51 protein-coding genes and 3 pseudogenes (2 of these 54 running past the window's edge) are annotated in these 57,045 nt (G+C 60.4%); 33 read left to right on the forward strand and 21 right to left on the reverse strand.

All coding sequences use genetic code 11. The features are described 5' to 3' along the window. The 3 genes from dxs to R1T44_RS01795 form a co-directional block, all read left to right on the forward strand. Window positions 1–916 carry the final stretch of a 1-deoxy-D-xylulose-5-phosphate synthase gene (gene dxs / locus R1T44_RS01785; protein WP_192839048.1) on the forward strand. Its footprint begins 1,007 nt before the window's first position, so 916 of the gene's 1,923 nt are visible here — the last part of the coding sequence; its start codon lies beyond the left edge, outside the window; the stop codon is at window positions 914–916. Window positions 917–1,155: 239 nt separating this feature from the next. Next, window positions 1,156–1,785, forward strand: coding sequence for a glutathione S-transferase family protein (locus tag R1T44_RS01790; protein WP_317292466.1), 630 nt, complete (start codon window positions 1,156–1,158; stop codon window positions 1,783–1,785). 705 nt (window positions 1,786–2,490) lie between these two features. Next, on the forward strand, window positions 2,491–3,792 hold the full coding sequence (locus R1T44_RS01795) for a DUF4172 domain-containing protein (RefSeq protein WP_317292467.1): 1,302 nt from the start codon (window positions 2,491–2,493) through the stop codon (window positions 3,790–3,792). A gap of 158 nt (window positions 3,793–3,950) precedes the next feature. Here R1T44_RS01795 and trhA read toward each other — a convergent pair whose 3' ends face one another. Both trhA and ribA read right to left on the reverse strand, forming a co-directional pair. Further along, complete coding sequence (gene trhA, locus R1T44_RS01800) at window positions 3,951–4,580, reverse strand: PAQR family membrane homeostasis protein TrhA (protein WP_052384316.1); 630 nt, start codon at window positions 4,578–4,580, stop codon at window positions 3,951–3,953. Window positions 4,581–4,894: 314 nt separating this feature from the next. Beyond that, window positions 4,895–5,530, reverse strand: a complete 636-nt coding sequence (ribA, locus tag R1T44_RS01805) for a GTP cyclohydrolase II (protein ID WP_043331593.1) — start codon at window positions 5,528–5,530, stop codon at window positions 4,895–4,897. A gap of 324 nt (window positions 5,531–5,854) precedes the next feature. Here ribA and hemE point away from each other — a divergent pair, with 324 nt between their 5' ends. From hemE to R1T44_RS01840, 7 genes are all read left to right on the forward strand, one after another. Beyond that, complete coding sequence (gene hemE / locus R1T44_RS01810; protein WP_043331592.1) at window positions 5,855–6,952, forward strand: uroporphyrinogen decarboxylase; 1,098 nt, start codon at window positions 5,855–5,857, stop codon at window positions 6,950–6,952. A gap of 91 nt (window positions 6,953–7,043) precedes the next feature. Beyond that, window positions 7,044–7,430, forward strand: coding sequence for a VanZ family protein (locus R1T44_RS01815; protein ID WP_215823670.1), 387 nt, complete (start codon window positions 7,044–7,046; stop codon window positions 7,428–7,430). Between the two features lie 287 nt (window positions 7,431–7,717). Next, window positions 7,718–8,581: a polyamine aminopropyltransferase gene (gene speE / locus R1T44_RS01820; RefSeq protein ID WP_317292468.1), complete on the forward strand. Its 864-nt coding sequence runs from the start codon at window positions 7,718–7,720 to the stop codon at window positions 8,579–8,581. A 430-nt stretch (window positions 8,582–9,011) separates the two neighbouring features. Next, window positions 9,012–10,037, forward strand: a complete 1,026-nt coding sequence (locus R1T44_RS01825) for an amino acid ABC transporter substrate-binding protein (protein WP_153635024.1) — start codon at window positions 9,012–9,014, stop codon at window positions 10,035–10,037. A 241-nt stretch (window positions 10,038–10,278) separates the two neighbouring features. Then, window positions 10,279–11,469: an amino acid ABC transporter permease gene (locus R1T44_RS01830; RefSeq protein ID WP_043331589.1), complete on the forward strand. Its 1,191-nt coding sequence runs from the start codon at window positions 10,279–10,281 to the stop codon at window positions 11,467–11,469. 10 nt (window positions 11,470–11,479) lie between these two features. After that, window positions 11,480–12,604: an amino acid ABC transporter permease gene (locus tag R1T44_RS01835; RefSeq protein WP_043331588.1), complete on the forward strand. Its 1,125-nt coding sequence runs from the start codon at window positions 11,480–11,482 to the stop codon at window positions 12,602–12,604. Window positions 12,605–12,682: 78 nt separating this feature from the next. Next, the gene (locus tag R1T44_RS01840; protein ID WP_043331784.1) at window positions 12,683–13,411 is read left to right on the forward strand and encodes an amino acid ABC transporter ATP-binding protein; all 729 of its coding nucleotides are present in this window, start codon (window positions 12,683–12,685) and stop codon (window positions 13,409–13,411) included. A gap of 144 nt (window positions 13,412–13,555) precedes the next feature. On the opposite strand, the gene R1T44_RS01845 is transcribed toward R1T44_RS01840, so the two are convergent. Continuing rightward, on the reverse strand, window positions 13,556–14,104 hold the full coding sequence (locus R1T44_RS01845; RefSeq protein ID WP_317292469.1) for a hypothetical protein: 549 nt from the start codon (window positions 14,102–14,104) through the stop codon (window positions 13,556–13,558). Window positions 14,105–14,439: 335 nt separating this feature from the next. Between R1T44_RS01845 and R1T44_RS01850 the strand changes: the two genes are divergently transcribed. Together R1T44_RS01850 and R1T44_RS01855 are read left to right on the forward strand one after the other, a co-directional pair. Further along, window positions 14,440–16,383 carry a methyl-accepting chemotaxis protein gene (locus R1T44_RS01850; protein WP_317292470.1) on the forward strand — a complete coding sequence of 648 codons (1,944 nt, stop codon included), beginning with the start codon at window positions 14,440–14,442 and terminating at the stop codon, window positions 16,381–16,383. A gap of 255 nt (window positions 16,384–16,638) precedes the next feature. Then, on the forward strand, window positions 16,639–17,067 hold the full coding sequence (locus R1T44_RS01855; RefSeq protein ID WP_043331587.1) for a host attachment protein: 429 nt from the start codon (window positions 16,639–16,641) through the stop codon (window positions 17,065–17,067). A gap of 146 nt (window positions 17,068–17,213) precedes the next feature. Here the strand turns inward: R1T44_RS01855 and R1T44_RS01860 are convergent, their stop codons facing one another. After that, window positions 17,214–18,161 (reverse strand): LysR family transcriptional regulator, encoded by a 948-nt coding sequence (locus tag R1T44_RS01860; protein WP_107335730.1) that lies wholly within the window; start codon window positions 18,159–18,161, stop codon window positions 17,214–17,216. A gap of 289 nt (window positions 18,162–18,450) precedes the next feature. On the opposite strand from R1T44_RS01860, the gene R1T44_RS01865 reads away from it, so the two are divergent. Then, complete coding sequence (locus tag R1T44_RS01865) at window positions 18,451–19,227, forward strand: ferredoxin--NADP reductase (RefSeq protein WP_043331585.1); 777 nt, start codon at window positions 18,451–18,453, stop codon at window positions 19,225–19,227. Between the two features lie 130 nt (window positions 19,228–19,357). On the opposite strand, the gene glnK is transcribed toward R1T44_RS01865, so the two are convergent. The 3 genes from glnK to R1T44_RS01880 form a co-directional block, all read right to left on the reverse strand. Beyond that, on the reverse strand, window positions 19,358–19,696 hold the full coding sequence (glnK, locus tag R1T44_RS01870; protein WP_024951507.1) for a P-II family nitrogen regulator: 339 nt from the start codon (window positions 19,694–19,696) through the stop codon (window positions 19,358–19,360). Window positions 19,697–19,845: 149 nt separating this feature from the next. Then, window positions 19,846–21,093, reverse strand: a complete 1,248-nt coding sequence (locus R1T44_RS01875) for an ammonium transporter (RefSeq protein WP_317292471.1) — start codon at window positions 21,091–21,093, stop codon at window positions 19,846–19,848. 31 nt (window positions 21,094–21,124) lie between these two features. Beyond that, entirely contained in the window at window positions 21,125–21,463 is a 339-nt protein-coding gene (locus R1T44_RS01880; RefSeq protein WP_043331582.1) for a P-II family nitrogen regulator, read from the reverse strand. A 437-nt stretch (window positions 21,464–21,900) separates the two neighbouring features. Between R1T44_RS01880 and R1T44_RS01885 the strand changes: the two genes are divergently transcribed. Then, entirely contained in the window at window positions 21,901–22,275 is a 375-nt protein-coding gene (locus R1T44_RS01885) for an accessory factor UbiK family protein (RefSeq protein WP_192839057.1), read from the forward strand. Between the two features lie 94 nt (window positions 22,276–22,369). On the opposite strand, the gene R1T44_RS01890 is transcribed toward R1T44_RS01885, so the two are convergent. Next, complete coding sequence (locus tag R1T44_RS01890; RefSeq protein ID WP_043331581.1) at window positions 22,370–22,648, reverse strand: CBU_0592 family membrane protein; 279 nt, start codon at window positions 22,646–22,648, stop codon at window positions 22,370–22,372. Between the two features lie 1,140 nt (window positions 22,649–23,788). Between R1T44_RS01890 and R1T44_RS01895 the strand changes: the two are divergent. Next, window positions 23,789–24,634 (forward strand): annotated as a pseudogene (locus tag R1T44_RS01895) (YifB family Mg chelatase-like AAA ATPase); the annotation flags it as partial. An 80-nt stretch (window positions 24,635–24,714) separates the two neighbouring features. Continuing rightward, window positions 24,715–26,484, forward strand: a complete 1,770-nt coding sequence (locus tag R1T44_RS01900; RefSeq protein WP_225347467.1) for a hypothetical protein — start codon at window positions 24,715–24,717, stop codon at window positions 26,482–26,484. 110 nt (window positions 26,485–26,594) lie between these two features. Here the strand turns inward: R1T44_RS01900 and R1T44_RS01905 are convergent, their stop codons facing one another. Next, a complete protein-coding gene (locus tag R1T44_RS01905) occupies window positions 26,595–27,515 on the reverse strand; it encodes a bile acid:sodium symporter family protein (RefSeq protein WP_175088977.1) in 921 nt (306 codons plus the stop codon). A gap of 204 nt (window positions 27,516–27,719) precedes the next feature. Between R1T44_RS01905 and R1T44_RS01910 the strand changes: the two genes are divergently transcribed. The 5 genes and pseudogenes from R1T44_RS01910 to R1T44_RS17525 all read left to right on the forward strand — a co-directional run. After that, a complete protein-coding gene (locus R1T44_RS01910) occupies window positions 27,720–28,634 on the forward strand; it encodes a cation diffusion facilitator family transporter (protein WP_225347468.1) in 915 nt (304 codons plus the stop codon). Window positions 28,635–28,747: 113 nt separating this feature from the next. Then, window positions 28,748–29,425, forward strand: a complete 678-nt coding sequence (locus tag R1T44_RS01915; protein ID WP_175088979.1) for a DsbA family protein — start codon at window positions 28,748–28,750, stop codon at window positions 29,423–29,425. Continuing rightward, on the forward strand, window positions 29,425–30,414 hold the full coding sequence (locus R1T44_RS01920) for a M23 family metallopeptidase (RefSeq protein ID WP_175088980.1): 990 nt from the start codon (window positions 29,425–29,427) through the stop codon (window positions 30,412–30,414). The genes R1T44_RS01915 and R1T44_RS01920 overlap by 1 nt, the downstream gene beginning before the upstream one ends. A gap of 111 nt (window positions 30,415–30,525) precedes the next feature. After that, a complete protein-coding gene (locus R1T44_RS17520) occupies window positions 30,526–30,840 on the forward strand; it encodes a ZIP family metal transporter (protein ID WP_254627027.1) in 315 nt (104 codons plus the stop codon). Between the two features lie 33 nt (window positions 30,841–30,873). After that, window positions 30,874–31,308 (forward strand): annotated as a pseudogene (locus R1T44_RS17525) (ZIP family metal transporter); the annotation flags it as partial. Window positions 31,309–31,336: 28 nt separating this feature from the next. On the opposite strand, the gene R1T44_RS01930 reads toward R1T44_RS17525, so the two are convergent. Continuing rightward, window positions 31,337–31,795, reverse strand: a complete 459-nt coding sequence (locus tag R1T44_RS01930; protein ID WP_175088981.1) for a MerR family transcriptional regulator — start codon at window positions 31,793–31,795, stop codon at window positions 31,337–31,339. Window positions 31,796–31,881: 86 nt separating this feature from the next. Between R1T44_RS01930 and R1T44_RS01935 the strand changes: the two genes are divergently transcribed. The 4 genes from R1T44_RS01935 to R1T44_RS01950 all read left to right on the forward strand — a co-directional run bounded on the left by R1T44_RS01935 (window position 31,882) and on the right by R1T44_RS01950 (window position 37,203). After that, window positions 31,882–34,068 carry a heavy metal translocating P-type ATPase gene (locus tag R1T44_RS01935; RefSeq protein ID WP_225347469.1) on the forward strand — a complete coding sequence of 729 codons (2,187 nt, stop codon included), beginning with the start codon at window positions 31,882–31,884 and terminating at the stop codon, window positions 34,066–34,068. After that, complete coding sequence (lspA, locus tag R1T44_RS01940) at window positions 34,065–34,568, forward strand: signal peptidase II (RefSeq protein WP_175088983.1); 504 nt, start codon at window positions 34,065–34,067, stop codon at window positions 34,566–34,568. Before R1T44_RS01935 ends, lspA begins: the two co-directional genes overlap by 4 nt. A 4-nt stretch (window positions 34,569–34,572) precedes the next feature. Then, window positions 34,573–36,099: an apolipoprotein N-acyltransferase gene (gene lnt / locus R1T44_RS01945; protein ID WP_175088984.1), complete on the forward strand. Its 1,527-nt coding sequence runs from the start codon at window positions 34,573–34,575 to the stop codon at window positions 36,097–36,099. Window positions 36,100–36,351: 252 nt separating this feature from the next. Beyond that, window positions 36,352–37,203 (forward strand): L,D-transpeptidase family protein, encoded by an 852-nt coding sequence (locus R1T44_RS01950; RefSeq protein WP_317292472.1) that lies wholly within the window; start codon window positions 36,352–36,354, stop codon window positions 37,201–37,203. Between the two features lie 136 nt (window positions 37,204–37,339). On the opposite strand, the gene R1T44_RS01955 is transcribed toward R1T44_RS01950, so the two are convergent. The 5 genes from R1T44_RS01955 to R1T44_RS01970 form a co-directional block, all read right to left on the reverse strand. Beyond that, complete coding sequence (locus R1T44_RS01955; RefSeq protein ID WP_175089071.1) at window positions 37,340–38,245, reverse strand: hypothetical protein; 906 nt, start codon at window positions 38,243–38,245, stop codon at window positions 37,340–37,342. 518 nt (window positions 38,246–38,763) lie between these two features. Next, window positions 38,764–39,852 carry a TniQ family protein gene (locus R1T44_RS17480; protein WP_175088986.1) on the reverse strand — a complete coding sequence of 363 codons (1,089 nt, stop codon included), beginning with the start codon at window positions 39,850–39,852 and terminating at the stop codon, window positions 38,764–38,766. After that, window positions 39,852–40,736 carry a TniB family NTP-binding protein gene (locus R1T44_RS01960; RefSeq protein ID WP_175088987.1) on the reverse strand — a complete coding sequence of 295 codons (885 nt, stop codon included), beginning with the start codon at window positions 40,734–40,736 and terminating at the stop codon, window positions 39,852–39,854. The genes R1T44_RS17480 and R1T44_RS01960 overlap by 1 nt, the downstream gene beginning before the upstream one ends. Next, window positions 40,733–42,661: a Mu transposase C-terminal domain-containing protein gene (locus R1T44_RS01965; protein WP_175088988.1), complete on the reverse strand. Its 1,929-nt coding sequence runs from the start codon at window positions 42,659–42,661 to the stop codon at window positions 40,733–40,735. The genes R1T44_RS01960 and R1T44_RS01965 overlap by 4 nt, the downstream gene beginning before the upstream one ends. Beyond that, window positions 42,654–43,286, reverse strand: coding sequence for a TnsA endonuclease N-terminal domain-containing protein (locus tag R1T44_RS01970; protein WP_225347472.1), 633 nt, complete (start codon window positions 43,284–43,286; stop codon window positions 42,654–42,656). The genes R1T44_RS01965 and R1T44_RS01970 overlap by 8 nt, the downstream gene beginning before the upstream one ends. 189 nt (window positions 43,287–43,475) lie before the next feature. Here R1T44_RS01970 and R1T44_RS01975 point away from each other — a divergent pair. Then, a pseudogene (locus R1T44_RS01975) lies at window positions 43,476–44,177 on the forward strand (ATP-binding protein); the annotation flags it as partial. 34 nt (window positions 44,178–44,211) lie between these two features. Here R1T44_RS01975 and R1T44_RS01980 read toward each other — a convergent pair. From R1T44_RS01980 to R1T44_RS01995, 4 genes are all read right to left on the reverse strand, one after another. Beyond that, window positions 44,212–45,297, reverse strand: coding sequence for an Lnb N-terminal periplasmic domain-containing protein (locus R1T44_RS01980; RefSeq protein ID WP_317292473.1), 1,086 nt, complete (start codon window positions 45,295–45,297; stop codon window positions 44,212–44,214). Between the two features lie 24 nt (window positions 45,298–45,321). After that, window positions 45,322–46,473: a pyridoxal phosphate-dependent aminotransferase gene (locus R1T44_RS01985; RefSeq protein WP_317292474.1), complete on the reverse strand. Its 1,152-nt coding sequence runs from the start codon at window positions 46,471–46,473 to the stop codon at window positions 45,322–45,324. Between the two features lie 98 nt (window positions 46,474–46,571). After that, window positions 46,572–47,099 (reverse strand): hypothetical protein, encoded by a 528-nt coding sequence (locus tag R1T44_RS01990; protein ID WP_052384899.1) that lies wholly within the window; start codon window positions 47,097–47,099, stop codon window positions 46,572–46,574. Further along, the gene (locus R1T44_RS01995) at window positions 47,096–48,088 is read right to left on the reverse strand and encodes an alpha/beta hydrolase (protein ID WP_043336976.1); all 993 of its coding nucleotides are present in this window, start codon (window positions 48,086–48,088) and stop codon (window positions 47,096–47,098) included. The genes R1T44_RS01990 and R1T44_RS01995 overlap by 4 nt, the downstream gene beginning before the upstream one ends. Before the next feature lie 408 nt (window positions 48,089–48,496). Between R1T44_RS01995 and R1T44_RS02000 the strand changes: the two genes are divergently transcribed. Beyond that, the gene (locus R1T44_RS02000; RefSeq protein WP_279836991.1) at window positions 48,497–50,677 is read left to right on the forward strand and encodes a malate synthase G; all 2,181 of its coding nucleotides are present in this window, start codon (window positions 48,497–48,499) and stop codon (window positions 50,675–50,677) included. Window positions 50,678–50,874: 197 nt separating this feature from the next. Then, window positions 50,875–51,291, forward strand: a complete 417-nt coding sequence (locus R1T44_RS02005) for a PaaI family thioesterase (RefSeq protein WP_043336979.1) — start codon at window positions 50,875–50,877, stop codon at window positions 51,289–51,291. Between the two features lie 38 nt (window positions 51,292–51,329). On the opposite strand, the gene R1T44_RS02010 is transcribed toward R1T44_RS02005, so the two are convergent. Then, a complete protein-coding gene (locus R1T44_RS02010; RefSeq protein WP_043336980.1) occupies window positions 51,330–51,749 on the reverse strand; it encodes a DUF423 domain-containing protein in 420 nt (139 codons plus the stop codon). 99 nt (window positions 51,750–51,848) lie between these two features. Between R1T44_RS02010 and thiS the strand changes: the two genes are divergently transcribed. From thiS to R1T44_RS02030, 4 genes are all read left to right on the forward strand, one after another. After that, the gene (gene thiS / locus R1T44_RS02015; RefSeq protein ID WP_043336981.1) at window positions 51,849–52,049 is read left to right on the forward strand and encodes a sulfur carrier protein ThiS; all 201 of its coding nucleotides are present in this window, start codon (window positions 51,849–51,851) and stop codon (window positions 52,047–52,049) included. Between the two features lie 79 nt (window positions 52,050–52,128). Further along, window positions 52,129–52,962 carry a thiazole synthase gene (locus R1T44_RS02020; RefSeq protein ID WP_052384900.1) on the forward strand — a complete coding sequence of 278 codons (834 nt, stop codon included), beginning with the start codon at window positions 52,129–52,131 and terminating at the stop codon, window positions 52,960–52,962. Window positions 52,963–53,022: 60 nt separating this feature from the next. Next, the gene (trmB, locus tag R1T44_RS02025) at window positions 53,023–53,862 is read left to right on the forward strand and encodes a tRNA (guanosine(46)-N7)-methyltransferase TrmB (protein WP_317292475.1); all 840 of its coding nucleotides are present in this window, start codon (window positions 53,023–53,025) and stop codon (window positions 53,860–53,862) included. Window positions 53,863–54,051: 189 nt separating this feature from the next. Beyond that, a complete protein-coding gene (locus tag R1T44_RS02030; RefSeq protein ID WP_317292476.1) occupies window positions 54,052–54,969 on the forward strand; it encodes a putative RNA methyltransferase in 918 nt (305 codons plus the stop codon). A 294-nt stretch (window positions 54,970–55,263) separates the two neighbouring features. Here the strand turns inward: R1T44_RS02030 and R1T44_RS02035 are convergent, their stop codons facing one another. Beyond that, entirely contained in the window at window positions 55,264–56,193 is a 930-nt protein-coding gene (locus R1T44_RS02035) for an AEC family transporter (RefSeq protein WP_131431117.1), read from the reverse strand. A 267-nt stretch (window positions 56,194–56,460) separates the two neighbouring features. Here R1T44_RS02035 and R1T44_RS02040 point away from each other — a divergent pair, with 267 nt between their 5' ends. Further along, on the forward strand, window positions 56,461–57,045 hold the 5' portion of the coding sequence (locus R1T44_RS02040; RefSeq protein WP_317292477.1) for a hypothetical protein. It continues 9 nt past the right edge of the window; the window shows 585 of its 594 coding nt (coding positions 1–585); its start codon is at window positions 56,461–56,463; its stop codon lies beyond the right edge, outside the window.

The raw sequence follows: 57,045 nt of genomic DNA on the forward strand, positions 1-57,045 counted from the left end.
CAGCGTCTTCGGCAACTGGCTGTGTGACGCCGCCGCCGCGGATGCGCGCGTCATCGGCATCACGCCGGCCATGCGGGAAGGCTCGGATCTGGTGCGCTTCTCGAAGGAATATCCTGATCGCTACTACGATGTCGCCATCGCGGAGCAGCACGCGGTGACAGTGGCAGCGGGCATGGCCTGTGAAGGCATGAAGCCGGTGGTGGCGATCTATTCCACCTTCCTGCAGCGTGGCTATGATCAGCTGATCCACGATGTCGCGGTGCAGAAACTGGACGTGACCTTTGCCATCGATCGTGCCGGTCTGGTCGGTGAAGACGGCCCGACGCATCACGGCAGCCTGGACATGTCATTCCTGCGCTGCGTGCCGGAGCTGGTGTTGATGGCGCCGGCCGATGAAGCCGAGTGCCGTGGCATGCTGAGCGCGGCACTGGCCCACCCCGGGCCGGCTGCGGTGCGCTATCCGCGCGGTACCGGGCCGGGGGTGGCCACCGATGCCGACCTGACGCCAATGGCCATCGGTCAGGGGGAATATCGTCGTCGTATCAGCGGCAGCCCCGAGGTGCGTGTCGCCATCGTCGCCGTGGGCAGCATGAACACGCCGGTGGCCGAGGTCGCCGAGGCGCTGGACGCGACCCACTTCAATCTGCGCTCCATCAAGCCGCTGGACCGCGAGGCATTGCTCGAGATCGCCGCGGAGCACGACCTGGTCGTGACCGTCGAAGAGAATGCCATCGCGGGTGGCGCGGGCGCCGGCGTGGCCGAGCTCTACCTGAACGCGGGACTGGCTCAGCCCATGTTGCTGCTGGGGCTGCCGGATGGCTTCGTCGAGCATGGCAAGCCGGTCGAGCTGCTGCGTGATTGCGGTCTGGATGCCGCCGGCATCCGCGCCAGTATCGAGGCTCGCCTCGGCGGCTGATCCTGGTGGCATGCAATACCGAAGCGCCTGTGGATGACTCGAGAGTTCGAGTTGCCCACAGGCGTTTTTCGTTGCGTGACTGCCTGCGCCGAGACGGCGAAGGATGCATGGAAACTCCGCGACTTCCCGCCCATGCTGGATGACCATCAAGCCCTCTGCTCAAGCAGCCAGGGCCTGGCTGGTGCGAAAGCCGTCACCTGCGCCAGTCACCACCGCAACGCCACGGAGTGCGCCCGACCATGTTGACTCTCTACAGCTATCCGAATTCCCGCTCGCTGCGGGTCGCCTGGACGCTCGAGGAACTGGGGCTCGATTACCGGATTCATAGTCTGGACCTGAAGGCCGGTGAGGGGCACAGCCCTGAATATCTGGTCATCCATCCCGACGGCAAGGCGCCAGCCCTGGTGGATGGTGAGCTGGCCCTGTTCGAGTCCAGTGCCATCAGTCGCTACCTGGCGGCGCGTGAAGGGCGCCTGCTGCCACAATCTCTGGCCGGGCAGGCACAGATGGATCAATGGCTCAGTTTCCTGACCACCGAGCTTGAGCAGCCGCTGTGGACATTGGCCAAGCACACCTTCGCGCTGCCGGAGGACCAGCGCTGTGATGCCATCAAGCAGACAGCCCAATGGGAATTCCAGCGTGCTCTCAAGGCACTTCAGCGCCGCTTCGGTGGCCAGGGCTGGCTGGTGGCCGATGAATTCAGTGTCGCCGATATCTTCCTCGCCCAGACCCTCAGCTGGGCGCAGATGGCCGGGCAACCTCTGCCGGCCGTGCTTGAGCACTGGGGCGAAGAGGTGCGGGCGCGTCCTGCCTGCGAGCGGGCCCGCCAGCGCGAGCAACAGGCCGCCGAGGAGCGTCAGCAACACTGAGCCCTGTTGCCGGGAACGTCATCGAACGCCGCCACAGGCCAAGCTGACGGGCTGACCTGTCCTGCATATCCTGTAGTGAAGCCATGAAAGCGCTCTGAGAGCGCGCACACGCCACGAGGCGCCATCCTGATATCAGGGTGGCGCCTTTTTCGTTTCTGGGTCTCAGAGGCGCTTGCAGGGCGCCTGACGAGGTTGAGAGGTCGTCTTTCTCGTTCAGCGGTGTCAACTGTCTGGGGCGCGCCCCAGGCTGTCTGGTGGCGGGCTGACCCAGGTCGGTTCGAGACAGGTCGGTTCGAGGCAGGGCGGTTCGAGGCAGGGCGGTTCGAGGCAGGGCGGTTCGAGGCAGGGCGGCGCGAGGCAGGCCCTCGATCGAGGGCGGGTTTCAGGCATCCGGTGGTGAATGATGCGCTGTTGAATATTTTGAGTATCTATTAATGATCCGGTAATTGGTTGTTTTCGTCATGGTGGTCAAGTGTTGATCGTGATGAGGGCGAGGGTAGTACTCATGCGTTGTGAGTGGCGACATATCCGATGAAAATCATGGGGTTGAGAGGTTTATTAGATTTTCATGACATGATATTGATCAAATCAAGAGCGGTGAGCGCATCTTGCCTGTTTTGCGCATCATCAAATGATTCGATATGTGGTTTATTGCGGATCTTTTTGATAAGATGTTGGTGAAAACCTCAATGGGAATAACAACTTATGTGGATCTGGCAGCAGCCTGACTGGCCACGGGGGCGGTTGGAGGTCATGCCCTTGATGGGGCAGTTGGCGGCGACCCAGGCGGTGATGTCGCCGCTGGTCGCTCAGGGACAGAATCTCTATCCCCGACAACGCCTGCGTCTCGAGGCGACGCTCCTCAGCGAAGAGATGGAAGCCAGTGCCCAGCTGTCCGGCGTGGTGCTCGGGCGGGCGGCGTTGCGTGATGCGCTTTATCAGGCGCTGGGGCTGGAGTCCGGCCATCAGGAGTCACCGCGCGGGCCGGCACCTGGCGTCGACGTCTTCGTGGATGTGACGCTGGAAGTCGTGCGCACGGCATTCCAGCCTCTGACCCGCCAACAGGTGCTCGAGTGGCATCGGCGTCTGGGGCCTTTCCTGCCGCGCAGCAGTGGTCAGCCACTCGGTGCATGGCGCGAGGCGCGCTACGAAGCGGTCAGCGGTCGTTACGGTCTCAAGCGCTTGCGCTATCGCGCCCCGGCGGAGAACCCCGATGCGCTGGACCGGGAGCTGGATGTCTTCTGGCAGCGTCTGGCGACGGAAGAACCGGATGTGGATAACTCAGGGGTGTTGAATGCCCTGCAGCTGCATGCGCACTGGCAGGCGCTCGCACCGCTGGCCTTGGGCAACGGCTTGATCGGGCGCTTGCTGCTGATGCGCTGGCTGACACGAATCGATGCCCTGGCCGCGTTGCAGCAGCAGGGCGAGTTTGTCGGCAAGGTCGCCGAGCGCTGGGAGCCGGAAGCGCTGGAGCAACTCTGCTGGCGCCGCCAGGCGCTGTTCTCGGTGGTGCTCGAGCATCAGGATGAATTGCGCGAGCTGGAGCAGCGTTATCTCGGCAAGCCCCAGACCTCGGCCAGCGGCCATCAGCTGCCGCCGCAGCTGGACCGCGCGCTCAATGGTGAGGTGGAGGATGCAGCGCCCGGTGACATGAATGTCTGGGCCGAGTGGTGGCTTTTGCGACTGCGCGACGCCGGCCGTCGGACGGCCTTCCATTACCAGCGCGTCCAGCGCGCCGAGCGACTGTGGCTGGAGCACGCGCGTACGCCGCTGAATGCCCGCCAGCGCGAGCTGGTACTGACATTGTTGGAGCGAGATGACGAAGAGGGCGTGGGGCGCGCCGAATACCGTGCCCTGGTCGATACCTCCGACCCTACCGCTGCCCGCGATCTCGCCGACCTGACCGCCAAGCAGGTACTGGAAAGTTACGGTGTCGGGCGCGGTACCCGGTATCGCTTGCCGGTCTTCGCCCCTCAGGGAGATAGCCCTGTGAGAGACGAGCCCTGAAGCGTCAAAAAAATCGCGAAAAAAAGCGGGAAGGGTCATGACGACCCTTCCCGCTTTTTTGAGGTGGCTTGCCGGTGTTCTCAGTTCCTTGTTCTCAGTGCCGTGTTCTCAAGCCAGTGTGCTCGAGAGCGCCGGCCAACGTGGCGGCCCCGATCACGTCATACGGAATACGGCAGCACTGCGGTATAGATGGCGAAGAAGTGGCAGGTACTGCCGCCAAGCACGAACAGGTGCCAGATGGCGTGGTGATAGCGCAGGCGCGTCATCAGAAAGAAGATCACGCCCAGGGTATAGGTGATGCCGCCGGCGACCAGCAGGATGAGCCCCGTCTCGGAGAGCTTCTCGACCAGCATCGGCGAGGCGAACACGATCAACCAGCCCATCAGCAGATAGACGCTCACGCGCAGGGCGCTGAAGCGTTCAGGCCAGCGCAGCTTGAGGAAGATGCCGCCCAGCGCGAGCGACCAGATGATGGCGAACAGCGTCCAGCCGGTCGGGCCGCGAAGATTGACCAGCAGGAAGGGCGTATAGGTGCCGGCGATCAGTAGATAGATGGCGCAGTGATCCAGCAGCTGGAAGGCATATTTCAGGCGTGGATGACGAATACCGTGATAGAGCGTCGAGGCCGCATACAGCACCACCAGAGTCAGGCCGTAGAGGCTGACGCTGACGATCTTCCAGGGGTCGACTTCGGCGGCGAGGCTGGCCATCACGATCAGCACGATCATGCCGACGAGGCCCATGACGGCGCCGATGCCGTGGCTGGCGCTGTGCAACCATTCTTCCAGCCGGGTATAGAGAGCAGGCGTCGCGGAGGTATCGCGTGAATTCGCGTCATCGGCAGGCGATGCGCTGGAAGAGGGCGATGCCTGAGGAGGTGTCGAGGCGGGCCGTGTTGACGAAGGCTGTGATGACTGAGGTTGCGATGAAGAAGGCTGTGATGATGCAGCCGTTGAGTCTTTGCGCATGGCGATGTCTCCGGCGCGGGTTCGACTCCAGCCTACTCTCTGGCGGGTGACGTCGTCATGTCACGCTCGCTGTGCCAGCCAGTCAATTTGCCTATAAAGGAAGGGGGAGCCCATCAGGCTCCCCCTGCGCGCGGCTACTCGCTGCGCTCGATATCCACGTCGCTTGCCTGGGTGAAATCATCCAGTGCCATCATGTGGCCCAGCTTGCCCGCCTTGGTCGAGAGATAGTGCTCGTTGTGCGGGTTCAGGCCGGTGGTGATCGGCTGGCGCTCACTGATGGTGACACCATCACGGGTCAGGGCATCGACCTTGCGCGGGTTGTTGGTCATCAGCTTGAGAGTGCTGACGCCGAGATGCTCCAGCATCGGCACACAGATATCGTAGCGGCGCATGTCAGCCCCGAAGCCGAGGCGCTCATTGGCTTCGACGGTATCGGCGCCGCCATCCTGCAGCTCATAGGCGCGAATCTTGTTGAGCAGACCGATGCCGCGGCCTTCCTGACGCAGATAGAGCAGCACGCCGCGGCCTTCGGCGGCAATGCGCTTGAGCGCTTCCTGCAGCTGATAGCCGCAGTCACAGCGCATCGAGAAGAGGGCGTCGCCGGTCAGGCACTCGGAATGCACGCGGCCCAGCACCGGTGCGCCGTCATCGATGTCGCCCAGAGTCAGGGCGATGTGGTCCTTGCCGGTGGTCTCATCCTCGAAACCGTGCATTGTGAAGGTCGCCCAGGGCGTTGGCAGCCGCGAGGCGGCGATGAATCGAATGGTCACTGTTCACCTCGAACGCCCGGACAATCGCCGGGCTGAAAAAGCGCGGGCATGCGGTGGTCCGGCAATGTCTCGATGAGTCGCTCGAGATACCGGCGGCCAGCATGCAGTCATGTGGCGAGTTTACCAGTCTGTGGCCGATGACTCATCGCTCTGTATGGAAAAGCGTTGTTGCCGCCACCACCACAATGGCCGGATGACGCCAGCAAAGGGACTACAAAGGCGGGGCGATTTGCCAATGCATTTGTTGCATCACCACGATGGGCGGGATTTTTCTCAGGCTCTGATAGAATGCCGAGACATTCCCCGAGCTGATGTGTGATTCCGATGACCTTGAAGAATGATCGCTTCCTGCGCGCGCTGGCCCGTCAGCCGGTCGACCGTACTCCCGTCTGGATGATGCGCCAGGCTGGCCGCTATCTGCCGGAATATCGCGAAGTCCGCGGTCAGGCCGGTGGCTTCATGGACCTGTGCATGGACACCGCGCGTGCCTGCGAGGTGACGCTGCAGCCGCTGGAACGCTTCCCGCTGGATGCCGCCATCCTGTTCTCCGACATCCTGACCATCCCGGATGCCATGGGGCTGGGCCTTTACTTCGAGACTGGCGAAGGCCCGAAATTCCGCAAGACAGTGCGGACTGCCGAGGAAATCGCGGCGCTGAGCGTGCCGAATGTCGAGCGTGATCTCGATTACGTCATGCGTGCCGTGTCCACCATCCGCCGTGAGCTGAACGGCCGCGTGCCGCTGATCGGTTTCTCCGGTAGCCCGTGGACACTGGCCACCTATATGGTCGAGGGCGGTTCCAGCAAGGACTTCCGTCATGTGAAGGGCCTGATGTATTCCAATCCGGAAGCCATGCATCAGTTGCTCGACACCCTGGCGCAGGCCGTCACCGACTACCTGAACGCCCAGATTGCCGCGGGTGCTCAGGCGGTGCAGATCTTCGATACCTGGGGCGGCACCCTGTCCACGCCGGCCTACCTCGAGTTCTCGCTGCGCTACATGGAGCAGATCGTCGCTGGCCTCAAGCCGGACAGCGAAGGCAACCGTGTACCGGTGATCCTGTTCACCAAGAATGGTGGCCAGTGGCTCGAACACATCGCCGCCACCGGCTGTGATGCCGTCGGCCTCGACTGGACCACCGAGATGTCCAATGCGCGTGAGCGTGTCGGCCATCGTGTGGCCCTGCAGGGTAACCTGGACCCGAATGCGCTGTTCGGTACGCCGGCCGCCATTCGTGCCGAAGTCGGGCGCATTCTCGACAGCTACGGCCAGGGCCCGGGCCACATCTTCAACCTGGGGCACGGCATCAGCCAGTTCACCGACCCGGGTAACGTCAATGCCCTGATGGACGCGCTGCACGAGCTGAGCCCGGCCTACCATCAGGATGACGCCGCCAATGCGACACCGGTCGCCCGCGGCTGATGGGAGAGCCCTTCATGGTCTTCTCTGCTGCCACCCCTGTTGCTGCCTATAGAAGGTGGCAAGCAGCAGGGCGGCCAGCGGGGGTGTCAGCATGACGCCGGTCGAGCAGCGTCTCATCCCGCGCCGCGGTTGGGCCTTCGTGGCTCTGCTGTGCCTGTTGCTGATCCTGTTCGGCACGCTCTCCCCGGGCGTGCCGCACCCGGAGCAGACCTTCCCCTGGGACAAGCTGCAGCATTTCTCCGCCTTCGCGTTGCTGGCGCTGACGACACGGCTGGCGGGCTTGACCAGCTTGATCATCCTGCCGCTCCTGCTGCTGCTGGGCGTCGCCATCGAATGTCTGCAGCTGGCGATTCCCTATCGCGGCGCTGAGGTGCTGGATGCGCTGGCGGACCTCGCCGGCATCCTCATCGGGCTGGGGGTGTTCCAGTGTGTCAGGCTGATTCTCCATCTGGTCCGCCTCGGGCCGGCCTCTCGCTGAGCCTCTCCCCCGGGCCGCGTGTCATCGATATGCGGCCTGTCTGAAATTGTCATGCATCAACACTTTCCACTCTGGCCGTCTTTGGCTATGGTGCAGCGCCTGCGCCATGTTGGCGCTTGCCCGGCATGTCGCGTATCACGACATCACGCCGCGTGGTCGTCATGCGGGCCGTGAACTGCCGGCCTGACGCTGGCGCTGTGCTGATTGGCGCAATTTCCGATGGCCATCGTGCCGTCTCTATCCATACCTTGATATCCCGTCTGTGATATCCAATGCGAGGGTCCCCCATGACCGAACGTCTCGATGGCTCCTGGTTTACCGAAATCTTCGATCGCCACGGCAGCGCCTTCTCGCTCAATGTCAGCCACAAGCTGCATGACGAGCAGACCCCTTATCAGCACCTCGAAGTCTATGCCACCGAGACCTACGGCAACCTGATGGTGCTGGACGGCTGCGTGATGCTGACTGACCGTGACAACTTCCTCTATCACGAGATGATGTCGCATCCGGCGCTGTTCGCTCATGCAGACCCCAAGCGTGTCGTCATCATCGGCGGTGGCGATTGCGGCACCCTGCGTGAGGTGCTCAAGCACCCGGGCGTGGAGAAGGTCACCCAGATCGATATCGATCCGGCGGTCACGCGTGCCTCCGAGCAATTCTTCCCGGCGCTGGTCGAGTCCAATGACGACCCGCGCGCCGAGCTGCTGTTCGAGGATGGCGTCAAGTGGGTCGACAACTGCCCGGACGAGAGCATCGACGTATTGATCGTCGATTCCACCGACCCGGTCGGCCCGGCGGAAGGTCTGTTCAAGACCGACTTCCTCAAGCGCTGCCATCGTATCCTCAAGCAGGGCGGCCTGATGGTGCAGCAGAGCGAGTCCCCGCTCTATCACACCGATTCCATCATCAAGGACCTGCGCAACGACATGGGCGAAGCGGGCTTTGATAGCGTCGCGACCCTGCCGTTCCCGCAGCCGGTGTATCCGTCCGGCTGGTGGAGCTGCACCCTGGCGGGCAAGGGCTGTGACGTGAAGTCCTTCCGCGAGGAAGATGCCGCTGCCGCCACCTTCGCGCGTGACTTCTATACCGTCGAAGGCCATCGCGCCGCCCTGGTGCTGCCGCCCTTCATGCAGCGCCTGCTGGAGAAGTGATCTGCATGCACCTTGCGGTGGCAAGGGAGTCCCATCAGGCACGAAAACGTGCCTGATGGGATGAACAAGCGTTGAGTCAGGCAGACCGAGACATTGGTCGCAATCTGCCACTCGCGCCACATCGCTGCACCGCCAACGGCCGTTTCGCAATGAAACGGCCGTTTTTATTTTGCACCGATATGAGGCGAACTGGTCTCGCCATGAGCCTAACTGCGCGGCAATCGCGCGGAATGATCCGCCGCCCCACCCCGAGGCTTTGGCCTATAACACTGGGTTTTAGCGCTTTTTTCAGCGTTGAACGCAGCGGATCACGCGATAGGCGGAAATTGGAACGCGGCTTGCTATTGTCGGTAGGTGCCATGCAATGCATTGCACCACTTCTGACTCGAGGCTGATCGAGCGGACTCCAGACTTTCGCGAGGGAATCACGATGCATAACAACAAGAAGCCACTGCTGATCGCTAGCGCCGCTGTCCTGGCCGCCTCCATGGCGACAGGCGCCAGTGCCGCGACCCTGGATAGCGTCAAGGAAAAGGGCTTTGTCCAGTGTGGCGTCAGCACCGGCTTGCCGGGCTTCTCGGCACCGGATGACGCCGGTAACTGGCAGGGCCTCGATGTCGATGTCTGCCGCGGCGTCGCGGCAGCCGTGCTGGGCGATGCCAGCAAGGTGCGCTATGTGCCGCTGACGGCCAAGGAGCGTTTCACCGCGCTGCAGTCCGGCGAGATTGATGTCCTGTCCCGCAACACCACCTGGACGGCGACCCGTGACACCTCACTGGGCCTCAACTTCGCTGGCGTGAACTATTACGACGGCCAGGGCTTCATGGTCAGCAAGGACCTGGGCGTCTCCAGTGCCAAGGAGCTGGACGGGGCAGCCGTCTGCATCCAGTCCGGCACCACCACCGAGCTCAACCTGGCGGACTACTTCCGCCTGAACGACATGTCCTTCGAGCCGGTCGTCTTCGATACCTCCGACCAGACCGTCAAGGGTTTCGAAGCCGGTCGTTGTGACGTCCTGACCTCCGACCAATCCCAGCTCTACGCGCTGCGTATCAAGCTCTCCGATCCGGCATCCGCGATGGTGCTGCCGGAAGTCATCTCCAAGGAACCGCTGGGCCCCGTCGTCCGTCAGGGCGATGACCAGTGGTTCAACATCGTCAAATGGACCCTGTTCGCGCAGATCAACGCCGAAGAGATGGGTCTGAGCTCCGACAACATCGAAGAGAAGAAGTCGGACACCAACCCGAACGTCGCGCGCCTGGTTGGTGCCGATGGCAACTACGGGGAAGCCATGGGGCTGCCGGCTGACTGGGCCTACCAGGTCATCAAGCAGGTCGGTAACTACGGCCAGATGTTCGAGCGCAACGTCGGTACCGGCTCCGCACTGGGTATCGAGCGCGGCTTGAACGCACTGTGGACCGATGGCGGCGTCCAGTACGCCCCGCCGGTTCGCTGATGCGCGGGCTCGCCCTGTACTGCGGGTGGGCCTTGCCCCTCATGACAGGCTGAGCAAGGACGCTGGCCAGGGGAAGTGAGCGTCTTGCTCCACTTCCTCTGGCCAGCGTCATGTGGGCCCCGGTTAATGAGCCCCAGCCTGTACCTCGTGACCCATTCATCGAGTGCCGAGAGATAACTGATCTGCCGTTCGATAGGACGGCAGGCGGAAGTCGCATAGCTTTCCGGCGGAGATTGCCTGTATGACACAACCTGCTTCTCGCCCGCCGGCCACGGTCAAGCCGCCATTCTGGCGTGACCCGGCCAAGCGGGCACTGATCTTCCAGCTATTGATGCTGGCAGGCGTGTTCGGTGTGTTGGCGATCATCGTCAGCAATACCCTGACCAACCTCGAAAGCCGTGGCATCACCACCGGCTTTGCCTTTCTGGACAACACCGCAGGCTTTGGCATCCTGCAGAGCCTGATCGACTATTCCGAGCAATCCACCTATGGCGATACCTTCATCGTCGGCCTGCTCAATACCTTGTTGATATCCGCGCTGGGTGTCATCGCCGCGACCGTGATCGGCTTCGTCATGGGGGTCGCGCGTCTGTCCCCCAACTGGCTGATCTCACGGCTGGCGGCGGTCTATATCGAAGTCTTCCGCAACATCCCGCTGCTGCTGCAGATCTTCTTCTGGTATTTCGCCGTCCTGAGAACCCTGCCGAGTCCGCGTGGCTCGCTGTCGCTGGGCGAGGCGTTCTTCCTCAACGTGCGCGGTCTGTTCGTGCCGGCCCCCATCACCTCCAGCGGTTTCTCGGTGGTGATTGCGGTGTTCGTGCTGGCCGTCGTCGCCAGCGGCATCTTCAGCTACTGGAACCGTCAGCGTCAGGCACGTACCGGTCAGCGCCTGCCGGCAGGCTGGATCTCGCTCGGCCTGATCATCGTGGCGCCGCTGCTGGCCTACTTCGCGATGGGCATGCCGCTGAGCTGGGAGCTGCCGGAACTCAAGGGCTTCAACTTCCGTGGCGGTATCACGGTCGTCCCCGAGTTCCTCGCCCTGTGGGTCGCGCTGTCGGTCTATACCGCTGCCTTCATTGCCGAGATCGTGCGTTCCGGCATCGAAGCGGTACCGCACGGCCAGACCGAAGCGTCACGGGCGCTGTCGCTGTCCGGTGGCATGACACTGCGTCTGGTGGTGGTGCCGCAGGCGCTGCGCGTCATCATCCCGCCGCTGACCAGCCAGTACCTGAACCTGATCAAGAACTCGTCGCTGGCCACGGCCATCGGCTATCCCGATCTGGTCTCGGTCTTCGCGGGTACCACGCTCAACCAGACCGGTCAGGCCATCGAAGTGATCGCCATGACGATGCTGGTCTATCTGACCATCAGTCTGCTGGTCTCCATGTTCATGAACTGGTTCAACGCCCGCATGGCGTTGGTCGAGCGCTGAGGGTCTGCCCATGTCGATTGAAAAGACCCTGTCACGGGTCACCGAGAAGATGATCGATTCCCGTCCGGCGCCGAGCGACAGCATCGGCGCGGTGGCCTGGTTGCGCAGCAATCTGTTCGCCGGACCGATCAATACGTTGTTCACGCTGTTCGCGCTGTATCTGGTCTACCTGCTGGTGGTGCCCAGCCTGCAGTGGGCGCTGATCGATGCCAGCTGGAGCGGCACCTCACGAGAGGACTGCACGGGGGAGGGCGCCTGCTGGGTGTTCATCAGTGCGCGTCTCGATCAGTTCATCTACGGCTTCTACCCGAGTGAGGAAACCTGGCGGGTCGATATCGTCTTCGCCGTCTTTGCGGCTCTGATCGCCTGGCTGGCGATTCCGAAGCTGCCGGCCAAGGGCTGGGTCGCCATCGTCAGCCTGGCGGTGTTCCCCTTCATCGCCTACTTCCTGCTGCATGGCGGCAGCTTCGGCCTCGAGATCGTCGGCACCCACGAGTGGGGCGGCCTGATGCTGACACTGGTGCTGGCGGTGGTGGGTATCGTGGCGGCACTGCCGCTGGGGATCCTGCTGGCGCTGGGGCGTCGCTCCGAGATGCCGATCGTGAAGAGCATCTGTGTGGTGTTCATCGAGTTCTGGCGCGGCGTGCCGCTCATCACGGTGCTGTTCATGGCCTCGGTGATGCTGCCGCTGTTCGTGCCCGGCGAGGTCAATCTCGACAAGCTGGTGCGCGCGCTGATCGGCATCACCCTGTTCCAGAGTGCCTACATGGCGGAAGTGGTGCGTGGTGGCCTGCAGGCGATCCCCAAGGGGCAGACCGAGGCCGGCATGGCGCTGGGGCTGGGCTACTGGCGCAACATGGGGCTGATCGTGCTGCCCCAGGCGCTCAAGCTGATGATTCCCGGCATCGTGAATACCTTCATCGCCCTGTTCAAGGACACCTCGCTGGTACTGATCATCGGGCTCTTCGATCTGCTCGCCATCGTGCAGGCCGGTCTCGCCGACCCCAAATGGCTGGGCTACTCCATCGAGGGCTATGCCTTCGTGGCGCTGGTCTTCTGGGTCTTCTGCTTCAGCATGTCGCGCTACAGCCAGTATCTCGAGCGCCTGCTGCATACCGGTCACAAGAAGCGCTGATCACGGCGCCAAGGAATCTTCATCATGACAACGACAACATCCGCCTCGCAGGGCAACACCGGCGCCGATGAGCGCCCGATGATCGAGCTCAAGGGTCTCAACAAGTGGTACGGCGACTTCCACGTGCTGCGCGACATCAACCTGAGCGTGCGCAAGGGCGAACGTATCGTCATCTGTGGCCCCTCGGGGTCCGGCAAGTCGACGATGATCCGCTGCATCAATCATCTCGAGGAGCATCAGGAAGGCGATATCGTGGTCAACGGCATGCCGCTGACCCAGGACATCAAGCAGATCGAGGCGATCCGTCGCAACGTCGGCATGGTGTTCCAGCACTTCAACCTGTTCCCGCATCTGACGGTGCTCGAGAACTGCTGTCTGGCGCCGATCTGGGTGCAGAAGCGACCGCGCCGCGAGGCGGAAGCCGAAGCCATGAAGTACCTGGAGCGCGTGCGCATCGCCGATCAGGCCCACAAGTTCCCCGGTCAGCTGTCCGGCGGCCAGCAGCAGCGTGTCGCGATCGCGCGCTCGCTGTGTCTGAGCCCGGAAGTGATGCTGTTCGATGAGCCGACCTCGGCGCTGGACCCGGAGATGATCAAGGAAGTGCTGGATGTCATGGTCGAACTGGCCAATGAAGGCATGACCATGCTGTGCGTGACCCACGAGATGGGCTTCGCCAAGACCGTCGCCGACCGCGTCATCTTCATGGATCAGGGCCAGATCATCGAAGAGAACGCGCCGGAGCCGTTCTTCAACAACCCGCAGTCCGAGCGGACCCAGTTGTTCCTCAGCCAGATTCTGGGGCATTGAGGCCACGGACTGATCGGATGCTGTAAGCCGTAAACAGAAAACGCCCCGCGTGATTTCCATCACGCGTGGCGTTTTCGTGTGTGAGTCGCAAGGCAGTCAGTGGGTGCTCACTATCAACTCATTGCTCTGGATAAAGAGGCTCGTTTAGAGGCTGGGCTCGGTGCGGCGTACTTCGCTGCTGTTGGTGTCTGGCAGTTCTTCATCGCTGCCCAGGCTTGGCTCCTGCGGCTTGGCTGCGGCCTTGGGCGATGCAGCGGCAGGCGCATCGGCAGTTGTCGCTGCCGCCGCTGTGGCAGCGGGCGTTTCTTCGCCTTCGCGCGGCCAGGTGACGCTGCGTGGCTTGCCGACCCAGCTGTCGTCATTGTCGTGCACCGCCGGACGGCGCGAGATGGAGCGCGTCACCAGCGCCGCGGCATCCAGGGTGTGGTTGCCCCCGCGAATGCTCAGCAGGTGATGCGGCGCCATCAGCAACTCGAACAGCAGGCGCGTCATCACGAAGGCCAGCAGGAAGCCGCCGACACCCTGCGCCAGTACCGGCCACTGCGCGACCAGCGAGTTGTCAGGCCCGATGGGCGTCAAGTGCTGCAGCGTCCAGCCGCAGGCAGCCGCCAGCAATCCCAGCTGCAGCATCAGGTGAGCGGTGACCAGCACGCGCCGGGGCAGCGGGCGGCGCATCAGGAGCAGATTGCGCATCGAAACTTCTCCGAGAAAAGACCACAGGATGAGGGGAGCGGTGGCAGACGGGCAGGCGGCACCCCGCGTTGGGTGGATGTTAGCACGCACTTCGCCATCGACGTCATGTCCGGGAGTCGCGACGCCAGTGTCGGTTCCGGCAACGATGGAGGAGCGTTGCATGTGGCTGGCGGGGTAAAGGAAAGGCCGGGCATGCCGATACAGAGAGCGGCACGTACCGATGATCACGCCGGTACACCGCATGCCTGCATGCCTTGCCACCGAGGGGCAGACCGACGCGCTCTGCGCTGGCGCCCCCGGCCCCCTTCCCGATGGATTTGAACCAAGGAGTGGCGATGTTTGCCTCGTTACGTGCGCGCATCACGTTAGCCTGTGTGGCGATAGTGCTGGTGGCGCTGGTGGTCGTCAGCAGCCTGAATGCCTGGACCACGTTCCGCAATACGCATGCCGATGAGAGCGACTACCAGCAACAGTTACTGAGATCGAACGCCGCCCAGCTGAGCCAGTGGTTCAGCGTGCATATCAATGCGGTGGACGGCATCGCGGCCAGTAGCCTCGAGAACTTCCCCGATGCCGCCTTGACCCAGGCGATGAAGCAGGGCGACTTCAGCAAGACCTATGTCGGCTTCCCGGATGGTCGCTTCCGTTACTTCGATGGGCGCCCGGGGCGGGCAGGATATGACCCGCGCCAACGTGGCTGGTATCAGGCGGCGGTGGCGACCGGCAAGCCCGTCATCACGGCGCCCTATGTCGGTGCCACCAGTGGCGAACTGGAAATCAGCGTGGCGGCGCCGGTCTATCGCGGCTCCCGGCTGGTCGCCGTGGTCAGTGGTGATCTGCCGCTGGCGTTCATCACCCGCACGGTCGCCGAACTCTCGCCGACGCCCAACAGCTTCGCCTTCCTGATCGACGATACCGGCACGCTGATCGCCCACCCGGATGATGCCCTGGTGCTCAAGCCGATGAGTTCACTCGCACCGGCGCTGACGCCCGAGACCCTGGCCAGCAGCAATCGCCTGGTGGCCGCTGGCCAGTCGGCACTGGTGGTCGATATCCAGCAGCGTGACTACCGCATGTTCAGTGCCGAGCTGGATTCGGCAGGGCTGGGAGACACCGGCTGGCGTCTGGCGCTGGCCCTGGATGTGGCCGACTCGGATGCACCGCTTTATGCCCAGCTGTGGACCACGCTGGCCATGACGCTGCTGGTGTTGCTGGGGGCGGCCGCCGTGATGTCGTGGATCGCCAGCCGCAGTCTGCGCGGCCTGGCGCTGGTGCGTGATGCACTGGTGGATATCGCTGCAGGCGAGGGCGATCTCACGCGGCGCATTCAGGTCAGCGGGCGTGATGAAGTCGCCGAGATCGGCAATGCCTTCAATCGCTTCGTCTCGACTCTCAATGGCGTGCTCAGCGAGATTCGCCTTGCCAGCGGCGCGGTGCAGACCGCCGCCGCCGAGATCAGCCAGGGCAGCCAGGATCTGTCGTCACGTACCGAGCAGGCGGCGGCCAATCTGCAGGAAACCTCGGCCTCGATGGAGCAGATTTCTGGCACCGTCGCCCAGTCCGCGGACTCCGCACATGAAGCTGACGGGCTGGCCAAGTCGGCCAGTGAGGTCGCGCGTCGCGGCGGCGAGGTGATCGGAGAGGTCGTCACCACCATGCAGGGCATCGATGACGACTCGCGCAAGATCACCGAGATCGTCAGTGTCATGGACTCCATCGCCTTCCAGACCAACCTGCTGGCATTGAATGCCTCCGTCGAGGCGGCCCGCGCCGGCGAGCAGGGGCGTGGCTTCGCGGTGGTGGCCGGTGAGGTACGTACCCTCGCCCAGCGCTCTTCCGAGGCCTCGCGGGAAATCGCCACGCTGATCAGCTCCGCCAACGAGCGCACGCGCAATGGTGCCGAACAGGTCAGGGTGGCCGGCAGCACCATGAACGAGATCGTCGCCAGCGTCATGCGTGTCAGTGAGGTGATCGGCGAGATCAGCCATGCCACCCAGGAGCAGAATCACGGTGTCGGACAGGTCTCCAGCGCCGTGGCCGAGCTGGACCAGGTGACACAGCAGAATGCGGCGCTGGTGGAGGAATCCGCCGCGGCAGCGGATGCGCTCTCCGAGCAGTCGGCGCGTCTGGCCGAGATGGTGGGCCGCTTCCGTCTGGATGGCCCTGCGCAGCCGCCCGCAATGGCGCCGCGCAGCGCAGGCACCCTGGCCGCTCAGGGCTCGCGTCCCCGCGCTGCCAGCTCCGTCGCATCGGAGGAGCTGGATTGGCAAGCCTGGTAAGGCCGTCAACATGCGAGCCTGTCAGTCGCGAGTGACAGGCATCAGACGCCAGGGCCGCCCTTCGGGGCGGCCCTGGCGTTTTTGGTTATCTGCTTGCCTGTCGACCTTCAGGCGTCGGGCTGGCGGGGCAGTGTGTGGGAAATGAGCGGCAAGGGTTGAATGTGCGCAAGGGTGCCAGCATGTAGTCAATTGAAAGCGAAGCGATGATCGTCATTCTTCATCAACGACGCCTCACGAGAGACAGGGAGTGTGTAAATGGTTACTTACATCGTTGCTGCCGACGCCGCACGTGCACGTATCTTTGCCCGTGCCGCTGGCAAGGTCACCGAAGTGGAAAGCCTCGTACATCCTGAAAGCCGCCAGCATACCGGTGACCTGAGAACCGGTGGCAAGGGTGAATCCAGCGGCGGGCACGGCAGCCTGCATCAGACTGGCGATGATGGCGCGACCTCTGACAAGCATCAGGACTTCTTCGCCAAGGAAGTCGCGCAATATCTCAAGCAGACGGCCAATGACGGCAAGTTCGATCAGCTGATCATCGCCGCTGCTCCCAAGTTCCTGGGGGCGCTGCGCGACAAGCTCGACAAGCCGGTCGCCAAGCTGGTGACGGAAACCGTCGACAAGGACCTCTCCCACGAGAGCGCTGATGAGATCAAGGCACGTTTCACCGGCCTGACTCACTGATCACACCCCCGTCATCCAGAGACCAGGACGCCGCCAGCGGGAACGCTGGCGGCGTCTGTGTGTGAGTGCTCGCTATTCTTGTGGGCCCCATGGCGTGAGGAAGTAGTGTCAGCAGGCTCGGTTGCTGAAGGCCGTGCATGTGCGAATCACGGCACCTGCGGCAGGATGATCTCGTCACTGCGTGAGGCGCTGCCGCTCAGGTTGCGGCAACCGGCGACGAATTCTCGCATCGCCTGGGTGATGAAGCGGTCACGATGGTGGACGAAGCGATAGGCGCGCGTCAGCTCCAGCCATGGAGTGGGCAGCTCGACGAGGCTGCCGCGCCGAAAGGCATCTCTCAGCGCGAGGCGCGAGATGCAGCCGATGCCGAGCCCCGCTTCCACGGCGCGCTTGATGGCTTCGGTATGTTCCAGCTCCAGCATGATGTCGAGGCGCTGGGAGACGCTGGTCGAAGGCCCGTCCAGATGTGGGCGCAATGCCTGCTCGAAGGTGCCGCGTGTGCCGGAGCCACGCTCGCGCATGATCCAGCGAGCCGCCAGCAGGCGCTCAAGCGTGACCTCGCCCTGTGCCAGCGGGTGTGACGGCGCACAGAAGATGCTCAGCCGATCACTGACCCAGTGGGTCGCCTCCAGCAGCGGGTGCTCCACCTCGCCCTCCACCAGCCCGATGTCCAGTTCGAAGTGCACCAGCTTGTCGATCAGCTGATGGGTGTTGTGCACGTGCAGCTCGACGCGGCTGGCGGGGTGATGATGCAGAAAGTCACCGATGATCTGAGGCGCCAGATAGTTGCCGATGGTCAGCGTCGCGCCGATCTCCAGCGAGCCGGTGGCGTCCTGCTGACCGAGCAGCTGCTCCAGTTCCTCGGCCTGGTCCAGCAGCGCGATTGCCTTGGGCAGCAGCTCACGCCCCAGGCCATTGAGCCGCAGGCGCTTGCCATGGCGATCGAACAGCCGGCAATCGAACTGACGCTCCAGCTCGGCCAGTGCCGTGCTGGCCGCTGATTGCGACATGGCCAGACTGTCGGCGGCCAGCGAGACATTGTCATGCCGCGCGACCGCCACGAAGACGGCCAGCTGGCGAAGGCTGTAGCGCATTCGACCTCCTGGGGCATGCTGCAGTGAAGGGGCAGAGATGAGGAGGCGAAAGTGAACGCAACGCAGGATTCGCCGTCAGAGCGGGCGGACCCTGCACGATCAAGGTTGAAATGCGATTCATTCGCAACCAATATTGGTAAACTAGATAACCTATATCCAGATAAACCATTTAACGCATAACCCTGCAGTGACTACAATCGCTGCATAGTTCATTGGGTCATAAGCTGTTATTTGTTTATGCCAATAGAGAATATCGAATTCGAGGGGCCACGCCCCGGGAGGCCATCAGGTGAGCAGTCTGACCACAACCGAAGTCATCGACGTCCATCACTGGAACGATTCGCTGTTCAGCTTCCGCACTCAGCGTGAAGACAGCCTGCGCTTCAAGAACGGCCAGTTCGTGATGATCGGCCTGGAAGTCGAAGGCAAGCCGCTGATGCGCGCCTACTCGATCGCCAGCCCGAACTACGAGGAGCACCTCGAGTTCTTCTCCATCAAGGTGCAGGACGGCCCGCTGACCTCACGCCTGCAGCACCTGCAGCCGGGCGATCAGATCATGGTCTCTCGCAAGCCGACAGGCACGCTGGTACTGGACGACCTGCTGCCGGGCGAGAACCTTTACCTGTTCTCCACAGGCACCGGTCTGGCGCCGTTCCTGAGCGTCATCCAGGATCCGGAAACCTATGAGCGCTATGACAAGATCATCCTGATGCACGGCGTGCGCCATGTCTCCGAGCTGGCCTATGCCGACATGATCGCGGAAGAGCTGCCCAAGCACGAGTATCTGGGCGAAGAGATCGCCGAGAAGCTGATCTACTACCCGACCGTGACGCGCGAGGAGTTCCGCAACCAGGGCCGCATCACGGATCTGGTCGAGAACGGCAAGCTGTTCGAGGATATCGGCCTGCCGCCGCTGGACCCGAAGCGCGACCGCGCCATGATCTGTGGCAGCCCGGCGATGCTCGACGACATCAGTGCCATGCTGGATGCGCGCGGCTTCGCCATCTCGCCGAAGATGGGCGTGCCGGGTGACTACGTGATCGAGCGTGCCTTCGTCGAGAAGTGATCCGCGCGCATCACGCATGAACGGCAAGTGCTGAAACGAAAAAACCGCAGGCCGATGGCCTGCGGTTTTTTCGTGTGCTCATGTCACCCGTCGGGGCAGCACGTCAGTGCCAGGGGCTTGCGCCAGAGGCTCAGACGGCGTCCTTGCCGGTCTCGCCGGTACGGATGCGAATGACCTGCTCCAGCGGCGAGACGAAGATCTTGCCGTCGCCGATCTTGCCGGTGTTGGCGACATTGGTGATCGCCTCGATCACGGAATCGATCATGGCGTCATCCACCGCGACTTCCAGCTTCACCTTGGGAAGGAAGTCGACCACGTACTCGGCACCCCGATACAGCTCGGTGTGGCCCTTCTGGCGGCCGAATCCCTTGACCTCGGTCACGGTGATACCCTGCACGCCAATCTCCGACAGGGATTCGCGCACGTCGTCGAGCTTGAATGGCTTGATGATGGCAGTGACCAGTTTCATCGTGTCTCTCCTTGGGTGATGGTGCGGGTAACGAGGCCTGCTCGTCACGCCGGTCTCTGACTCAAGCATACACCGCTTATCCAGTCAGGAAAAAAGACTCCCGCCAGGTGGCGGGAGTCTTGATGCTGCAGGTGCTGTCGCGTCCAGGCTTACTTGCGGCTGGAGGTGAATTCCGGATAGGCCTCCATACCACATTCGGCCAGATCCACACCTTCGTACTCTTCTTCCTCGCTGACGCGAATCCCAATGATGGCCTTGATGATCAGCCACACCACGAAGCTTGCGATGAACACCCAGGCGAAGATGGAGGCGGCGCCCAGCAGCTGTGCGGAGAAGGTGGCATCGTCATTGGTCAGCGGCACGGCCAGCAGACCCCAGAGACCGACCACACCGTGCACGGAGATGGCGCCGACCGGATCATCGATCTTCAGCTTGTCGAGACCGACGATGGAGAACACGACCAGCAGACCGCCGACGGCACCGATCAGGGTGGCAGCACCGACGCTCGGTGCCAGCGGACCCGCAGTGATGGCGACCAGGCCAGCCAGTGCGCCGTTGAGGGCCATGGTCAGGTCAGCCTTGCGGAACCACAGACGTGCGAGGATCAGCGCGGCGATGACACCACCACAGGCAGCGGCATTGGTGTTGACGAAGACCTGAGCGACCGCGTTGGCCTCATCGATGTTGGACAGCACCAGCTCGGAGCCGCCGTTGAAGCCCAACCATCCCAGCCACAGGATGAAGGTACCCAGCGTGGCCAGCGGCAGGTTGGCGCCCGGGATGGCATTGATCTCGCCATTCTTGCCGTACTTGCCCTTGCGAGCGCCCAGCAGCAGCACGCCTGCCAGTGCGGCGGAAGCGCCGGACATGTGCACGATGCCGGAGCCGGCGAAGTCGCTGAAGCCCGCTGCGCTCAGGAAGCCGCCACCCCAGGTCCAGTAACCCTGCACCGGATAGATGACGCCGGTCATGACCACGGCGAAGGCCAGGAAGGCCCACAGCTTCATGCGCTCGGCGACCGCACCGGAGACGATGGACATGGCGGTAGCCACGAACACCACCTGGAAGAAGAAGTCGGAACGTGCGCTGTAGTAGATGTCGCCACCGGAAGCGAGCGCTTCCTCAGCGGTATTCTCGGCACCGATCAGGAAGCCCAGGCTCGGCAGGAAGCCGCCTTCGGCGCTCGAGTACATGATGTGGTAACCGACGACCATGTACATGGTGCAGGCGATGGCGAACAGCGCCACGTTCTTGGTCAGGATCTCGGTGGTGTTCTTGGCGCGGACCAGACCGGCCTCGAGCATGGCAAAGCCGGCTGCCATCCATAGCACCAGGGCGCCACAGACCAGGAAGTAGAAGGTATCAAGTGCGTACTTGACCTCGATGATCTCGTTCATGCGGGGTTCTCCTTGTTATTGTGCGCGGGGCTCAGACAGCGTCGGCGCCGCGTTCACCGGTGCGGATACGGATGACATCATCCAGCGGAGTGACGAACAGCTTGCCGTCGCCGATCTTGCCGCTGTTGGCCGCCTGGGTGATGGCGTCCAGTACCGATTCCACACTGCTGTCATCGACAGCCACTTCAATCTTGACCTTGGGAAGGAAGTCGACGACGTACTCGGCACCGCGATACAGCTCGGTGTGCCCCTTCTGACGTCCGAAGCCCTTCACTTCGGTGACGGTAATCCCCTGCACGCCGTTGTCGGCCAGTGCTTCTCGCACGTCGTCCAACTTGAAGGGTTTGATGATGGCGGTGATCAGTTTCATGTGCTGCCCCCGTTCGCTACCGGAATGATCATTCTTGTTAAGCATGGCCAGTCAGATGAGCTGGCGGCCTGTTCCTGACAAGTGCATCGCACGAGATGTGCCATGCGGCTGAAAATCCTTGTAACTCATCTGGTTATCGAAGGATGGCTGACAGTCTTTCGGCCCGCGCAAAGATGGCTGAATCCGAAGGTCACCTGGCGTGCACCGTAATGGTGCTGTTTCTGCGCCTTTGGGTGTGGGGGCAAGTGCTAATGTGGTGCAGGTGTGTGCCTGCCGATGAGGATTGTCTGGTGCAGGACGATGCGGGGCATGCACCCGACTCCAGGGTTGCGTATCCTTGCAGCAGGACACGACGGCCCCATGTACAGGGGTGTCATCATTTTCTGACCGGCAGTCCGCACGACGCGGCCGCCGGCCCGCAACGGCTGAGGTGCAGCATGTTCAAGAATGACGTCATCGGGCGTATGGCCCAGCAGATCGGTGAGCGCCTGCAAGATGCCTCGCATGGCCCGGAAGAGCTGCAGAAGTCCGTGCAAGGCGTGATGCGCGGTGCATTCGACCGCATGGAACTGGTCTCGCGTGAAGACTTCGACATCATGATGGATGTGCTGACGCGTACGCGCAGCCGCGTCGAGTCGCTGGAAAAGCAGGTCATCGCCCTCGAGGCACTGCTGGAGAAGCAGGGGCTGGTGGCGGGCAATGCACCGGCTGCCGAGCCCGCCACGCCAGTGGATGACGAGGGGGAAGCCGCGGTAGCGAAGCGTGAAGCCGCCAGTCACGCCGCGGAGATCGAGCGCCAGCGCGACGCCTGATCCCGTCAGGTGACGGCTGAACCAAAACCGCCACGCCCTTTCGGGGCGTGGCGGTTTTTTGCGTCATGGGCGCCGCTGATTCTGAGGGGAGGCCTCAGGCAGTCTGGGGACGAGTGCCCAGCATCCAGCGCACCAGACCTACCACTGAGGCGATGATCCAGAAGATCTCGATCACGAAGCTGGCGAGGTTGAAATTGATGCACAGGCTGATCAACAGCAGGATCGCCCCGCTCAGATTCATCAGGTTGTAGGTCAGGCTGCGGGCATCGAGTCTGCCTATCTGCAGCAGGAAGAAGGCGCCGACGACCAGAGTGGTGCCTAGCATGCCGATCACATCCGCCAGGGATGCCAGCGGGGCAAGCATGTCTTGCATGGGTAGTGCTCCTGAAACAAGCCGAAGTCGTCCTGAATGGCTGGCCCTTTCCGTGGGTTGGACGATTCTCTGCCGCGCAGCGGCGGCGTTCCGTGAGACAGCTTGGCGGTCATCCCGGCAAGGCCGGGACAACCGATCAAATATACAGCAGTCCCCGTCCGGCGGCACTCTTGTTGCTCTCTCGAGGACGCTATCGCCCCTGTATGAGCACTTTCTTGGTGCAGGCAGGTATCGAGCCGGCCTCACACCATGTCCATGTGACGAATGGTGGCGCTGAAATGCGCCAAAACAGGCGCTTATGCGTGGAAAATGCTGCCAAAACCGCTACTTTTAACTCGCCGCGTGCGTTTGTCGGCAATGCCGGCAGCGTAAGCATCATGCCGGTGAGCGATCCGCAGCCGCAGATGCAGATGCAGATGCAGATGCAGGGCACCAGACGCTCTCAATCACCAAGCAGCCGTAAGCCGTCACCCAGCGCCAGGTCCTCAGGCACCAACCCCCGGCATCAACGACCCGATGCTCGTGCAAAGTCCTCGAACGCAGCGCATGCACCTTCTCTGACTCCTCTCCGCCAGGCGCCTCATGAGCTCCTCTGGCTCACTCTGATCTCTGACATGGCTTTCATCACTCGGCTGAGTCGATCGTTCAAGCACCCTGCCTGCAGTTATTGAGTTTAATTTCTGTTGGTTGGTGCTTGTGAGTTGAGGTCGGGCTGTGGGTGTCCTGGTCCGACGTTGGCTCGCTTGATCATCGATGGCATCAGTACCTTGAATGATGAAGTTTTGAGCGCTCAAAAAATGTCCACAAGCGATGATTATGTAATGTTATCCACAGCCTGTCTTTTTGTTACGTATTCAGTAATTGCATGAGTCTGGGGCGTAAAGAAATTTACGTTATAGGCGCGAGAATCGTCACCTGAACACGCATTTTCAGGTGACTGCATGGCAGTGTCGTAGTGGTGTGCGAAGCCTTGCGGCAATTGTCGAGCGCCCGAGCGTTGAGGCGCTCGCCTTCTGGGGAGTATGAGGTTTGCCATGCTGGGAGGGTTGGCAGCGGTGTGTGCCTTCGCGCTCATGGCAGGCCAGTGCCTGCTCCGATTGCGCCGTGCAACTGAGAGGCGGCATCACGCAGGGAAGGCTCATGTCATTGGCAATGTTGCGCACGCGCGCGTCACTTGGTCTCGAGGCACCGGAAGTTCAGGTGGAGGTACACCTTTCCAACGGCTTGCCGGGGCTGTCCATCGTCGGCTTGCCGGAAGCGGCGGTGAAGGAGAGTCGCGAGCGGGTGCGCAGTGCGCTGCTCAATGCCGGCTTCGAGTTTCCGGCGCGCCGTATCACCCTCAATCTGGCGCCAGCGGACCTCCCCAAGGAAGGCGGACGCTTCGATCTGCCCATCGCGCTGGGGATTCTGGTTGCCTCCGGGCAGATACCGGAAGAGGCCGTGGCAGCGATGGAGTGCCTTGGCGAGCTGGCGCTGGATGGCAGCATCCGTGCCGTGACCGGCGTGCTGCCAGCCGCACTCTGCTGTCGCAAGGCGGGGCGGACGCTGGTGGTGCCGCGCGGCAATGCCGACGAGGCGGCACTCGCCGAGGAGTTGGAAGTATTGGCGGTGGGCCATCTGCTGGAGCTGGTGGCTCACCTGCTGGGGCGCGAGCGCCTCACGCCGCATGTGTGTTCGATCATTCCCCAGGCGCGCCTGCCGGAGCCCGACCTGAGCGAGGTGCGTGGCCAGCATCAGGCACGCAGGGCATTGGAGATCGCCGCGGCCGGCGGCCACAACCTGTTGTTCGCTGGTCCGCCGGGCACCGGCAAGACGATGCTGGCCAGTCGCCTGTCCGGCATCTTGCCGCCACTGGGCGAAGGAGAAGCACTGGAAGTCGCGGCGGTGCGCTCGGTATGTGGTCTGCCGATCATGGAGCGCTGGGGGCAGCGGCCATTCCGCGCCCCGCACCACACGGCCAGTGGGGTCGCGCTGGTGGGCGGTGGCTGTCATTTCCAACAATTGTTGCGACTAAACAATAATTACTGCGACAATCTCTATGTTGAGTTTACATAGAGCACGCCCTTGTGACCGTTTCTCTCAAACAATGCAGAACCTTTAGCTTTCAAGATGGCACCCTTAAAGACGAAACTGAGCGCTTGGTCGTTTGGTGGTACGGGCCTATCTTCAAAAATATCCGCTCACAAAGCGTCCCTAAAATTTATGTATTTTTAAGACCTATTGATCAGGAGAACAAATTAGGAGATGTGATTAAGCGAACGACGGTCTTAACGCATGTCGGGCTATTGAGAATCGGCTCCGTCTGGGAAAAGGGCGTGAGCAACTCCCGCATCGCATTTGAGGAGAAAACATTCCCTGTTTCGTTCTCTCCGGGCGGCTGGCGGATTGTCTCCTTAGACGACTTACACAAAGCAGGGCGCAGCCTCTATACCTCCTTTCATGAGGCAAGCTATTTACCGCTGGACAGAAAACACAAATCGTACCTGATTGAATTTTACCTCCCAGGTGGCAAACATCTGCTCATCCCTTGCACCGAATTTTTTGCACGCGTTTACGGTCGATCATCTGAAATCAAGCGGGTGCTCGCCACTTACCCTTGGGAAGAAGTAAAAGAGCGTCTTTATCGACCGCTTAACGCGCCTGCATCCCCAGGTACGTGGCCTGTCAAATTTACGTATCGTGTTCATAAACACGATGCTATTTTGCTCGCGCATATGCTGTACGATCCCTATGCTGAACAGGCTGCCAGAAGCATTTACTCACAGATTGAAGCCCGCTTCCCCGCAGATAGGATACTTTTTGAGGTCACGCCTTGGTTCCAGGGCAGCGGGGAAATCTCTGTTTCTGGCGTTCCGATTGATGGTGGCAACACATTTCTAGGATTGCAGATATTAGGCTGTACGCAGCCCGACGGTGCCACGATCCACCGCGAAAGAGAGAAGTCAACGACAGTACCAGCCACCGATGGCGATGATGCTCCCACTCAATTTCCCTATCATCAGCTTCAAGACATCCCCGATGTCATTGACCTGACGGATGATGAAGAGCCCGACCATGGCTCTTCTTGGCTAGACCTTCCTGAGGACGAATTCGTTATTTTAGGTAAGCCTCGCGCTGTCTTGGATAAACGATATACTCGAAAAAATGTGCCCGATACACGAGGCGTCCCCGTTCCGGGTGACGAAACCATTTTCTCCACTGGGGAGCCACATGGATCAGGAAAAGGGGTCGGACAGGCCTCTATTCATGCTCCTATTACACTGGAATCACAGGGCTTTCTACGTGATATGTGGAATGCGCTTCTCTATTTACAATCGGCCTATCCCGCAACGATTCGTGGCGTTAGCTGGTTTACCTTTGAAGACGGCTTTAGCACTTCCCCCGACCCTCGGTTGATCAGCCTCGAACCTTTCGAAATAGACGAGGAGGTGAAAACGACAGTCGCTAATTGGGTTTACATTGATACTCAGACCAAGCTACCTCGCGGGGTGCTCGTCATTAGGGTGCATGTGTTAGATCAAACACTCTATCTCATGGAGATTCAACGACGCCCTCCAAAACCCAGAGCTGGCGGTAGCGAGGAGGCATCCAAGCCTCCTTCCTATAAAGGTTTGGTCTTCACGCTGAGCCACCAAGGCAGCTTCGAGCAGTGGTTACGCCAAGTGCTGTCTAACGTGCGGCACGTAGAAGGTGTTGTCCAAAAACTAGTTCGTCACTGCCCAGGATTCGCCGATACGTTTAAGCACCCTAAATCCAAAAAGGAACAGATACCCTGCGAAGCCTCTGTGTTAAATGCTTTTAGCAAGGTCAGTATTGGTCGCAGTGACTTAGCGTAGGTACTATTTGTAACCTTATAAGTAGGCGGTATCTGTTTTGTCGGTAAGAGCAACCAGTACACACCGTGTGCAGGTTGCTCTTCTGACGGAGAACCGATACGGCCATCCCTTCAGTGACGGGCGAGAATCTTCGCTGCGATGGGCGAAGTGATCATTTGAATCACGGCAAAAAAAGCGGCTGGAATCGCGATTTCTGATGGCAAACCGGAAGCAGCGACAAACGCTGCGGCAATGCTGAATTCCTTTTTACTGACCGTGAAAAGATAGGTAATCACCTCTTTGCGATCAGAGGTGAGTAACCGTGAGGACATACCTACCAGGTAGCCAATCAAATTGAGGCACAGGGCCGCGCCCGCAATCACAAACGCATACCAGCCATAGCCAATGATCGTGGTGGCATTCGGCCCGACCACGGCGAGTAGGATCAGCAGATACAGAATTGACCCTATCCCTGCATACGCTGAATCATGCCGTGCAAAGAAAGCCGAAAACTTTGTCCGCAAGCTGACCCCAATCACGGTAGGAACAAGCACGATTAGTGTTAATTCAAGAATAATTGAACCAAGCGGCACGTCCAACTGGAGGCCGGTGAGCCATAAAAACAGGAAGGGGACAATGAACGGACATAACGCGGTGTTGACTGCGTTGAAAACAGCGGCAAGCGCCACATTGCCTTTCGCCATCAGTACCAAAAGAGGAGAGGACACATCCGTCGGCAGAGTGCCGAGCAAGATTTGGCCAGCAGCCAGTGGGCCGCTTCCAAAAAATAGACGGCCCGTTAGCCACCCGGCAATCGACATCGGCCCATAGACCAGCCCCAATGCCAACAACTGCCGTGACGGCTTACGGAACACGATGCGCACTGCATGCGCATCGAATGTGAGGCTGATGATCAACATCAGTAATGCCAGTAATGGCCCAATCGCGAACTCAAGCATTATTCCGGTGGCCGGAAAGAGTAAGCCTACCCCCGCGACGACGATTACAAACCAGACAAGGTGCGCCTCGACAAAATAAATGAATCTACTCATGGTGGATTGGACGTTACCGGTTGAAGTGGATTGAGCCCCGCACCTAAAACATGATCACTTCGGCCCAGCACGCCATGACTTGCTTGGGAGCAAGGGACGCTCTTCCCAATCCAGCGATGCAAATAGACAATGCTCAAGGGTTGAAGCTTTAGTTGCTAGAGGTTTTATAGTACCAAGAACAGATAATTCGAGAGAAGGTAACAGATGGGACATCATCATGATCATCCTCACATTGATCCTGCCTCTGGCGACCGGCGCGTCAGCATCTCCATATGGGCCAATGGGCTCTTAACCATCGCTCAAATCGTCGGTGGCATTATGGCGGGAAGCTTATCGCTGATCGCTGATGCGTTACATAACTTTTCAGACATGGCAGCGTTAGTCATTGCTTTTTCCGCTCGTAAAATCGCCAGACGGCCCGCCGATGCGCATATGACCTTTGGCTATGGCCGCATCGAGATAGTGGCAGCACTCATCAATTACACCACCCTCATTATTGTCGGCGTCTACCTGATTTACGAAGGCGCTATGCGGATGATCGATCCCCCTGAGATAGAGGGATGGACGATCGTGATTATTGGTGGCGTCGCGCTCGTCGTCGATGCCCTTACCGCCATGCTCACGTGGTCAATGCAAAAAGAGAGTGTCAATATCCGCGCCCTTTTTCTGCATAACTTATCGGATGCGTTTGCCTCCATCGCTGTGATTATCGGTGGTTCGCTTATTTTACTGTACGACATGCGCTGGGTAGACCCCGCCATCACGATAGGGATTGCGCTATATATTCTTTACCTTGCCTTCTCTGAAATTGGTGGCCCTATCCGTACGCTAATGCTGGGGTCTCCCCCGGAAATTGACGGGCAGGCAGTCGTTGATACCGTCCGAAATATCGAGGGAGTCCAGGATATTCACCATGTGCATCTATGGCAGATGCAGGAAAACATGGCAGCCCTTGACTGCCACGTGGTTCTGACAGAAACCGGCTGGCAGCAGCTTGAATCCGTCAAAGCAGAGATCAAGGAGCAGCTTAAAATGCGCTTCAGTATTGCTCATTCTAGCCTAGAGTTTGAGCATAGTGATCACGCGCATCAAAATGCCAATCTATATGGGCACGAGTGACAGACCGAGGCCGACTCCCGGCTCAGGTAGGTAGCGATCGACTTACTCCCATAGCGATTGGCTTATTTTTCAACCCTACTTTTCCACCCCATCGTTGAGACAGAGAGAGAAACATGTTCAAAAAAGCGTCTTTTATATTAGCTGGTACGTTAATGCTGACCGCTGCAATCGTCGCCGTATCGAAGCCTGCCCTCTTAGACATGCAAGCTCAGGCAGCAAAAGAGAGCGGTGTCCAGGCCGAGGACTCCTTGGTGCGTCCACACTCCCCCATCTTGGGACGAGAAGACGCGCCGGTGACGATTGTGGAATTCTTCGATCCGGCTTGCGAAGCCTGCCGTGCCTTCTACCCACTGACAAAAAGTATTCTGGAAACCTACCCAGAAAAAGTGCGGCTCATCGTGCGCTACACTCCTTTCCACGGCGACGTATCGGACAAGGCCATTCGGGTATTAGAAGTTGCTCGTCGTCAGGGCGTCTTTGAACCGGTACTGGAGAGGCTGCTGGCTCGCCAGGATCAATGGGCTTCACATGGCAGTTTTGATGAATCCGCCATCCTCGATATCGCGAGCCAAGGAGGCCTTGATTTAGCGGCTGCCGAAGAGCAACTGACTTCTGCTGAGGTGCAGGCGGTGATTGACCAAGACATGGCGGATGTCAGAGCCAATCAGATTCGCCAAACACCCACCTTTTTTGTCAATGGCGAGCCTTTAGACCCCTTTGGTATGCAAGAGCTGATTGATGCCGTCGAGAGTGAAGTAGCGGAGATCTCTGGGGAAGGGGATGGCCAGTGATGCAGCGCTGGTGGTTATTAGGCTTGGTGGGCTTTTACCCCTTGCTAGCCGAAGCCAATTGGCAAACGCATCTGCCATTGCCGCCGTCTGAACTTAGCCCTGTCAAGTTACAGGCGGCTAGCGAGCAAGAAGGCACATTACCGCTCGATAGCGTTGATACCCTAACCTTTGGGCGTGATGTCGTCATTGATACCACCCTCTACGAGGCCTTGGCTGCAGAAGGTGTCCCAACGCGTTTCGCCACTAAACTGGAAACACTGCTCAGCGAGTTTATCGAAGCGCCGTTGGAGTTTTCTGGCAGTGAACGTATTCAATTAGTGTGGGAGGAAGATCGACGCCAGGACGGCACCCGTGTTGGGCCACCACGCCTCAGTTATGCCGCTCTGCCTGATCAGGCAGAGCCCTTGGAGGTCATTTGGCCGGTCACCCAAAAGGGGGACGTAGCTCTTTTCAAAAGCGACACCCTGCTAGGCACGTTGCGGTTGCCCGTGCTTAGTGCCCGCTTAACGTCTCGCTTTGGGAATCGGCGACATCCTGTGTATGGAGGGATGCGTCCTCATAATGGAATTGACTTGGCTGCGCCGACAGGAACGCCGGTCATTGCCACCGCACCTGGGCGCGTATCCTTTATGGGTCGCCAAGGGGGATATGGGCAGGTGATCGAGGTGGAGCACGACACAGGGGCAATCAGTCGCTACACACACCTTAGCCGATTTTCCCCACAGTTAGTGGTTGGGAATTTAGTCAATGCGGGAGAGTCGCTCGGAGAGGTAGGTGCCTCTGGGGTCGCCACGGGGCCCAACCTGCATTACGAAGTGAGAGTCAATAACCAGCCTGTTGACCCCCTTGGTCAAGGTCAACGCATCATGCTAGGCGAACAGCCGACTCAAAGTGAATATCAAGCGTCACTTTACGAGGCAAGAGATCGCTTAGAACAAGCTATCGGTACGGCGTCACTTTATGACTTGATCTCGTTTAACGAGCCGTAACCACTCGTGCTTAACAACGTTGCATGGGGGTTAGTAACGTGAAAGTGCGCTTGTCTCGTTATGGAACCCAAGCCGTGTAATCACTCATCTATCACAACACAGGTAATCGGTATGGAAGAGGTTTCTCCCGTCACCATGGGGGTATTGGCAAGCCTTGCGGCGGGCTTGATGACGGCTGTAGGGGCGCTTCCTGTCTTGTTTACCAAAACACCGAATCGTGGTGTTCGCGATTTAGCGTTGGGGTTCGCCGCTGGTGTCATGCTAGCGGCCTCTTTCTTCTCACTGATCATACCCTCCTTAGAAGCCTCGGAGCTGCGTTATGGCGGTAGCGTTGTGCCGGCTGCCATTGCTTGTGCGGCCATTTTGCTAGGGATTGGAATGGTCGCACTACTGAACGAGCTCTTACCTCATGAGCACTTCGAATAGGGGCGAGAAGGGCCAGAGGCTGCCTCACTACGCCGTATCTGGTTGTTTATTATTGCCATTACGATACACAACCTGCCAGAAGGGCTGGCCGTTGGCGTGGCCTTTGGCGCAGGGGGAAGCGAAGGAGGCATGCCGCTAGCGATTGGCATTGGACTTCAGAATGCCCCAGAAGGACTGGCCGTAGCAGTATCACTGCTAAGCGTGGGCTATTCACGTTGGCGGTCATGGACGATTGCCGCCCTTACGGGGCTTGTTGAGCCGTTGGGTGGCTTATTAGGCGCTGGAGTCATCAGCATGTCACAAGCGCTACTGCCCTGGGGGTTGGCCTTTGCAGTGGGGGCGATGTTGTATGTGATCAGTCATGAGATTATTCCCGAAACTCATCGTAGCGGGCACCAAAAAAAGGCCACGCTGGGCCTCTCCATCGGATTGGTGCTCATGCTGTTTTTGGATGTCTCGCTGGGCTAACCATGGGGCGTGGGGCGTAGCGTTAGTGCTAACCCAAGTCGTGAGCCCCTCCATGCGAGTTTTCAGTGATACAGAGCTGATGATCACTAATGACCTCAATGATTCGACAGCTTTCCACTTTGCCACCGGCACACTGCGTGACCATCCGTTGAAGCTCCTCACGCAGTGCGGAGAGTCGTTGAAGGCGAGACTCCACTTGCTTTAGGTGATGCGTGGCGATGGCATCGACTTCTTGGCAAGGCATATCAGGTTGATCTGACATGGCCAAAAGCTCTCGCACTGACTCCACCGAAAAGCCAAAGTCTCGGGCATGACGAATAAAGGTCAAACGCCGCACAGCGTCGTCTCCATAGCGGCGCTGTCCTCCGCCGGTTCGGGTCGCATCGCGCAGCAACCCAATACGCTCGTAATAACGAACTGTTTCAGGTTTGCAATCAGCTCGTCGTGCTAACTCACCAATGCTGATACTTTGGCCGATCATCGACATGGTAAAACTCCTTAGGCAGGGCTTGAAGCTGTAGTTGCTACAAGGTTTACACTTCAAAACCATAGCCCATTGGCAGGAGAGGCACCATGAAAACATCGACGCCGACAACAGCGCCTACCGTCTTGACGCTGCGTGTTGAAGGCATGGACTGCGGCGGTTGTGAGCGCAAGGTTGTGTCGGCGCTAGAGCGGCTGGACGGCATTGAGGAAGTCACAGCAAGCTCGGTCACGGGATCGGTGAAGATTCACCACCGCGATCAGGGTGGCCCCTCTCAACAGACCATTGAGGGCATCCTGAACGAACTAGGCTATCAAGTGACTTCCCCTGCAGGCCAAACACGCGCATCTGATGCTTCATCCCCTTGGTGGCAAACCGCTAAAGGGCGCTTGGTCATTATCACAGGCAATCTGCTGATCGTAGCCTTCGCGCTTCGTTTAGCATGGCCTGCGCTGGGTAATGTGCCGTTCATTCTGGCCACGCTGGTCGGCTTAATGCCCATTGCGCAGAGTGCCTGGGGCGCCCTCAAAATGCGCAACCCCTTTACTATCGAAATGCTGATGTGCATCGCTGCGCTTGGTGCATTGGCTATCGATGCTGCTGCTGAAGCCGCGATGGTCGTATTCTTGTTCGCCGTAGGTGAGCTACTCGAAGGGGTAGCTGCGTCACGGGCGCGCCGCAGTATCTCAGCCTTGGCAAATTTAACACCCTCAACGGCAAGGCTGATGGACAATGGCCATCTGCGTGACGTCTCGGCGGAGTCACTTAAACTCGGTCAGCGTGTGCTGGTGCGGCCCGGTGATCGCGTTCCTTGCGATGGACGTATCCTGGTGGGCACGTCCGACCTTGATGAGTCGCCGGTAAACGGCGAGTCCATCCCCCGTTCGCGCTCGCCTGGTGATGACATTTTTGCTGGCACAGTGAATCTTGATGCCGCCCTGGAGGTGGAGGTAACACGAGGCGCTGATGACAATACAATCGCACGCGTTATTCGCCTGGTTGAAGAAGCACAAGCCGCCAAGGCACCCATAGCACGCTTTATTGATCGTTTTGCGTATTACTATATGCCCGCCGTCGTCTTACTCGCCCTACTGATGGCGATAGTGCCACCGCTGGTATCGACCATGGCATGGTCGGAGTCGATTTACCGTGCGTTAGCATTGCTGTTAATCGCATGCCCCTGCGCGTTGGTCATTTCCACCCCAGCCGCCATCGCCGCCGGTCTCTCGGCGGGCGCTCGGCGCGGCCTACTGATCAAAGGGGGAGCCGTTCTTGAACAGTTAGGTAAGCTTCGCTTGGTGGCATTAGACAAAACGGGCACCCTCACTGCGGGTACCCCAAGAGTCACAGATGTGGAGTCTTGGATTGCTGAGGAAGACGATAACAGCGTATTGCGGCTCGCCGCCGCAATAGAGCGGGATTCCAGTCACCCTATCGCCACGGCTATCGTTGAGCATGCTCGACAGTCGGGCATCAACCTCCCCACCGTCACCGGCAGCCGCGCTCTGGCGGGGCGCGGTGTTTCCGGCCAGGTGGAGGGTCGCGAGCTGAGCTTAATGACGCCTCGCCACCTTCACGAGCAGGTCATCCTTGAGGAAAGTCTCAGTGCTCGGATTGTCGCGTTAGAAGAAGCCGGTAAGAGCCTCGCTCTCCTCGTCGAAGGCGAGCATTTGTTGGGCTTGATCGCGGTTCGCGATGAGCCACGCGAAGATGCCATTGAAGGCCTAGCGGCGCTATCCCGTTTAGGCGTACAGGCGGTCATGCTCAGCGGTGATAATGCCCGCACCGTCGCTGCCACGGGGGGGCGCTTAGGCATTGAAGCGTACGGCGAACTAATGCCTGAAGACAAGGCAGCGTATGTTCGAGACTGGCAAGCGGCAGGCCGTGGCCCCGTCGGTAAAGTAGGCGATGGCATCAACGATGCACCGGCACTCGCGGCAGCCGATGTCGGTATCGCGATGGGAGGCGGCACGGATGTGGCGTTGGAAACCGCCGATGCAGCCTTGCTCAAGAACCGCGTTACCGGCATCGCTGAGCTGATAGACCTCTCTCGTGCCACGCTGCGCAATGTGAAAACCAACGTTGTTCTCGCGCTCGGCTTAAAAGCCATTTTCCTGGTCACCACAGCTCTGGGTATTACCGGCATGTGGATTGCGGTGATGGCCGATACCGGTGCTACCGTCCTGGTGACGTTGAACGCCATGCGACTGCTGGGTTACCGCTTTTCGCCCAGTACCGCAATGACAGGCCTGTCACAAGGAAAAGTAACCTCATGAGAACAGTGCAACACGATAGCCCTTCACGTCGCTGGCCATGGTTCATATTAGCTTGCGTGATGGCTCTAGCCGATCAACTGGTCAAGGAAATTGTGCATGCCCAGATGTCGTTTGGCCAAGTCATTCCGCTAACGCCGTTTTTTAACTGGGTTTATACCGGGAATACAGGAGCCGCTTTCAGCTTTCTCGCAGAAGCAGGGGGGTGGCAGCGCTACCTCTTTCTAGGTTTAGCGTTGGTGGTCGCCATTGTATTGATGGTGCAGCTATGCAAACCCCTGCCGCGTTTGGAAGCCTGTGCGTACAGTCTGATTCTTGGCGGCGCGCTCGGTAATACCGTTGATCGCTTAGCGCGAGGGTACGTCGTCGACTATCTGGACATTTACTGGGGCGAATGGCATTGGCCCGCCTTTAACATGGCCGATATCGCGCTATTTGCCGGTGTATTGATGTTCGCGGTGGCGTTATGGCGTGAAAGTCCTGTTTTTAAGCGCTCTGAGTAACGCTATGGATGTGGTCGATCAAGATAAAGAATATACGCTTTTTGCTGGGCGACTCTCACCAATAATCGATTGCGTTGTAGCGCTCGCCGCTGGGGTACTGACCACCTTGAGTGCCGCCCCCTTTTCCCTATGGTGGCTTGGCCCAGTGGCCGTGGCACTGGTCTATTGGAAGATACAGTCGCTAACGCCCGTCATGGCCACCCTGCGTGGGTGGTGCTATGGGGTAGGCCTGTTCGGTTCAGGCACGTCGTGGGTCTTCGTTGCTATTCACGATTTCAGTGGCACCGGGGCCTTGGTGGCGATGTTCCTCACCACTCTTTTTGTCAGCGTCCTGGCGCTCTTCTTTGCAGTCCCCTTTGGGCTCTATCGACGCATCACGGGGCCACGGTTCGCCTTTCTTAGCTTTGCCGGTATGTGGGTGGTGAGCGAATGGCTACGCACCTGGTTGCTCACCGGCTTCCCCTGGTTATTGTTAGGCACCTCTCAGATAGATTCTCCACTAGCCCCATGGGCACCCGTTGGTGGTGTGTACTTGCTGTCACTTATGACCGCGCTGACAGGTACGTTAGGGGTAGAGGTACTGCGTCGCCGCTGGAGTTGCCTTGTCCCAATGGCCGCCTTGTGGGTCGTTCCATTCTTATTGCCCGCCCAATGGACAACCCCGGCTGGCAAGCCCATCCGGGTGGCATTGCTGCAAGGGAATCTTGACCAACGCATTAAGTGGACTGCCCAAGGGCAGCGCGAGGCGGTCAATATCTACACAACAATGACACAAGAGCAAGCAAGGGACATCGATCTCATCGTTTGGCCCGAGGCAGCCCTTCCCATGCTTGAGCAGGAAGCACAGCGAATACTGGAGCAAGTAGCGTCCGACCTGGGGCCTAACACCGCCTTGTTGACCGGCATTTTGCAACGCGACAGTGAAGGGCGCTCTTATAACAGCGTCATAGGGCTAAATGATGTGCAAGGCGAATACCAAAAAGCGCATTTAGTACCCTTTGGCGAGTATTTGCCATTCCAAAGCCTCCTCGCTGACACCCTTGCTTTTTTCGACTTGCCAACACCCCGGCTGACCCCTGGTTCAGACGTACAGGCTCCGTTACACGTGGCTGGCACTACCATTGGCACTGCCATCTGTTACGAGATCATTTTCGCCGATCATGTCGCCCAACAGGCGCGTAATGCCGAGCTGCTATTAACGGTTTCCAACGATACGTGGTTTGGGCGTTCCATTGGCCCACACCAACATCTTCAAATGGCGCGTTTACGTGCCTTAGAAAATGGTCGTCACCTACTTCGAGCTACCAGTAATGGCGTGACGGCCATCATCGATTCACAAGGTCACGTCACAGCCCGTGCCCCACAGTTTGAACAGGCCAGTTTAACTGGCGAGGTGACCCCGATGCAGGGCCTAACTCCTTTCACACGCACCGGTAGTGGCCCCGCTTGGATACTCGCTGCCTTGCTGACACTGCTCGGGTTACAACTGAACTTATCTCGATCAAAAAACGACGCATTAGATGAAAAATGAACCTAGCGATACTCCTGGCAAAGAACGCAGTAATACTTAAGAGATTCCTCCCATGGCCAATGCAGATCGGCTTCATCGTGAGTGTGGTGGTTTCGTTTCTGGCATGGCCCACTGTCGCCATGGAGACACAACCCGACACAACCCGACACGACCCAGGAGACGGAATGGCCCAAAGGGCATTACCCGCTACCAGAGGAAGGTAATATTATCGGAGAGGCTGACACCTTTATCGTAAAGGATTACGACGATACCTTGATAGATATTGCCAGGCGTCACAACCTTGGCTATTTGGAGATGATCCGTGCAAACCCAGAGGTTAGCATCTGGGTTCCAGGGGTGGGCACGGAAGTGACTATTCCGGGACGTTTTATTCTGCCGAATGTGGAGCGTACTGGGATCGTTATCAATATCGCCGAGCTGCGGCTTTACTACTACCCAGATGTCAAAAACGGTGAGACACCGCGTGTTGAGACCTATCCTATTGGCATTGGTCGCGAAGGGTTTGATACTCCTCTAGGCGTGACCGAGACCACCATGAACATTAAAAACCCCGCGTGGTACCCGCCTGAGTCGGTAAAACGCGAAGCGGAAGCACGCGGTGAAACCGCGCCCAGCGTTGTGCCACCCGGCCCCGATAACCCGCTAGGAGACCATGCCATCATCCTAGGCTTCGATGGCTATTTGATTCACGGCACCAACCAGCCCGATGGCATTGGCATGCGCGCAAGCCGAGGCTGTATCCGCATGTTACCCAAAGACATCGAATCTATATTTGACCGCATTCCACCCGGCACCCAAGTCAACATCATCAATCAGTCGATCAAGATAGGTTGGGAAGGCGGTCAGCCGCTGATTCAAGCCTTTCCGCCGCTTGGAGAAGAAGAGCACAGTATGACCGCACTCACAGAGACCATGACACGCCTAAACCAATACAATGTCGATAACGTAAACCTCGATTACGAGCAGCTCAGCGATGTCCTGTCACTCTCTAACGGGCTTATAACCCCCCTACATCCAAATCAGGAACAGGAACAGGAACAGGAACCACAGCGCCACAGCCCAGAAGAGAAGTCTATCAAGGCATTTATGAAGACCTGGATCTGATGTCATCTCAACGGTCATGACACGCCTTCTGGCACACCGTTGAGCCCTGGCATATAGGTAGAGAGCCATAGCCCCGTCCAAACGGCGGGGCGACATTCGCGCGGAGCCCTCCAAGTGACTGCGCGCTATCAGTGTCTTAGCACTCAATATCCAGAGGCAGCCAGTAGGTAACGTCACTCATTACCACCTGTATCCCGTCTGTCGTCCGCTCTACGGTCTGTTGTCGAAGCATTTTCTGCGTTACTTTTGTGTCATGGAAATACTCCATGGCAGCAACGATCCATGCCTCCCTCCAGGCCTCTCCTTGATCAGCACACCGGGCCATCGTCATCAGGGTGCGGGCTAGTGTTTCTTTTCGCCGCTTTCTTGCCCGTTTTACATCCACCCGAGGAGCCAACGTGGTGGCATGTTGGCGATTCAAGAAATTAGTAAACCCCGTCACCGAGGCTGCTTGTCCAGGCACCGCCTGCAAATAGTTGTCCACATCGCCCTGTTGAGGCAGTCGCTGCCCCTCCCGGTCAGTAGCGAGTAGCAATGCGGCTGCCGCTCTTAGTGCAAGTCGTGCGGAGGTGTGGGACGTTTTGCCCGCCTCTATACGGGTTTCTAATTGCTGCCAATAAGCATGCAGCGCTTTTTCTGATAAAGAAGCGGACGGCATAGACCTGAGACACGCTTTGATACGTCGTTTCTCTGAGTCGATCTTCTTTGCTTGGTGATCCGGCTCTACCCCTTGCTCTTCATGCAGCCATCGCATAAGAAGTCTTACACGCCGCAACCCCTCCGCCCCGAAGTGATGAAGCAGCTCCGAATAGCTCGGTATCCGTGACCATGCCTGGTCGATCTCAAGGAAGAACGAGAAGAAATGATTGATCTTGAGGGCAGCCTTATGCGGCCCTGTGGTACGAATCAGCCATTCACCAAATTCCCCAAAGGCCTCACTTAACGCTTGGGTAGTGATACCGGCTTGGCCAATGGTGATGCGTTTACGGCATGTTCGCGTCCAATAGCAGGGCTCACAGGCATCGCCTCGACCCGCTGGCATGGGATTGCCACACAATGGACAGGCAATTTTCCCTTGCTCATAACAGACGTTGCACAATGCGTCACCGCTGGATGTCATGACCAATAAGCGATGTCGACGACACGCGGAACAGGTACCGTGATCTGCCGTCGCACAGCGTGGACATAAGCGATGATCATGCCCCATACGCGTCACTCGGGTAAGACGTTGAGAGGGTTCCCCACACTCCTCGCAGGCCTCTGACTCTCTGAAATAGGGAGCGCAGGCGATACAGACAGGGCCGTAGGGAGTGACCTTGCCGATGTTGTAGTCTGAACTGGCTTTTCCACATCGTGCACACGGTTTGTCGACTTCGCACTGACGACAGACGGCGTCTGGGTCATTCTTAGGCAAACGAGCTAACTCACCACATCGTGGGCACATCCGCTGCTTAAACTCACGAGCATAGCAAGTTGAGCAGTAACCATGCCCCTTATGGCGTCGCCACAATTTGGAGACTTCTCGACCACACTCATCGCAGTCTACCGTTTTGTGTTGCTTCAAGAGGTTGGCTCCGCTTTCATTCTCCGTTTTAAACGCGCCCATGAGGCTCTCACTGCGCGTTCCGACATGGGGCGATGAGCCGGTAGAGCACGGCGGCGATGCGGCCCATGAGGGTGATGAGATAACCGTGATAACAACGGCAACAATATAACAGGGGGTGACTTTCGGGAATCATGAAGCGCACTCGTTTTGACATTACAAGCGACCAGAGCGCTAAACGTTTCTTCAAGGCCTATACTTAGCAAACGCTCCACCGCCGCTAATAAAGCACAACGCTCGTTGACAGGCAGAAGCTCAAACGCCAACCCAGACACAGGCATTCGGCTATCCGTAATCGAAATGCCCAATGTTAGAAGCGCATCTGCGAGGGGTGACGCAGGCCGCCGACTTGCACGCCGAACAACGCCAACAAAGAAAGTCACCATAGAAAACCAATCGGCGGGTGCGATAGGGGCCTCCCTAAACGTCACGTTGCTTCTTGTTAAAGCACGATCAGCCATCACTTGGAAACTGAACGCTTCTGGTAAAGGCGACGTGCATACCGCCTTTCTAAAATCGTTATAACACCGGCTGCACTGAGCTAAATGTTGATCTTCTGCTGACAGGCGATGAGGCTCTATAGGGGCCTTGCATACCGGGCACTCATCTATCAGTTGCACCCCATGAAAGCGGCACCCAGTGTGCCAAGCGAATCGCCAGTGTCGGCGCAAGTAGGGGGCTGAGTCCTCTGCCAAACACAATGCACAAATCTGTTGTCCTCCATGGCGAGTTCGATTTCGGCTACCAAGGGCTAACAACCAGGGCCAAGTCCGCGTTTCCGGTAATGAGTAACCGGCCACTTTCTCACAATCGTCCCGCATCCCAGCTTTCTGAAACTCAGCGGACGATATCCCCGATGCATTGACTAATGGGCGCATTCTTACGAGGGGAATTTCCCTATCAATATCCCTTGTCCATATACGCCATGTTGGCCAGATAGCCCCGGTGAGCGACAAAGGATCACACCCCTGTCTCAACGCCGCCCGTACCAGCCATGAAGAAAGCGACTCTTCAGGCAACAGAGGCACACTCAGCGCCCAAGGCATTACAGCATCACCTCCCTAATGCCACGGGTAGGTCGCACCCATGATTTACTCTGAATAATTTTCTCATCGATACGTTCAGCCCCGGACAAAATAGCGGCATTGGCACACTCAATCAGCAGCCGGTGCAGGTCGCCAAAATTGCCGCCAGAGATCGCGTGAAGCTGGGTCGCCAATTGTGGCTCATGCAGTTGGGAAGGATGTTTGAGCGGTAATATCTTCTCAAAGCCAGCGAGCAGCTTCTGAAACTCCTGATTGAGCTCCCACTTCGGTAATGCAACCACATCAAAGCGACTCGCATGCTGCGGATCTGAATGCAGTACACGCACAGCATCCTGCGTACCCACACCAACGATGGGAATCATTAACTCATTGCATAGGAGCTTAATGGCATTCATCGTTTCGCGCTGCTTGACGGCACCACCGGTTAACAGTGAGTGGAACTCATCAATGATCAACAAGCGGGTATGGCAAGCCCGCAGTTGATGAATCACTTGGTAGCGCAGCTTAGGTACCGGGTCTGAAGGCCGATAGGGAGCCCAAAAGCTCTCTAACACTGCGATATACAGACTTTTCTCATCGGCACTCGGTGGGGCTTGAGTGACGATCACTGGTTTCACCGGTTCTACGTCTTCATTCACGTAGCCCTCACCGTACTGTTTACGAAACCGTTGAACGATGGTTGTCTTTCCGTTGTTGGAGTCACCCACGAGCAAGAGGTTAGGCATACGAGGACGACTAGGCTTCTCCATCAGCCCACGCATGACCTCAATGACACGATTGGCCAATGGATACCCCAACCATCGCGGTTGATCCATAAACTCCATTCGCTCTCTAGCGGACAGCCCCAAGACATGACGAAGATCAGGATGAAGGTGTGTGCTCATGATATGTCCCAGTTCACATCGATATCACCCGATAAGAGACCATCTTCCTGAGTGGGTGACTCTTGGGGGGCCGCGGTTGAGGGCGCATGTAAAAGGGGATCTGCAGGCGTCACCTTCTTCTCATGCTCTTTACGTCGTTGTGCCTGACGGCGACTTCGCTTGGTACGTGCTTGCGACTCCTCCACATGAGTTCGCAGTTCACTAATAGCGCGTAGGATTTCAGACTCATTGACCGAACTCCTGCCTTCCTGGCGAAGGCGCGCTTTGGCCTGGGCATGCTCCCAAACACTCATCGAGGGGAGGGCGAGATTTGCAAAGGGCACGCGAAAATAGTGCCCGAGCTCCGGGTCTTTGAACCAAACGACGCTAATGTCACGAGGGTCACGCCGAAACACAAAGGTGCGTTTCTTGCTTGGCGTATCTGGATCTTTGGCATTGATCCATGGCCTTAGCGCCTCATCGTAATAGTTCATGCCATCGATGGTCACACCAAAGGTCTGGATCGTGCGCTGAAAGCTGGGCAAAAAATCGAGCAATACAGAAAGTCTATCAGCAGGCCGTGGCGCTAAGCCAACTCCCTGCACGTCAGCATTGCCAAACACACCGATTTCCCATTTCCGCACCGGTGACATACCAATTCCAGAATGAAGACGCTGGTGGTAAACCTTACAAATCAACGTCACCAGCCACTCTTCAAACTCGCTTTTCGTCATGGCCGCGTGCTTCTCTGGATCGTACCCCTCTTTCTCTTTAATGGAGGAGAAGGTCGTCCCAGGCAGGTTATGGATTTCTTTGAGAATAGAGCCCAGCACCCGCTCAATATGGCCACCATAACGAGGCTGCTTAACAGGCCGAAACTCAAGGTTGATCCCATAGGCTAGGCATGAGCGCCGAAACGTCTCTGAGCGAAAATCTGGGCCGTTATCGACATGAATCGTGGCGGGTGTGCCCCATACCGGCCACTCAGCCTCCACATTATGCAGTAGCAACCACTCATCTTTAGGAAGCATGGAGTGCGCCACACACATGCCGACAGATGTTTCAGAGGGCGGGTCAAACGACAAGTAATACCCCGTGACCACACGGGTAAACACGTCCATGGCCAACGTAATCCATGGGCGACCAATCGGCTTGCGATACACGTCATCGACCAAAATAATATCGGCAGGCGTGTGGTCAATCTGCATGACCGCTAGCGGATAGTCAGCATTGGGAAACTTCCCGGCTGCTGGCTGGAACTTGTTAATGGCTTTGTCTCTAAAACCATGGCCACGCAACCGGTCACGCTCTGGGATATCACGCAGACGAGCACGAACGGTACCAGGGCTCGGCGGGTCGATGCGCCGTTCATGGCAACGCCGCATCACTTCCTGTACCGCCTTTTGTGCGGACGGACGCTGCAGCGTCAAATACACCTCTTTGATGACTTCCTGAATCACTGCCTCGGCATGCGCGGGAATACGCGACTTTCCCTTCTTCCACCCTGGCTTTTGAGGAATCAATGCGAGCACCGAGCCCGTCGCTTTATACCGCTTTAACCAACGGTAAATCGTAGCCGTATCAACCCCCGTTTGTTTCGCACGCTCCTCCGCTGCATCCCGCCCCACCGTACGGCGATCCACCAAGGGCTTAATGATCGAAAAGCGATGCTCGGCCTCTTGCCAATCGGCATCCCCAATCTCGGATATATCCTGATCAGGGAGCACAGACCCGCTATTGAGAGGCGCTAGTTCTTTGATGCGAAGCGGGCAACTACGCCCGGACTCAACGGCAATGCCAATGACTGTCTCAAAATCAAGCACCTGGGAAATTCGGTAAACGGTGCCATCTTTCTGAACCTGCTCACCCACCATGATCTGCAAGTGTTGGCGTGTTTGAGCGACGCCGCTATTGGGCTCAGTTGTGTTGCCACGATGATTATTCATAATCGGGTACCCACACCTCTGATAGAGGACTGAAAGATTGAGCCATATCGCAATCTAGCTGTCGGGTCGCCAGCAGATGCCATAAATGCGCAATCCCCTCTGCCCGATAAATATCGCCCATGAAGTGCCGAGACAGCAGGTAATCCAAAGTCGCCACCCCCATCTCCCTCACGGTGTTGAGGACTGCCTGGCTTTCGACAGAAGGAAACACCATCCGCTTATAGCGCGCTAGGAAGGTAATGTTGTCCAAGGTCTTATCACGAATGCGGCTTTCATCATGAATGCGAAACGCCCAGCCCTCGTTGTTGGCATGCCGTATCGCCGCCTTCCATTTAGGCGACCATTCACGCCAATGTGCTTGCCACTTTTCCCGTGGTTTGACCTCCACCAGGAGAGGTTTTGGGTAATCCCTGTAATGACGGTTACCGAGACGGTAATACACCAAATAGTCAGGTGTGTAGGTGTAGCGCCTACCGGTCACGGGATGATGAAACGGGATCTCGCACGGCTGGGAAATCACACCAAGGACGCTCACATCAAAGTCAGCCTTGATGAGGAAATCACGTTCGAGCGTCGACTCGAACGCAATAGACTCCTCCCCGCGAAAGGCATAGTAGCCAGACACACTTCGTCGCGTAGGGCCGATTTTACGAACGGATGTAGGCAGTGGCATGGGCAGTCGCACCAAATGTTGAATAAAACAAGGCCTGTCGCATCAATTGCTATTAATTCTGTCGCACTCAATCCTGTACAGACTACCATAATAGCCCGATATTACGCGCTGAGGGTCGCATCAATTGCTGAAAATGACAGTGGCTCCAAGCCGCGCCCGGGCGAGGTGTCGCTGGCGCATCATGGGGTGCTGTTTCTGGATGAGCTGGCGGAGTTCGACCGTGGCGTGCTGGAAGTGATGCGCGAGCCGCTGGAGAGTGGTCGTATCCTGATCTCGCGCGCCAGCCATCAACGCCGTTTCCCGGCGCGCTTCCAGCTGGTCGCGGCGATGAACCCCTGCCCCTGCGGCTACCTCGGTGACAGTCGCCGCAATTGCAGCTGTACCCCGGCGCAGATCCAGCGCTATCAGGCACGTCTGTCCGGCCCGTTGCTGGACCGCATCGACCTGCAGGTCGAGGTGCCGGGCCTGCCCGCCGAGGAGCTGACATCCGCCACCCCCGGCGAGGCCTCGGCCGGCGTGCGCGAACGAGTGCTGGCCGCTCGCGCGCGCCAATTGGCACGCGGCGGCCTGAATGCCCATCTGGATACCCACGCGCTGGAAGCCGCCTGTCAGCTGGAAGACGGCGAGCGCCAGTGGCTGGCCGGTGTGCTGTCACGCCTCAATCTCTCGGCGCGCGCCTATCACCGGGTGCTGCGTGTCGCGCTGACACTGAGTGATCTGATCGACCAGGACGGTGTGCAGCGGCCGCAGCTGATGGAGGCCATCGGCTATCGCCAGCTGGACCGCATGATGGGCTGGGCGCCGGCTCGCCCGGGTGCCGGCGCCCAGCAGCGCAGCGCCTGATGCCGGCGGGTCAGGACGTCTGCCCTGCTCGGGCTCAGTAGGAGGGTCTGTCCGCGCCGGGAATGCCTGCACGAATCAGGCGTGAGAAGTCGCCGCCCGGATGCTCGTCGGCGGCGATGGCGGCGGGATTGATCAGGCTGCTGGCCTTGAGTTCCGCGAAGGGCGCAGCGTCACTCAGGGCGTCCTGGTCCGCGACATATTCCGGCAGATAGCCGGAGAGCAGCAGACGGTAGTCCAGCGGCAGGCCGTCGGTCAGGCGCGTCATCATCGCGTAGACGAGGGTGGTGCAGTTGCTGGTGGCGGTGTTGTAGAAGCGTGGCTGAGTGCGCAATGTCTCGGCTTCGTCGACGTAGGCCAGCAACAGCTCGCGGATCATCTCGCGCGGCATCTGCACCCGATAGAGGTGTACCTGCTCGCCGCGCACGTTGCTGCGCACGCGGATGATGTCGCGTTCGTCGGCGGCGATCACTGCCAGTTCGTACTGCTTGAACATGCCGCCGAGGGTCGAGAACTGCTCGGTGCGCTCCTTGCGGATCTCCACCGAGAAGGTCAGATAGCGACCATCGGCAAAGCCGAAGCTGACCAGCGTATGGGCGATCTGCGGCCCCATCCAGTGACTGGTCAGCAGGTCCACCGAGGTCAGCTCCTCCAGCGGATAGTCGCGGCTTTCCCAGCGCGGCGTGTAATCCTCGGCGCTGTGCCACACGAAGTTGCGTACCTGCTCGAGATGCAGCACTTCACCCTGCGTGGCAGCCTCGGTCCTGGCGCTTGCCGGCGATGCCTCGGCCCGTGCTGGCGTGACCACCTGCCCCTCGACCAGGTGTGCCACCTCCGGCGCCCAGTCGCGGTCCGCCCGTGGCGTGATGCTGGCCCACCAGGCAAGGCTTGCGACCAGCAGCATCAGGTAGCTGCCCATCAGCCGCCAGCGAATCGCGCTGGCCTGTGGCCACCACAGGGCAATCACGCACACGAGCCCCAGCACCGCTGCGAGAGCAGCCACGGTGGTGCGCAGCCCTTCCGGTCCCGGCAGGCGGAACCACAGTGCGGGCACCAGCCAGAGGCTCGCGCCCACCACGGCGAGGCTGCTCAAGGCGCGAGCCGCGAGGCTGACCAGGGTCATCGCGAGGCCCTCACGATAAATCGTTCATGAACGGCGCTCTTCGGCGATGGCCTGCTCGAGACGCGCGAGACGGCCCGGCACCAGGCTGTCCTCGAGTGTCGAGATGCGCAGGATGTGGCCAAGCGAAGGATGCGGGGAGCGAGTGATCAGCACGCCCTGAGCCATCAGTTGCTGCTGCACCTGCGCTGCCAGCTCGGCGCTCTTGAGGCGCACGCAGAGGAAGTTGGTCGCGCTGGGCAGCACTTCCGCGCCCAGCGAGCGCAGATGCTCGGCAAGACGATCGCGACAGTCGATCACGCCGGCGACATGCGCTGCCGCCTCTTCAGGGTGCGCCAGCAGCAGCTCACCTGCCGCCATCGCCGGGGCGCTGACCGCGAAGTGAATCCGCACCTTGGTCAGCATGGCGACATCGTCAGGCTCGGCGATCATGAAGCCGAGACGCAGGCCCGCCAGCCCATAGGCCTTGGAGAAGGTACGCAGGCGGAAGGTGCGTGCCATCGGCGCATGGTCAGCGTGGGCGGCGTCCGGACGGAAGTCGTGATAGGCCTCGTCCAGCAGCAGGCTGCAGTTCTCCGGCAGGGCGTCGCGCAGAGCGCGCACATCGGCGTCAGAATGCAGGTGGCCGCTGGGGTTATCGGGGTTGGCGAGATAGACGACGCGGGCATCATGCTGCCTGGCCGCGGCGAGCAGTGCCGCGAGGTCCGGGGCCAGTCGCGACGATGAGGCGTCATCGGCCGTGGCGAAGCTCTCGCTGTAGGGCACCTCGATGACCTCGGCACCCAGCCCGCGGGCGAAGTACGCCAGGGTCGGATAGGTGCCGGCGCTGGTGATCACGCGCTCGCCCGCACAGACGGTGGCGCGCATCACCAGTGCCAGCAGGCTGTCGGCACCGGCGTCGACCAGCAGGTTCTCGTAGGCGACTCCCAAGCGCTCAGCCAGTTGCTGGCGCAGTTGCCAGGCATCGGCGTCGGCATAGCTGCGGCTCAGGTCGGCCAGGGCGGAGCCCAGCGCGCCGCCCAGAGTGTGGTGGGGCATGTCGAGCCCTTCGTTGGAGCCATACTGATACGGCAGCGCGTGTCCCAGTCTGCGTTCCAGCGCCTTGATGCCGGGGAACGGGTTATGCGGCCCATCCTGATAGAGGTGGGCAAGAAAGCGACGGGGACTGGCGGTGGTCATGTTGGCTCCGGAAAAGCAGAAAACGATAAAGGGTGTATCAGAGGTGGCGGGGGCCACGGCGCAGCTGGGCGCAAGACTCAGGACTCAAGACCTGGAGCTCAGGGCGCGGGGTGATTGCGCGCCAGCGACTCGAGGGCCGCCTGGTCGAAGGCACCGCTCAGGGTGAAGGTGCGCGTCTCATTGCGCTCGGCACTGGCGCTGCGGACCAGTGTCAGCTGCAGCTGATACGGCTGCAGCGTGCGGTCTGACAGGGTCAGTGCGACGCCACTGGCCTCGAGAGTGGTCTCGAGACGCCACTGGCGGCTATCGACGGCAGGGCGGTCAGTGCTCCAGTTGAGCACCTGAGGCCCGTTCTTGAGCGCCAGCAGTGCGCGGGTCAGCGCCTCGTTCAGCGCGCCCGGGTTGGCCTGCAGCGTGGCATCCACCTCGGGCGGCGCGAGCAGCAATACCTGTTGTTCGAGCGGGGGTGTCCAGGGCTGCTCGGCGATCAGGCGCGCCGCGCTCTGGCCGAGACCATAGATGGGGTCGCGTTCGGCACGCGGCACCTGGTCCAGGCTCATGCAGCCCGCCAGCGTGGAGAGTAGCAGGGTCGCGGCCAGCATGCGCAGGCGATGCATGGCCATCATGCCGTGCGCCCCTGCTGCGGCAGGTCTGACGGGCGCTGCGACAGGGCATCGAGGAAGGCGTCCAGCTCGGCAAACAGTTCCTTGCGAATCGGCTCGGCTTCATTGACCAGATGGTGCTGGGCCTCGGGATGGCGGTAGATGCGCGCATTGGGGAACTTGCTGGCCAACACGCCGAGATTCCATTGCCAATCGACGGTGGTGTCCTGCTCGCCCTGCAGGATCAGGGTCGGCAGTGAGCAAGGAGGCAGGGCGCGCAGACGGGGAATCCACTCCCGCATCGCCGTCACCCACTTCACCGCAAGGCGATCGGCCTGCAGCGGATCATTGGTGCTGAGAAACTCGTAGAAGGCCACATCATTGGTATTCGCGCGGTACTTGCGCGGAATGGAATCGATGAAGGGGCGCGCCATGCTGTGCAGCCAGCGTGACTGCGACCAGCCCCACGGCCGTACCAGCGGTGCGAGCAGGGCGATTCCCTGCCAGCGCGATTCATCGCCGCGCATCAGGGCATCGGTGGCCAGCACCGAGCCGCCGGTGCTCTGGCCGATGCCGAACCACGGGTGCGGCGCCAGGCTGTGGTCTTCCAGGTAATCCTGGAAGGCCTGCAGGCAGCCGACATAGTCGCCGAAGTCATCGATGGAGGCGGGCTCGCCGGATGACAGGCCATGGCCCGGCAGGTCCCACAAGGCGACCTGCCAGCCGTTGCGCAGCAGGTGCGCCAGCAGATGACGATAGAGGGCGAGGTGATCGAAGTAGCCGTGGACCACGAAGACGGTGCCGCGCGGCTTGCGCGGTGTCCACAGCTGGGCCCACAGGCGAAAGCCCCCGGCCTCCAGATGGCCGGCATGCACGGCGATGTCCTCGCTGCGCAACGCATCAAGACCATAATGGCCCAGGTAACGCTCCAGTGGACTGGACGTCTGGCCCGGCAGCATGTCAGGCAGGCGGATAAAGGGGCCGTGGTCGAGCAGTTCACTGAAATCGGGCATGGTCATCTCCATAATGCTGCCATGCTAGCGGCTGGCGCGGCTGCGAGCTACACAAAGAACAGTGTTTCTTCACTGTTTTCCCCGCCTGTCGCCGAGCAACAACAGCGACGCGGAATCAACGCTGGGCGGGTAATCGGGCTCCATGAGCTTGTTCATTGGTCATAGCAGTCCTTTCGCCGGCCTCGCCATCGGGTATGGTGATGGGATTCGTCCCCGCCCGGCAGGTGACAGCGTCTTCCTGCCCGGCGCCTCGATGGCTCACGCTGGTCGGGCAGTCGCGCGTCAGCAGTCGCGCCAAACGCCGCGCCAGTGAGTGCCGTCTGGCGAAAATCCTTTTGAACACCACTGCTTGCAGTGTTGTCAGCCGTTGAGGGTTTCCAGCGATTCGTTTTCAGGGAGAGCAAACGCATGACCGACCGTATTCAACTTCAGCGCCTGGCCATCGACGCCAGCCTGCACCGCTTCATCGAGCAGGAAGCGCTGCCGGGCACAGGGATCGCGCCGGAGACCTTCTGGGCGGGTGTCGATTCACTGCTGCACGAACTGGCACCGCGCAACCGCGAACTGCTGGCGACCCGCGAGCAGCTGCAGGGCGAGATCGACGCCTGGCACCGCGAGCATCCGGGCAAGGTAGATCTCGAGGCCTACAAGGCGTTTCTGCACAGGATCGGCTATCTGCTGCCGGAGCCGAATACGGTCGAAGCCAGCACCGCCTTCGTGGATAGTGAGATCTGCCAGCAGGCCGGCCCGCAGCTGGTGGTGCCGGTGATGAATGCCCGCTACGCGCTGAACGCCGCCAACGCGCGCTGGGGCTCACTTTACGACGCGCTCTACGGTACCGATGCGATCAGCGAGGAAGATGGCGCCGAGCGTGGCAAGGACTACAACCCGGCACGCGGGGCCAAGGTCGTCGCCTATGCGCGCCAGGTGCTGGATACCATCGCGCCGCTGGCCGGCGGCAGTCACCACGACAGCGAAGGCTACACGATTCGTGATGGTCATCTGCTGGTGCGTGCCGGAGGACGTGACCTCAGCCTCAAGTCGCCGGAACGCTTCCTCGGTTATCGCGGCGATGAAAGCGCGCCGAGCGCGATCATCTTCGCCCACAACGGCCTGCATGCCGAGCTCGTGATCGATGCCGAGCACCCCATCGGCAAGACCGATCCCGCCAATGTCAGTGACCTGATCATGGAGGCCGCGCTCTCCACCATCATGGACTGCGAGGACTCGGTGGCCGCCGTCGATGCCGAAGACAAGGTGACGGTCTATCGCAACTGGCTGGGCCTGATGAAGGGCGACCTGACCGAGACGCTGGAGAAGAATGGCCGCAGCATGACGCGCAAGCTGAATGCGGACCGCGAATACACCGGCGCCGATGGCACCACGCGTGTGCTGCATGGTCGCTCGCTGATGCTGATTCGCAACGTCGGCCATCTGATGACCAATCCGGCGATCCTGCTCGAGGACGGCAGCGAAGCGCCGGAAGGCATCATGGATGCCATCTTCACCAGCCTGATCGCGCTGCACGACCTCAAGGGCGACAAGCAGGACCGCGGCGGCATCTGCAACTCGCGCACCGGCTCCGTCTACATCGTCAAGCCCAAGATGCATGGTCCCGAGGAAGTCGCCTTCGCCGATGAGCTGTTCGCGCGGGTCGAGCAGCTGCTGGGGCTGCCGGACTCCACGCTCAAGATGGGCATCATGGATGAGGAGCGCCGCACCACCGTCAACCTCAAGGCCTGCATCGCGGCCGCCAGTTCCCGCGTGGCCTTCATCAACACCGGCTTCCTGGACCGCACCGGTGACGAGATGCACACCTCGATGGAAGCCGGCCCGATGCTGCGCAAGGGCGACATGAAGGGCGCCGCCTGGATTCAGGCCTACGAGAAATGGAACGTGGATGTCGGCCTGGAATGTGGCCTGCGGGGCCGCGCCCAGATCGGCAAGGGCATGTGGGCCATGCCCGACCTGATGGCCGCGATGCTCGAGCAGAAGATCGGCCACCCGCGCGCTGGTGCCAACACCGCCTGGGTGCCGTCACCGACCGCCGCCGTGCTGCATGCGCTGCACTATCACCAGGTCTCGGTGAAGGACGTGCAGCATGATCTGCTCAGCCGTCCGCGTGCCAGCCTCGATGACCTGCTGACCATCCCGCTGGAGCTCGATCCCCAGTGGAGTGCCGAGGAGATCCAGGCCGAGCTGGACAACAATGCCCAGGGGATTCTCGGCTATGTGGTGCGCTGGATCGATCACGGCACCGGCTGCTCCAAGGTGCCGGACATCCATGATGTCGGCCTGATGGAAGACCGCGCCACGCTGCGAATCTCCAGCCAGCACATCGCCAACTGGCTGCATCACGGCATCGTCGACAGCGCCCAGGTGCAGGACACGCTGGAGCGCATGGCCGGCGTGGTGGACCGTCAGAATGCCGCGGACCCCAGCTATCAGGCGATGACGGATGACCTCGAGGGCTCCATCGCCTTCCAGGCCGCCTGCGAGCTGGTCTTCCAGGGGCGTGTGCAGCCGAGCGGCTACACCGAGCCGGTCCTGCATCGCCGTCGTCTCGAGAAAAAGCAGCAGGCGCGCTGATCGCAGGGCGGCTGGCTTGAGGAAACACTGAGCACGACAACGGCGACCCTGGGTCGCCGTTGTCGTCTGTCGCCGAGCAGGAATTGCCCGGCCACTATTTTGCCAGGCGCATGTTTCCCGAGACCGCATTTGCCGCTAGCCTTGCCCCAGAAACCGCGTAACCGCGCGATCGGACCCAGTGTGTCGAGGAGAATGTCATGCCCGTGATGAGCGCCGCCGCCATCGAGGATTTCCTCGATGAAGTCTTCCCCCAGCGTCTGGGTACCATCGAGGCCGTCGGCGATCGCTGGGCGACCATGGGGTTGGCCATCGAGGACGAGCATCTGCGTCCCGGCAGCTGTGTGTCCGGGCCGACGATGATGGCGCTGGCGGATGTCTGCCTGTATGTCGCGATTCTCGGCGAGATCGGCCCGGAGCCGATGGCCGTCACCAGTGACCTCAGCATCCACTTCCTGCGTCGCGCGCGCGGCGACCGCGATCTGATGGCCACCGCGCGTATCCGCAAGCTGGGTCGGCGGCTGGCCGTCGGCGAGATCGAGCTTTTCAGCCACGGTGACACCGACCCGGTCGCCATCGTGACCGCGACCTATACCTTGCCGGACAGCGATGACTGACCCCGGGACGGTCGTGGGCAACGCCTTGGGCCAGTCCGCTACAGCTTGTTGATGTCCTTCTCTTCGCTGCCGCGCTGACGCCAGCCGGTGACGGCCAGGCTCAGCCAGCCGGCGATCAGCAGCAGGCCGCCGATGGGCGTGATGATGCCCAGCTGGGTGCGCGCCGTGGTCGCCAGGGCATACAGCGACCCCGAAAACATCAGGATGCCGGCGGCCCACAGCCCCAGCGTCAGCATCTGGCCGCGCAGCGGCTGCACCGAGCGCCAGGCGAGTACCCCGACCGCCGCCAGCACGTGCCACATCTGATAGCGTACGCCGGTCTCGAACACGCGCAGCATGTCCGCGCTCAGGGTGCCGCGCAGGCCATGACTGGCGAAGGCACCCAGCGCGACGGTGGACATGCCGGCCAGTCCCATGGCCAGCCACCAGTGGCGGGAGTGGGAGTCGTTGTGACGCATAGACAATAATTCCTTGAGGGCAGGTGGCGCGGCACGATGTGCCTACGCCTGTCCACGTAAAGCCGCTACAATAGCGGCCTCTTTTCGCGGGAGGACAGCATGCAGATACAGCTCAACGGTGAAGACCACGTGGTGACGGACGACACGACGATTGCCGCTCTGGTCGAGAGTCTCGGTCTTCAGGGCCGCCGACTGGCAGTGGAACGCAATGAAGACATCGTGCCACGTAGCGCGCACGCCGACACCCGTCTGCATGCCGGTGACCGCATCGAGATCGTCCATGCCATCGGTGGTGGCTGATCCGTCCTGTTTCCAGGATTGACACTTTTCACTACTCGCTCGCGCTCAGCGCGTTCACGTCCAGCTCGATGAGGTCATCATGACAGACAGTTCTGCCCCGACATTGAACAACCCCGTCACCCAGGTCGCCGGCGACAGCCCGTTGATCGTCGCCGGTCGCGAGTTCTCCTCGCGCCTGCTGGTCGGTACCGGCAAGTACAAGGACATGGACGAGACACGCTCCGCCATCGAGACGTCCGGCGCGGAAGTGGTTACCTTTGCGGTCCGCCGTACCAACCTGGGTCAGAACGCTGACGAGCCGAACCTGCTCGACGTGCTGTCACCGGATCGCTATACCTTCCTGCCCAACACCGCCGGCTGCTACAACGCGCGTGACGCGGTGCGTACCTGCAAGCTGGCCCGTGAACTGCTGGATGGCCACAACCTGGTCAAGCTGGAAGTGCTGGGCGATCAGGACACGCTGTATCCCAATATCGTCGAGACGCTCAAGGCCGCTGAAGAGCTGGTCGCCGATGGCTTCGACGTGATGGTGTATACCTCCGACGACCCCATCGTCGCGCGCCAGCTCGAGGAAATCGGCTGCTGCGCCATCATGCCGCTGGGCTCGCTGATCGGCTCCGGCCTCGGCATTCTCAACCCGCACACCCTATCGCTGATCATCGAGCGCGCCAATGTGCCGGTGCTGGTCGATGCTGGTCTGGGTACGGCGTCAGAAGCCGCCTTCGCCATGGAACTGGGCTGTGATGGTGTGCTGATGAACAGCGCCATCGCCCACGCGCGCCAGCCACTGTTGATGGCAGATGCCATGCGTCAGGCCGTGATTTCCGGCCGTGGTGCCTTCCTGGCCGGCCGCATGCCGACTCGCCTGACGGCACGTGCTTCCTCACCGGGCGCTGGCCTGATCACCGGCTGAGCCCTGAAACATTCGAATCCGATGCTCGCGCATCGTTCATGCAAAGACCAAGACGACCCCATGACTGACAAGACTTCCAAGCCGCAGGACGACACGTCCACTTCTGCTCCCGCTGACGATGCGCAGCAAGAAAGTGTGCAGAACGAGCGCGCGCAGCCCGAGAGCGTGCAGACCGAAAGCGCGCCAGCGACCCCTTCCGTTGCCGATGAAGCCGTCGCCCGCAAGCGTGGCATCAAGAGCTACGTGATTCGTGGTGGCCGCATGACCCAGGCCCAGACCCGCGGGCTGGAAGAGGTCTTCCCGCGCCTTGGTCTGCGTCACGAGCAGGGCGAGCTGGATCTCGAAGCGCTGTTCGGGCGTCGGGCACCGCTGGTGATCGAAGTCGGCTTCGGCATGGGCAAGTCACTGTGTGAACAGGCGCAGGCCAACCCGGGCACCGACTTCATCGGCATCGAAGTGCACGCGCCGGGCGTCGGCAAGCTGCTGGATGATGTCGACAAGCTGGGCCTGACCAACCTGCGTGTCTATCGTCACGACGCGCTGGAAGTGCTGGCGGATTGCGTGCCGGCCGGTTGTGCCGACACCTTCCAGCTGTTCTTCCCGGACCCGTGGCCGAAGAAGAAGCACCACAAGCGTCGTATCGTTCAGCCGGCCTTCGTCGAGCTGGTGCGTCGTGTGCTCAAGCCGGGTGGCCACTTCCACATGGCCACCGACTGGGCCAACTACGCCGAAGCGATGGCGGAAGAGATGGCCGAAGCGCCGGGCTTTGCCAACACCGCTCCGGCGGAAACCACGCCCTACGTGCCGCGTCCGGACTTCCGTCCGCTGACCAAGTTCGAACAGCGCGGCGAGCGTCTCGGCCACGGCGTGTGGGACCTGATCTTCGTCAAGCAGGACTGATCAGCGCCTCGTGCGCAGTGGCGGCGTCTTCATGACGCTGCATCGCGGCCGCCTTCGGGTGGCCGCTTGCGTGTGAGGCCCATCGCCATGGCGCGGTTCTGCGTGCCAAGGCCATTTGCCTGCGTGGCGGCCTGTGCCGCTTGCCGTGTTTGCTGTCCCTTTCTTTCCTCGTCCCGAGAGTTGCTGACCATGACGACGCCTACCGCCGACTCGGCTGATCGCCCGACCATGACCCCGCTGATGGCCCTGACCTGTCCGCTGGATGCCCAACCGCTGGTACGTGATGGCCAGAGCTGGTGCTGTGCCGACGGGCATCGCTTCGATATCGCACGCCAGGGGCATGTCAATCTGCTGCCGGTGCAGCGCAAGCGCAGCCTGGACCCCGGCGACAGCAAGGCGATGGTGAGCGCCCGTCAGCGCCTGTTCGCGCTGGGCGGCTATCAGCCTCTTGCATCAGCCTTGGCCAGTCGTGTGCTGGCATTGGCAGCGGCCCAGACGTCTCAGGCGCCGCTGGCCGTGCTGGATGCCGGCTGCGGCGAAGGCTTCTATCTGCGTCAGCTGGCGTGCGCTGCCGGTGAGCAGAATCTCTCGCTGACGGCGGCAGGGTTGGATATCTCCAAGCACGCGGTGCTGGCCGCGGCGAAGCAGTCACGTGATGCCGCCTGGCTGGTGGGCACCAACGCCGCTCTGCCGCTGGAGGATGCATGCGTGGATGTCGTCATCTGCGCCTTCGGCTTCCCTGTCTGGCAGGAGTTCGCACGAGTCCTCAAGCCCGGTGGCCACGTCGTGTTGCTGGAAGCGGGGGCCGAGCATCTGCTGGCGTTGCGCAAGATTCTCTACCGTGAGCTGAAGCCCGCGCGTGGCGAGGCCGGACTGAGCGCTGCCGAGTCCGCTGGCTTCGCCATCAGTGGCGAGGTCGAGCATCTGCATGCGGGGCTGTCATTGACCAGCAATGAGCAGATTCGGGACCTGCTGACCATGACCCCGCACCTGTATCGCGCCGAGCGTGATGGCCTGGCGCGTGCGGAAGCCATGACGGCGTTGGAGGTCGAATTGCATGCGGAACTGAGGGTGTTCTCGCTCGAGGATGCACAAGACAAAGCTTAAATAGAAATTCTTCGCATTTGCCTTGCAAAAGCAAATGAGAATGATTATCTTGTCTGTGCGGTGTCCGGGCAGACATCGCAGGGCGCAAGCCCAGCCGTAGCGGCGGAGTCAGGCCCCCGCTACGGTGTTTCTCCTCATCAAGCTAGTCACGGTCTTGGGCATCCTCATCTGGGGATGCCCTTTTTGTTGTGCGCTACGCACGCTGCGAGCTCTCACGTCGCGTTCGGATGTGCGGTCGTCAGCTCGACAGCTCGACAGGAGCTCAGGTCGACAGGAGCTCAGGTCGACAGGAGCTCAGGTCGCCAGCCACAGGGGCAGGGTCAGCATCGCCAGCAGCGTCTGGGCGGTGATCAAGGCCGCCATCAGCTCGGCATTGCCGCCCAGCTGGCGGGCCAGAATATAGGCAGAGGTCGCGGTCGGCAGCGCCGCGAACAGAATCGCCACATCACGCGCCACTCCCTCAAGGCCGAACCACCGGCAGAGCACGACCACCAGTGCTGGCATCGCCAGCAGCTTCAGCAGGCTCGCCAGCCACGCCACGCTGCCACTGCTCACCAGTACACGCGGACGCAGCGCCACGCCCACCGCGACCAGGCCGAGCGGCAAGGCGGCGCGCCCCAGCAGGCTGATGGCGTCACCACTCCAGCCCGGCAAGCCGATGCCGCTCAGGTTGAGCGCCGTGCCAGCCAGACACGCCAGCACCAGCGGATTGCGGGTCAGCGCCTTGAGCGAGCGCAGCAGGCCGCCTTCGCCCAGGGTGCCTGCCCCGATGAAGGCCATCACGCACAGCAGGTTGGCGGCAGGCACCATCAGAGCCAGCGCCACGGCCGCGACGGTCGCCCCGGCACTGCCATGCAGCGCTGCTGCCCCGGCCACACCGACGTAGCTGTTGAAGCGGATGCTGCCCTGGAAGAGCGAGGTAAAGGAGGCGGCGTCGCCCATATGACGGCTCAGCCAGTCCGGCGCGTGACGCCAGCTCAGCCATAGCGCGGCGGCGAACAGCAGCATCGCGCCCAGCATCACGCTGGCCAGCGCCACGACTGGCACGCTGGCCATGTCGGCACGTGCCAGCGTGGACACCAGCATGGCGGGGAACAGCACGTAATAGATCAGGCGTTCCAGTTCGCTCCAGAAGCCTTCTCCGGGGAAGCGCTTCCACCCGAGTAGTGCCCCCGCGAGGATCAACAGGAAGAGGGGGCCGAGCGCCTGCTGTACACTTGCCATGCTGACTCCTTGTCGGGGCTGAGTGCGAATGCCTTGAGAGCGATGTGGCGTGCGCGTGACATGATGTCTCGCCTGCTGCCGCGGTGAGGCGGGCTGGTAAGCTTGTCATGACTCGCTCAGCGCTGCACTTGGACTCAGGTCTTGTTCGCCGGTCACGCGCTGGCGTCATGTCGTGGCTGAGCGCAGACCATTCCCATCACGTCACTTTCTTTCCCATTCGGGGCGCCTTGCCTGTCGATGCGCTGCCGGACCGTTGCCGGAACTGCCATGTATCGCGTAGAAGAAGACAATGCCCGCCCGCGGCTGCTCAATCTGCTGATCATCGTCACGCTGATCACCATCGTGGTCTCGCTGTATTACCTGATCGACTATTACCTGGTACGCGACGGCAGCAACGGCAAGGTGACCTGGTTTGCGCCCAATCAGTCCTGCGAGCTCAATCATGCCCCCTGTACTGCCGAGCTGGGCCGCTTCGGGCGTATTACCCTGGCGCTGGAGGGCGATATCAGTCCGCTGACACCGCTGGGCATTCGCGTGATGACGGAAGGCGTCTCACCGGAGGGGGTCGAGGTGGACTTCATCGGCCGCCACATGGACATGGGCGTGAAGCGCAGCGTGCTGAACACCACCGATGCCCAGAGCCTCGAGCGCCAGCATTGGCAGGGGGAAGGGCAGCTGGGGTTCTGCAGCAGCGCGACCATGGCGTGGCGTGCGCAGGTGATCGTCACCACCGAGCGTGGCCGACTGGGCAGCTGGTTCGATTTCGATAGCCACCCGCAGGCCACCACGGCGGAGCAGCTCGAAAGCTCGGTCGACCAATTGTTTCGCAGTGATACCCGCCCGACGTATCAG

The organism is Cobetia amphilecti (assembly GCF_032923285.1).
In the GTDB taxonomy this organism is placed as follows: Bacteria; Pseudomonadota; Gammaproteobacteria; order Pseudomonadales; family Halomonadaceae; genus Cobetia; species Cobetia amphilecti.

Bases quoted from the DNA above. Each gene is read 5' to 3' on its own strand.
- R1T44_RS01790 (WP_317292466.1), top strand. From the start codon at position 1,156: ATGTTGACTCTCTACAGCTATCCGAATTCCCGCTCGCTGCGGGTCGCC.
- R1T44_RS01795 (WP_317292467.1), top strand. From the start codon at position 2,491: ATGTGGATCTGGCAGCAGCCTGACTGGCCACGGGGGCGGTTGGAGGTC.
- hemE (WP_043331592.1), top strand. From the start codon at position 5,855: ATGACCTTGAAGAATGATCGCTTCCTGCGCGCGCTGGCCCGTCAGCCG.
- R1T44_RS01815 (WP_215823670.1), top strand. From the start codon at position 7,044: ATGACGCCGGTCGAGCAGCGTCTCATCCCGCGCCGCGGTTGGGCCTTC.
- speE (WP_317292468.1), top strand. From the start codon at position 7,718: ATGACCGAACGTCTCGATGGCTCCTGGTTTACCGAAATCTTCGATCGC.
- R1T44_RS01825 (WP_153635024.1), top strand. From the start codon at position 9,012: ATGCATAACAACAAGAAGCCACTGCTGATCGCTAGCGCCGCTGTCCTG.
- R1T44_RS01830 (WP_043331589.1), top strand. From the start codon at position 10,279: ATGACACAACCTGCTTCTCGCCCGCCGGCCACGGTCAAGCCGCCATTC.
- R1T44_RS01835 (WP_043331588.1), top strand. From the start codon at position 11,480: ATGTCGATTGAAAAGACCCTGTCACGGGTCACCGAGAAGATGATCGAT.
- R1T44_RS01840 (WP_043331784.1), top strand. From the start codon at position 12,683: ATGATCGAGCTCAAGGGTCTCAACAAGTGGTACGGCGACTTCCACGTG.
- R1T44_RS01845 (WP_317292469.1), bottom strand. From the start codon at position 14,104: ATGCGCAATCTGCTCCTGATGCGCCGCCCGCTGCCCCGGCGCGTGCTG.
- R1T44_RS01850 (WP_317292470.1), top strand. From the start codon at position 14,440: ATGTTTGCCTCGTTACGTGCGCGCATCACGTTAGCCTGTGTGGCGATA.
- R1T44_RS01855 (WP_043331587.1), top strand. From the start codon at position 16,639: ATGGTTACTTACATCGTTGCTGCCGACGCCGCACGTGCACGTATCTTT.
- R1T44_RS01860 (WP_107335730.1), bottom strand. From the start codon at position 18,161: ATGCGCTACAGCCTTCGCCAGCTGGCCGTCTTCGTGGCGGTCGCGCGG.
- glnK (WP_024951507.1), bottom strand. From the start codon at position 19,696: ATGAAACTGGTCACTGCCATCATCAAGCCATTCAAGCTCGACGACGTG.
- R1T44_RS01875 (WP_317292471.1), bottom strand. From the start codon at position 21,093: ATGAACGAGATCATCGAGGTCAAGTACGCACTTGATACCTTCTACTTC.
- R1T44_RS01880 (WP_043331582.1), bottom strand. From the start codon at position 21,463: ATGAAACTGATCACCGCCATCATCAAACCCTTCAAGTTGGACGACGTG.
- R1T44_RS01885 (WP_192839057.1), top strand. From the start codon at position 21,901: ATGTTCAAGAATGACGTCATCGGGCGTATGGCCCAGCAGATCGGTGAG.
- R1T44_RS01890 (WP_043331581.1), bottom strand. From the start codon at position 22,648: ATGCAAGACATGCTTGCCCCGCTGGCATCCCTGGCGGATGTGATCGGC.
- R1T44_RS01905 (WP_175088977.1), bottom strand. From the start codon at position 27,515: ATGAGTAGATTCATTTATTTTGTCGAGGCGCACCTTGTCTGGTTTGTA.
- R1T44_RS01910 (WP_225347468.1), top strand. From the start codon at position 27,720: ATGGGACATCATCATGATCATCCTCACATTGATCCTGCCTCTGGCGAC.
- R1T44_RS01915 (WP_175088979.1), top strand. From the start codon at position 28,748: ATGTTCAAAAAAGCGTCTTTTATATTAGCTGGTACGTTAATGCTGACC.
- R1T44_RS01920 (WP_175088980.1), top strand. From the start codon at position 29,425: ATGCAGCGCTGGTGGTTATTAGGCTTGGTGGGCTTTTACCCCTTGCTA.
- R1T44_RS17520 (WP_254627027.1), top strand. From the start codon at position 30,526: ATGGAAGAGGTTTCTCCCGTCACCATGGGGGTATTGGCAAGCCTTGCG.
- R1T44_RS01930 (WP_175088981.1), bottom strand. From the start codon at position 31,795: ATGTCGATGATCGGCCAAAGTATCAGCATTGGTGAGTTAGCACGACGA.
- R1T44_RS01935 (WP_225347469.1), top strand. From the start codon at position 31,882: ATGAAAACATCGACGCCGACAACAGCGCCTACCGTCTTGACGCTGCGT.
- lspA (WP_175088983.1), top strand. From the start codon at position 34,065: ATGAGAACAGTGCAACACGATAGCCCTTCACGTCGCTGGCCATGGTTC.
- lnt (WP_175088984.1), top strand. From the start codon at position 34,573: ATGGATGTGGTCGATCAAGATAAAGAATATACGCTTTTTGCTGGGCGA.
- R1T44_RS01955 (WP_175089071.1), bottom strand. From the start codon at position 38,245: ATGCCAGCGGGTCGAGGCGATGCCTGTGAGCCCTGCTATTGGACGCGA.
- R1T44_RS17480 (WP_175088986.1), bottom strand. From the start codon at position 39,852: ATGCCTTGGGCGCTGAGTGTGCCTCTGTTGCCTGAAGAGTCGCTTTCT.
- R1T44_RS01960 (WP_175088987.1), bottom strand. From the start codon at position 40,736: ATGAGCACACACCTTCATCCTGATCTTCGTCATGTCTTGGGGCTGTCC.
- R1T44_RS01965 (WP_175088988.1), bottom strand. From the start codon at position 42,661: ATGAATAATCATCGTGGCAACACAACTGAGCCCAATAGCGGCGTCGCT.
- R1T44_RS01980 (WP_317292473.1), bottom strand. From the start codon at position 45,297: ATGACCCTGGTCAGCCTCGCGGCTCGCGCCTTGAGCAGCCTCGCCGTG.
- R1T44_RS01985 (WP_317292474.1), bottom strand. From the start codon at position 46,473: ATGACCACCGCCAGTCCCCGTCGCTTTCTTGCCCACCTCTATCAGGAT.
- R1T44_RS01990 (WP_052384899.1), bottom strand. From the start codon at position 47,099: ATGATGGCCATGCATCGCCTGCGCATGCTGGCCGCGACCCTGCTACTC.
- R1T44_RS01995 (WP_043336976.1), bottom strand. From the start codon at position 48,088: ATGCCCGATTTCAGTGAACTGCTCGACCACGGCCCCTTTATCCGCCTG.
- R1T44_RS02000 (WP_279836991.1), top strand. From the start codon at position 48,497: ATGACCGACCGTATTCAACTTCAGCGCCTGGCCATCGACGCCAGCCTG.
- R1T44_RS02005 (WP_043336979.1), top strand. From the start codon at position 50,875: ATGCCCGTGATGAGCGCCGCCGCCATCGAGGATTTCCTCGATGAAGTC.
- R1T44_RS02010 (WP_043336980.1), bottom strand. From the start codon at position 51,749: ATGCGTCACAACGACTCCCACTCCCGCCACTGGTGGCTGGCCATGGGA.
- thiS (WP_043336981.1), top strand. From the start codon at position 51,849: ATGCAGATACAGCTCAACGGTGAAGACCACGTGGTGACGGACGACACG.
- R1T44_RS02020 (WP_052384900.1), top strand. From the start codon at position 52,129: ATGACAGACAGTTCTGCCCCGACATTGAACAACCCCGTCACCCAGGTC.
- trmB (WP_317292475.1), top strand. From the start codon at position 53,023: ATGACTGACAAGACTTCCAAGCCGCAGGACGACACGTCCACTTCTGCT.
- R1T44_RS02030 (WP_317292476.1), top strand. From the start codon at position 54,052: ATGACGACGCCTACCGCCGACTCGGCTGATCGCCCGACCATGACCCCG.
- R1T44_RS02035 (WP_131431117.1), bottom strand. From the start codon at position 56,193: ATGGCAAGTGTACAGCAGGCGCTCGGCCCCCTCTTCCTGTTGATCCTC.